This window comes from Nocardia sp. NPDC058666 (assembly GCF_042714895.1).
In the GTDB taxonomy this organism is placed as follows: domain Bacteria; phylum Actinomycetota; class Actinomycetes; order Mycobacteriales; family Mycobacteriaceae; genus Nocardia.
Genome location: NZ_JBHXRY010000018.1, coordinates 1 through 56,556 on the forward strand (window position 1 = coordinate 1; position 56,556 = coordinate 56,556).

Annotated in this window: 53 protein-coding genes, 1 pseudogene and 1 riboswitch (1 of these 55 only partly in view); of the genes and pseudogenes, 33 read left to right on the plus strand and 21 right to left on the minus strand. The window is 67.6% G+C overall.

Annotated features, from left to right (window positions below):
- Positions 1-163: 163 nt before the first annotated feature.
- A complete protein-coding gene (locus ACFWVD_RS25925) occupies positions 164-1,318 on the plus strand; it encodes a GuaB3 family IMP dehydrogenase-related protein (protein ID WP_379247061.1) in 1,155 nt (384 codons plus the stop codon).
- Here the strand turns inward: ACFWVD_RS25925 and ACFWVD_RS25930 are convergent.
- Positions 1,315-2,115, minus strand: coding sequence for an alpha/beta fold hydrolase (locus ACFWVD_RS25930; protein WP_379247063.1), 801 nt, complete (start codon positions 2,113-2,115; stop codon positions 1,315-1,317). The two genes, ACFWVD_RS25925 and ACFWVD_RS25930, sit on opposite strands and share 4 nt — an antisense overlap.
- Positions 2,116-2,235: 120 nt before the next feature.
- Between ACFWVD_RS25930 and guaA the strand changes: the two genes are divergently transcribed.
- Positions 2,236-3,810, plus strand: a complete 1,575-nt coding sequence (gene guaA / locus ACFWVD_RS25935; protein WP_379247065.1) for a glutamine-hydrolyzing GMP synthase — start codon at positions 2,236-2,238, stop codon at positions 3,808-3,810.
- A 1-nt stretch (position 3,811) separates the two neighbouring features.
- Here guaA and ACFWVD_RS25940 read toward each other — a convergent pair whose 3' ends face one another.
- The 4 genes from ACFWVD_RS25940 to ACFWVD_RS25955 form a co-directional block, all read right to left on the minus strand.
- Positions 3,812-3,952 carry a hypothetical protein gene (locus ACFWVD_RS25940; protein ID WP_379247067.1) on the minus strand — a complete coding sequence of 47 codons (141 nt, stop codon included), beginning with the start codon at positions 3,950-3,952 and terminating at the stop codon, positions 3,812-3,814.
- Positions 3,953-4,034: 82 nt separating this feature from the next.
- On the minus strand, positions 4,035-4,247 hold the full coding sequence (locus ACFWVD_RS25945) for a hypothetical protein (protein WP_379247069.1): 213 nt from the start codon (positions 4,245-4,247) through the stop codon (positions 4,035-4,037).
- Complete coding sequence (locus ACFWVD_RS25950) at positions 4,240-6,033, minus strand: PspC domain-containing protein (RefSeq protein ID WP_379247071.1); 1,794 nt, start codon at positions 6,031-6,033, stop codon at positions 4,240-4,242. Before ACFWVD_RS25950 ends, ACFWVD_RS25945 begins: the two co-directional genes overlap by 8 nt.
- 84 nt (positions 6,034-6,117) lie before the next feature.
- On the minus strand, positions 6,118-6,747 hold the full coding sequence (locus ACFWVD_RS25955) for an MspA family porin (RefSeq protein WP_379247073.1): 630 nt from the start codon (positions 6,745-6,747) through the stop codon (positions 6,118-6,120).
- A 621-nt stretch (positions 6,748-7,368) separates the two neighbouring features.
- On the opposite strand from ACFWVD_RS25955, the pseudogene ACFWVD_RS25960 reads away from it, so the two are divergent.
- Positions 7,369-8,637, plus strand: a pseudogene (locus ACFWVD_RS25960) (PspC domain-containing protein); the annotation flags it as partial.
- Positions 8,638-9,026: 389 nt separating this feature from the next.
- Positions 9,027-9,683, plus strand: a complete 657-nt coding sequence (locus ACFWVD_RS25965; RefSeq protein WP_379247075.1) for a response regulator — start codon at positions 9,027-9,029, stop codon at positions 9,681-9,683.
- 54 nt (positions 9,684-9,737) lie between these two features.
- Here ACFWVD_RS25965 and ACFWVD_RS25970 read toward each other — a convergent pair whose 3' ends face one another.
- Entirely contained in the window at positions 9,738-10,871 is a 1,134-nt protein-coding gene (locus ACFWVD_RS25970) for a serine/threonine-protein kinase (protein ID WP_379247077.1), read from the minus strand.
- Between the two features lie 199 nt (positions 10,872-11,070).
- Between ACFWVD_RS25970 and ACFWVD_RS25975 the strand changes: the two genes are divergently transcribed.
- The 4 genes from ACFWVD_RS25975 to ACFWVD_RS25990 all read left to right on the plus strand — a co-directional run bounded on the left by ACFWVD_RS25975 (position 11,071) and on the right by ACFWVD_RS25990 (position 15,106).
- Entirely contained in the window at positions 11,071-11,823 is a 753-nt protein-coding gene (locus ACFWVD_RS25975) for a hypothetical protein (protein WP_379247079.1), read from the plus strand.
- Between the two features lie 68 nt (positions 11,824-11,891).
- Positions 11,892-13,463 (plus strand): DNA polymerase Y family protein, encoded by a 1,572-nt coding sequence (locus ACFWVD_RS25980; protein ID WP_379247081.1) that lies wholly within the window; start codon positions 11,892-11,894, stop codon positions 13,461-13,463.
- 147 nt (positions 13,464-13,610) lie between these two features.
- Entirely contained in the window at positions 13,611-14,507 is an 897-nt protein-coding gene (locus ACFWVD_RS25985) for a sucrase ferredoxin (RefSeq protein ID WP_379247199.1), read from the plus strand.
- A gap of 158 nt (positions 14,508-14,665) precedes the next feature.
- The gene (locus ACFWVD_RS25990; RefSeq protein WP_379247083.1) at positions 14,666-15,106 is read left to right on the plus strand and encodes a GNAT family N-acetyltransferase; all 441 of its coding nucleotides are present in this window, start codon (positions 14,666-14,668) and stop codon (positions 15,104-15,106) included.
- 83 nt (positions 15,107-15,189) lie between these two features.
- Here ACFWVD_RS25990 and ACFWVD_RS25995 read toward each other — a convergent pair whose 3' ends face one another.
- Positions 15,190-16,140, minus strand: a complete 951-nt coding sequence (locus ACFWVD_RS25995) for an SDR family NAD(P)-dependent oxidoreductase (RefSeq protein ID WP_379247085.1) — start codon at positions 16,138-16,140, stop codon at positions 15,190-15,192.
- 131 nt (positions 16,141-16,271) lie between these two features.
- Between ACFWVD_RS25995 and ACFWVD_RS26000 the strand changes: the two genes are divergently transcribed.
- Genes ACFWVD_RS26000 through ACFWVD_RS26020 form a run of 5 tightly spaced genes read left to right on the plus strand, consistent with a single transcriptional unit; the run spans position 16,272 to position 22,775 of the window.
- Entirely contained in the window at positions 16,272-16,727 is a 456-nt protein-coding gene (locus ACFWVD_RS26000) for a hypothetical protein (protein WP_379247087.1), read from the plus strand.
- Positions 16,728-16,785: 58 nt separating this feature from the next.
- Complete coding sequence (locus ACFWVD_RS26005) at positions 16,786-20,403, plus strand: error-prone DNA polymerase (protein ID WP_379247089.1); 3,618 nt, start codon at positions 16,786-16,788, stop codon at positions 20,401-20,403.
- 48 nt (positions 20,404-20,451) lie between these two features.
- Complete coding sequence (locus tag ACFWVD_RS26010) at positions 20,452-21,477, plus strand: DUF4349 domain-containing protein (RefSeq protein WP_379247091.1); 1,026 nt, start codon at positions 20,452-20,454, stop codon at positions 21,475-21,477.
- The gene (locus ACFWVD_RS26015; RefSeq protein ID WP_379247093.1) at positions 21,437-21,661 is read left to right on the plus strand and encodes a DUF167 domain-containing protein; all 225 of its coding nucleotides are present in this window, start codon (positions 21,437-21,439) and stop codon (positions 21,659-21,661) included. The genes ACFWVD_RS26010 and ACFWVD_RS26015 overlap by 41 nt, the downstream gene beginning before the upstream one ends.
- A 13-nt stretch (positions 21,662-21,674) precedes the next feature.
- The gene (locus ACFWVD_RS26020; protein ID WP_379247095.1) at positions 21,675-22,775 is read left to right on the plus strand and encodes an FUSC family protein; all 1,101 of its coding nucleotides are present in this window, start codon (positions 21,675-21,677) and stop codon (positions 22,773-22,775) included.
- Between the two features lie 89 nt (positions 22,776-22,864).
- Here ACFWVD_RS26020 and ACFWVD_RS26025 read toward each other — a convergent pair whose 3' ends face one another.
- On the minus strand, positions 22,865-23,329 hold the full coding sequence (locus ACFWVD_RS26025) for a tRNA (cytidine(34)-2'-O)-methyltransferase (protein WP_379247097.1): 465 nt from the start codon (positions 23,327-23,329) through the stop codon (positions 22,865-22,867).
- A 182-nt stretch (positions 23,330-23,511) separates the two neighbouring features.
- Here ACFWVD_RS26025 and ACFWVD_RS26030 point away from each other — a divergent pair, with 182 nt between their 5' ends.
- Entirely contained in the window at positions 23,512-23,757 is a 246-nt protein-coding gene (locus ACFWVD_RS26030; protein ID WP_379247201.1) for a DUF3017 domain-containing protein, read from the plus strand.
- Positions 23,758-23,817: 60 nt separating this feature from the next.
- Here ACFWVD_RS26030 and ACFWVD_RS26035 read toward each other — a convergent pair whose 3' ends face one another.
- On the minus strand, positions 23,818-24,765 hold the full coding sequence (locus tag ACFWVD_RS26035; protein WP_379247099.1) for an oxygenase MpaB family protein: 948 nt from the start codon (positions 24,763-24,765) through the stop codon (positions 23,818-23,820).
- A gap of 133 nt (positions 24,766-24,898) precedes the next feature.
- Between ACFWVD_RS26035 and ACFWVD_RS26040 the strand changes: the two genes are divergently transcribed.
- Positions 24,899-25,534, plus strand: a complete 636-nt coding sequence (locus ACFWVD_RS26040) for a TetR/AcrR family transcriptional regulator (RefSeq protein ID WP_379247101.1) — start codon at positions 24,899-24,901, stop codon at positions 25,532-25,534.
- Between the two features lie 3 nt (positions 25,535-25,537).
- Here ACFWVD_RS26040 and ACFWVD_RS26045 read toward each other — a convergent pair whose 3' ends face one another.
- Together ACFWVD_RS26045 and ACFWVD_RS26050 are read right to left on the minus strand one after the other, a co-directional pair.
- A complete protein-coding gene (locus ACFWVD_RS26045; RefSeq protein WP_379247103.1) occupies positions 25,538-26,683 on the minus strand; it encodes a homoserine O-acetyltransferase in 1,146 nt (381 codons plus the stop codon).
- On the minus strand, positions 26,680-27,996 hold the full coding sequence (locus ACFWVD_RS26050) for a bifunctional o-acetylhomoserine/o-acetylserine sulfhydrylase (protein ID WP_379247105.1): 1,317 nt from the start codon (positions 27,994-27,996) through the stop codon (positions 26,680-26,682). The genes ACFWVD_RS26045 and ACFWVD_RS26050 overlap by 4 nt, the downstream gene beginning before the upstream one ends.
- Positions 27,997-28,077: 81 nt before the next feature.
- A riboswitch (SAM riboswitch) is annotated at positions 28,078-28,188 on the minus strand.
- 405 nt (positions 28,189-28,593) lie between these two features.
- Here ACFWVD_RS26050 and ACFWVD_RS26055 point away from each other — a divergent pair.
- Both ACFWVD_RS26055 and ACFWVD_RS26060 read left to right on the plus strand, forming a co-directional pair.
- Complete coding sequence (locus ACFWVD_RS26055) at positions 28,594-29,811, plus strand: NADP-dependent isocitrate dehydrogenase (protein ID WP_379247107.1); 1,218 nt, start codon at positions 28,594-28,596, stop codon at positions 29,809-29,811.
- 173 nt (positions 29,812-29,984) lie between these two features.
- Entirely contained in the window at positions 29,985-31,181 is a 1,197-nt protein-coding gene (locus ACFWVD_RS26060) for an MFS transporter (protein ID WP_379247203.1), read from the plus strand.
- Between the two features lie 17 nt (positions 31,182-31,198).
- Here ACFWVD_RS26060 and glpK (ACFWVD_RS26065) read toward each other — a convergent pair whose 3' ends face one another.
- Positions 31,199-32,692 (minus strand): glycerol kinase GlpK, encoded by a 1,494-nt coding sequence (gene glpK, locus ACFWVD_RS26065; RefSeq protein ID WP_379247109.1) that lies wholly within the window; start codon positions 32,690-32,692, stop codon positions 31,199-31,201.
- Between the two features lie 106 nt (positions 32,693-32,798).
- A complete protein-coding gene (locus ACFWVD_RS26070) occupies positions 32,799-33,551 on the minus strand; it encodes an IclR family transcriptional regulator (protein WP_379247111.1) in 753 nt (250 codons plus the stop codon).
- A gap of 133 nt (positions 33,552-33,684) precedes the next feature.
- Between ACFWVD_RS26070 and glpK (ACFWVD_RS26075) the strand changes: the two genes are divergently transcribed.
- From glpK (ACFWVD_RS26075) to ACFWVD_RS26090, 4 genes are all read left to right on the plus strand, one after another.
- Positions 33,685-35,187 carry a glycerol kinase GlpK gene (glpK, locus tag ACFWVD_RS26075; protein ID WP_379247113.1) on the plus strand — a complete coding sequence of 501 codons (1,503 nt, stop codon included), beginning with the start codon at positions 33,685-33,687 and terminating at the stop codon, positions 35,185-35,187.
- 77 nt (positions 35,188-35,264) lie between these two features.
- Positions 35,265-36,899, plus strand: coding sequence for a glycerol-3-phosphate dehydrogenase (gene glpD, locus ACFWVD_RS26080; RefSeq protein WP_379247205.1), 1,635 nt, complete (start codon positions 35,265-35,267; stop codon positions 36,897-36,899).
- A gap of 163 nt (positions 36,900-37,062) precedes the next feature.
- Positions 37,063-37,812 carry an SDR family oxidoreductase gene (locus ACFWVD_RS26085; RefSeq protein ID WP_379247115.1) on the plus strand — a complete coding sequence of 250 codons (750 nt, stop codon included), beginning with the start codon at positions 37,063-37,065 and terminating at the stop codon, positions 37,810-37,812.
- A gap of 126 nt (positions 37,813-37,938) precedes the next feature.
- Entirely contained in the window at positions 37,939-38,460 is a 522-nt protein-coding gene (locus ACFWVD_RS26090; RefSeq protein WP_379247117.1) for a hypothetical protein, read from the plus strand.
- A gap of 65 nt (positions 38,461-38,525) precedes the next feature.
- Here the strand turns inward: ACFWVD_RS26090 and ACFWVD_RS26095 are convergent, their stop codons facing one another.
- Entirely contained in the window at positions 38,526-40,151 is a 1,626-nt protein-coding gene (locus ACFWVD_RS26095; protein ID WP_379247118.1) for a purine-cytosine permease family protein, read from the minus strand.
- 217 nt (positions 40,152-40,368) lie between these two features.
- Entirely contained in the window at positions 40,369-41,223 is an 855-nt protein-coding gene (locus ACFWVD_RS26100; RefSeq protein WP_379247120.1) for an alpha/beta fold hydrolase, read from the minus strand.
- A gap of 68 nt (positions 41,224-41,291) precedes the next feature.
- Here ACFWVD_RS26100 and ACFWVD_RS26105 point away from each other — a divergent pair, with 68 nt between their 5' ends.
- The 8 genes from ACFWVD_RS26105 (at position 41,292) to yhjD (ending at position 48,472) form a co-directional block, all read left to right on the plus strand.
- Entirely contained in the window at positions 41,292-42,071 is a 780-nt protein-coding gene (locus ACFWVD_RS26105) for an exodeoxyribonuclease III (protein ID WP_379247122.1), read from the plus strand.
- Complete coding sequence (locus tag ACFWVD_RS26110) at positions 42,068-42,559, plus strand: ribonuclease domain-containing protein (protein WP_379247124.1); 492 nt, start codon at positions 42,068-42,070, stop codon at positions 42,557-42,559. Before ACFWVD_RS26105 ends, ACFWVD_RS26110 begins: the two co-directional genes overlap by 4 nt.
- The gene (locus tag ACFWVD_RS26115; protein ID WP_379247126.1) at positions 42,559-43,038 is read left to right on the plus strand and encodes a barstar family protein; all 480 of its coding nucleotides are present in this window, start codon (positions 42,559-42,561) and stop codon (positions 43,036-43,038) included. The genes ACFWVD_RS26110 and ACFWVD_RS26115 overlap by 1 nt, the downstream gene beginning before the upstream one ends.
- Before the next feature lie 129 nt (positions 43,039-43,167).
- The gene (locus tag ACFWVD_RS26120) at positions 43,168-43,407 is read left to right on the plus strand and encodes a hypothetical protein (protein WP_379247128.1); all 240 of its coding nucleotides are present in this window, start codon (positions 43,168-43,170) and stop codon (positions 43,405-43,407) included.
- A 79-nt stretch (positions 43,408-43,486) separates the two neighbouring features.
- Complete coding sequence (locus tag ACFWVD_RS26125; RefSeq protein ID WP_379247130.1) at positions 43,487-45,343, plus strand: VWA domain-containing protein; 1,857 nt, start codon at positions 43,487-43,489, stop codon at positions 45,341-45,343.
- Positions 45,344-45,415: 72 nt separating this feature from the next.
- Positions 45,416-46,354 carry an oxygenase MpaB family protein gene (locus ACFWVD_RS26130; protein ID WP_379247132.1) on the plus strand — a complete coding sequence of 313 codons (939 nt, stop codon included), beginning with the start codon at positions 45,416-45,418 and terminating at the stop codon, positions 46,352-46,354.
- Between the two features lie 21 nt (positions 46,355-46,375).
- A complete protein-coding gene (trpS, locus tag ACFWVD_RS26135) occupies positions 46,376-47,407 on the plus strand; it encodes a tryptophan--tRNA ligase (protein ID WP_379247134.1) in 1,032 nt (343 codons plus the stop codon).
- A gap of 42 nt (positions 47,408-47,449) precedes the next feature.
- Positions 47,450-48,472, plus strand: coding sequence for an inner membrane protein YhjD (gene yhjD, locus ACFWVD_RS26140; protein WP_379247136.1), 1,023 nt, complete (start codon positions 47,450-47,452; stop codon positions 48,470-48,472).
- 122 nt (positions 48,473-48,594) lie between these two features.
- Here the strand turns inward: yhjD and ACFWVD_RS26145 are convergent, their stop codons facing one another.
- The 3 genes from ACFWVD_RS26145 to ACFWVD_RS26155 all read right to left on the minus strand — a co-directional run bounded on the left by ACFWVD_RS26145 (position 48,595) and on the right by ACFWVD_RS26155 (position 51,819).
- Positions 48,595-49,941, minus strand: coding sequence for a D-alanyl-D-alanine carboxypeptidase family protein (locus ACFWVD_RS26145; protein WP_379247138.1), 1,347 nt, complete (start codon positions 49,939-49,941; stop codon positions 48,595-48,597).
- 149 nt (positions 49,942-50,090) lie between these two features.
- Positions 50,091-50,780: a SnoaL-like polyketide cyclase gene (locus ACFWVD_RS26150; protein WP_379247140.1), complete on the minus strand. Its 690-nt coding sequence runs from the start codon at positions 50,778-50,780 to the stop codon at positions 50,091-50,093.
- 145 nt (positions 50,781-50,925) lie between these two features.
- On the minus strand, positions 50,926-51,819 hold the full coding sequence (locus ACFWVD_RS26155) for a phenylalanine 4-monooxygenase (RefSeq protein ID WP_379247142.1): 894 nt from the start codon (positions 51,817-51,819) through the stop codon (positions 50,926-50,928).
- Between the two features lie 257 nt (positions 51,820-52,076).
- Between ACFWVD_RS26155 and ACFWVD_RS26160 the strand changes: the two genes are divergently transcribed.
- Together ACFWVD_RS26160 and ACFWVD_RS26165 are read left to right on the plus strand one after the other, a co-directional pair.
- Complete coding sequence (locus ACFWVD_RS26160) at positions 52,077-52,298, plus strand: type II toxin-antitoxin system VapB family antitoxin (protein WP_379247144.1); 222 nt, start codon at positions 52,077-52,079, stop codon at positions 52,296-52,298.
- Between the two features lie 107 nt (positions 52,299-52,405).
- Positions 52,406-53,077 carry a RadC family protein gene (locus ACFWVD_RS26165; RefSeq protein WP_379247146.1) on the plus strand — a complete coding sequence of 224 codons (672 nt, stop codon included), beginning with the start codon at positions 52,406-52,408 and terminating at the stop codon, positions 53,075-53,077.
- On the opposite strand, the gene ACFWVD_RS26170 is transcribed toward ACFWVD_RS26165, so the two are convergent.
- Positions 53,074-53,529: a MarR family winged helix-turn-helix transcriptional regulator gene (locus ACFWVD_RS26170; RefSeq protein ID WP_379247148.1), complete on the minus strand. Its 456-nt coding sequence runs from the start codon at positions 53,527-53,529 to the stop codon at positions 53,074-53,076. The two genes, ACFWVD_RS26165 and ACFWVD_RS26170, sit on opposite strands and share 4 nt — an antisense overlap.
- 89 nt (positions 53,530-53,618) lie before the next feature.
- Between ACFWVD_RS26170 and ACFWVD_RS26175 the strand changes: the two genes are divergently transcribed.
- Positions 53,619-54,074 (plus strand): SgcJ/EcaC family oxidoreductase, encoded by a 456-nt coding sequence (locus ACFWVD_RS26175; RefSeq protein WP_379247150.1) that lies wholly within the window; start codon positions 53,619-53,621, stop codon positions 54,072-54,074.
- A gap of 181 nt (positions 54,075-54,255) precedes the next feature.
- Positions 54,256-55,167 carry a fructosamine kinase family protein gene (locus tag ACFWVD_RS26180; RefSeq protein WP_379247152.1) on the plus strand — a complete coding sequence of 304 codons (912 nt, stop codon included), beginning with the start codon at positions 54,256-54,258 and terminating at the stop codon, positions 55,165-55,167.
- Here ACFWVD_RS26180 and ACFWVD_RS26185 read toward each other — a convergent pair.
- Positions 55,164-55,415 carry a hypothetical protein gene (locus tag ACFWVD_RS26185; protein ID WP_379247154.1) on the minus strand — a complete coding sequence of 84 codons (252 nt, stop codon included), beginning with the start codon at positions 55,413-55,415 and terminating at the stop codon, positions 55,164-55,166. The two genes, ACFWVD_RS26180 and ACFWVD_RS26185, sit on opposite strands and share 4 nt — an antisense overlap.
- 312 nt (positions 55,416-55,727) lie before the next feature.
- Positions 55,728-56,556 carry the 3' portion of a type II toxin-antitoxin system HipA family toxin gene (locus ACFWVD_RS26190; protein ID WP_379247156.1) on the minus strand. Its footprint extends 404 nt past the window's final position, so the window shows 829 of its 1,233 coding nt (coding positions 405-1,233); its start codon lies off the right edge, out of view; its stop codon occupies positions 55,728-55,730.

Below are 56,556 nucleotides of genomic sequence, written 5' to 3' on the forward strand. Positions count from 1 at the left end.
AAAAGAAAAACAAAAGAACGGCGAGCAAAAGACAGAGGACGGGCGGGGAGGACGACAGGTGCTGTGTTTGCGGGCAGGAGGGCCCCCCCCCCCCCCACAGCCATGCAAACCGTCAGGTTTGTGAAAACGCGCGCACACGCGCGCCCGAACACAGGGAGCAACTGTGCGTGACATGGTCGAAATCGGTATGGGGCGGGTCGCCCGTCGGACCTACGAGCTGGACGACGTCGATATCGTGCCTTCGCGGCGGACGCGTTCGTCGAAGCTGGTCTCGTTGGCCTGGCAGCTCGACGCCTACCGTTTCGAGATCCCGGTGCTCGCGCATCCCACCGACGCGCTGGTCTCGCCCGAGTTCGCGATCGAGCTCGGTCGCCAGGGTGGCCTCGGTGTGATCAACGGTGAAGGCCTGTGGGCGCGGCACGCCGATGTGCAGTCCAAGATCGACCAGCTCATCGATCTGGTTGACAAGGGGGGTTACGAAAAGGCCATCTCGCTGCTGCAGGAACTGCACGCCGCGCCGATGCAGCCCGATCTGCTCGCCGCCGCCGTCGCCCAGGTCCGGGCAGCCGGGGTGACCACCTCGGTGCGGCTGAGCCCGCAGAACGCCCGCGCGTTCACTCCCGCGCTGGTCCAGGCCGGTATCGACCTGCTGGTCGTGCAGGGCACCATCATCTCCGCCGAGCACGTGGGTGGCGAAGAGCCGCTGAACCTCAAGACCTTCATCGCCGAACTGGACGTGCCCGTCGTGGCCGGAGGCGTGAGCGATCACCGCACCGCGCTGCACCTGATGCGCACCGGTGCCGCGGGCGTCATCGTCGGTTACGGCTCGTTCCCCGGCGCCACCACCACCGGTGAGGTGCTGGGCATCGGCGTGCCGATGGCCACCGCCATCGCCGACGCCGCCGCCGCGCGTCGCGACTACCTCGACGAGACCGGCGGCCGGTACGTGCACGTGATCGCCGACGGTGACGTGGCCACCTCGGGTCAGCTGGCCAAGGCCATCGCCTGTGGCGCCGACGCCGTGATGCTCGGGGTGCCGCTGTCGGCGTCGGCCGAAGCGCCCGGTCGCGGCTGGTACTGGCCCTCGGCCACCGCGCATCCCTCGGTGCCGCGCGGTTCGTTCCTGCCGGTCGACGAGGCATGGATCGACGGTCCCGACGGTGCGGTGGCTCGTCCGAGCCTCGAGCGGGTGCTCTACGGGCCGTCCGACGACCCGTTCGGTTCGCTGAACCTGGTCGGTGGGTTGCGTCGTTCGATGGCCAAGGCCGGGTACTCCGACCTCAAGGAGTTCCAGAAGGTCGGGCTCAGCGTTCGCTAGCGCACGCGGGTCAACGAGACCCGATCTCGCAGGAACCGGGCGATCGCGGTATTGACCGGTTCCGGGTGGGTCATCGTCACGGCCAGGCGGGCGCCATCGATCTCCACGAAGGTGGAGGCGGTGAGCCCGTCTGCCAGCGTGCGGGCGCGATCGCCGGCGATCCCGCTCTGGTTGGCGTGGATGATCAGCGCGGGGCAGGTGATCTCGCGCAGCCGGTCGAGCACCGAATCGCGGCCGAGCAGGCAGCCCACGGCGGCGTCGAGGCCGCTGTGCGCGTCGCCGACCCAGCGCCGGGTCCAGATGTCGCGGTACCAGCTGTCGTCGCCGATGAGCCAGTCGGCCAGGCGGCCCGCGGCTTCCTCGCGGGAGCTGCGGTCGTGCCACTCGTCGAGAAAACGTTGCGTGGCGGCGGACTGTTCCAGCGTGGGGCCGTGCGCCTCGGTGCTGATCAGGATCAGCGCGGCGACCCGTTCGGGTGCCACCAGTGCTGTGCGCAATGCTGTGAAGCCCCCTTGCGCGGTGCCGCCGACGATGGCGCGTTCGGCGCCGATCGAATCGAGCACGGTCAGCGCGTCGCGCGCGGCGGTCCAGTACGTGAACGGCAACCGCTGATCCCTGGTGCGGCCGTGTCCGCGCGCGTCCCAGGCCACGATCCGGAATTCGGGAGCGAGTGCGGCCTGCTGCGAGGCGAACATCGTGCGATCCATGAAGAATTCGTGGGCCAGCAACACCACCGGACCCGTGCCACCGCTGTCTTCGTAGTAGATGTCGGCATCGATCGCGCGGGCGAATGGCACGTGCACGAGGATAGCCAGCCCCACCGCGCCACGCCCAAGAATGGGGTTGCGTGGTGGACTGTCACCGTGTGGCACGATGCCCGCTGCTTGCTCGTGTCACCCCGTCACTAAACTGGCCCGGTGGCTGATACTCAGAGACCCGTCCTCGTTGTCGACTTCGGCGCGCAGTACGCCCAGCTGATCGCCCGGCGGGTGCGTGAGTCGCGGGTGTTCTCCGAAGTCATTCCCCACACCATGACCGTGGAGGAGATCGCCGAGAAGCAGCCGTTGGCCGTGATCCTGTCCGGTGGTCCGTCCAGCGTGTACGCCGAGGGCGCACCGCAATTGGACGCCCGCCTGTTCGACCTCGACATCCCCGTGTTCGGCATCTGCTACGGCTTCCAGGCCATGGCGCAGGCGCTGGGCGGCACCGTCTCGCACACCGGCACCCGCGAATACGGGCGCACCGAGCTCAACATCGACGGCGGTGTGCTGCACGGCGGCCTGCCGACCATTCAGCCGGTGTGGATGTCGCACGGTGACGCGGTGACCGATGCCCCCGAGGGCTTCGACGTCACCGGTACCACCGCGGGCGCGCCCGTTGCCGCGTTCGAGGACCGTGCGCGGCGCCTGGCCGGCGTGCAGTACCACCCCGAGGTGTTGCACTCCCCGCACGGCCAGCAGGTGCTCAGCCGCTTCCTGCACGAGATCGCGGGCATTCCCGCGCAGTGGACTCCGGCCAATATCGCCGAATCGCTGATCGCCAGTGTGCGCGAGCAGATCGGTGACGGGCATGCCATCTGTGGGCTGTCCGGTGGGGTGGACTCCGCGGTGGCGGCGGCGCTGGTGCAGCGTGCCATCGGCGATCGGCTGACCTGTGTGTTCGTTGATCACGGTCTGCTGCGGGCCGGTGAGCGCGAGCAGGTCCAGCAGGACTTCGTCGCCGCGACCGGGGCCAAGCTGGTCACTGTCGACGCGGTGGACAAGTTCCTGGGTGAGCTGAAGGGCGTCTCCGATCCCGAGGAGAAGCGCAAGATCATTGGGCGTGAGTTCATTCGTTCGTTCGAGGACGCGGTCGCCGGGATCGTGATCGAAGAGGGTGCGGTCGAGGGCACTTCGCCGAAGGTGGAGTTCCTGGTGCAGGGCACGCTGTACCCCGATGTCGTGGAATCCGGTGGCGGTACCGGTACCGCGAACATCAAGAGCCACCACAATGTCGGTGGTCTGCCCGACGATCTCGAGTTCGATCTGGTCGAGCCGTTGCGGCTGCTGTTCAAGGACGAGGTGCGCGCGGTCGGTCGTGAACTCGGCCTGCCCGAGGAAATCGTTGCGCGCCAGCCGTTCCCGGGGCCGGGTCTGGCTATTCGCATCGTCGGCGAGGTGACCGCGGACCGGCTCGAGCTGCTGCGTCAGGCCGACGCCATCGCCCGCGAAGAGCTCACCGCCGCCGGGCTGGACAAGCAGATCTGGCAGTGCCCGGTGGTGCTGCTGGCCGACGTGCGTTCGGTCGGTGTGCAGGGCGACGGTCGCACCTACGGTCACCCGATCGTGTTGCGTCCGGTGTCCAGCGAGGACGCGATGACCGCGGACTGGACCCGCCTGCCCTACGACGTGCTCGAACGGATCTCCACACGCATCACCAACGAGGTGGCCGACGTCAACCGGGTTGTCCTCGACGTGACGAGCAAGCCGCCGGGCACCATCGAGTGGGAGTGAGTTAGACCGGCCGCGGCGGCGCCGCCTGGGTGAGCAGGAGCCTGCCAAGGAGGAAGCCGCCGGTGCGCGGTCGGTGGATGGCTGGTGGCAGGACCTTCGCCAACGAAGTCTTCGGCTGCTGGTCGCGTGTGGATTCGTCCATGTGCCTTGTCTTTTCGTTCAGTTGTCGAACAGCAATGGCCCGTCATCGTTGACGGGCCATTGGTGTTCGCGGGGGTTGCGCCTCAGTGGTGTTTGCGGCTGGGTGCCAGCGTGAGCAGCAGGCCGATGACGATGGCGGCGATCACCACGCCCCAGCCGACCGGCAGGAAGCCGCCCTCGTCGGGGGTCGGTGCGCCCAACAGCGCCCAGACGCTGATGGCGAGCGCGATCAGGCCGGTGGTCAGCAGGGTGAACGCGGGGCGGCGTCGGGTTTCGACGCTGTTCTGGTCAGCCACGGTCCACCACCACTTCGCCGGCCTGAACGTCCACGCGCAGGTCGAGGACCGGGGCACCGGGGACGTTGGGCCCGGAAATGCCTTCGGTGCACTGTGATTCGCCCATATTGACCTCGCAGGTTGTTTTCACGGTCATGTTGTCCGGCAATAGCACGGTGGCCTCGCCCAAGTTCACCGACACTTCGACGCTGCGGGATTCGGTGAGGTCCAGCCTGCGCAGATCCAGCGTGCCCGAACCCATGTTCACCTCGTAGCGGGGCTGCAGCTCGGTGATCGAGGCAGGTGCCCAGGTGTGCTCGCCCATGGTGGCGCTGTCGAATTCGATCGGGCCGATCAGCGAGGCCAGCACCACGAATCCGGCCAGGGGAGCGGTGAGTATCAGCAGCCCGTACCCGCGCCGCAGGAACGCGCCTGCGACCAGACCGAGTCCGACGACCGCCAGTGCCAAGGCCGCGATCCGCGCGGTAGTCATCCATTCCACGCCCGCCGACGCTGCCGCGCCTCCTAGTGCCGCGGCGAGGATCGCCAGGCCGATGGTGACCGGAGTCAGCCGGGAGCGTGGACGTTTCGGTGCGGCATGTGGTGGTGCCGCGGGTGCGAACTGGGGTGCTGCTTCGGGTAATTCCCAGGCCAGGGGTGCGACGGCGAGCGGGTCCCAACCGTTGGGTACCTGTGCGTTGATTCGCGGGGGTTCCGGTGCGGCGGAGATGGTTCCGGCCCTGTGTAGAACAGCGGTGTCGTTCGAGACCGGCTGCTCGACCAGTGCCGCGATCTCGGCGACGGATACATCGCCGACCACCGATCTCGCGCTGTCGACACGCTTATCGAGATCGATGCGGGTCGAAGCAGGGGCTGACTGAATCGAATCAGTAGCCGGCAGAACCGAATCCGGTGTTGGGTCGGTGACGATCATGCCGGGGTCGGTTTGCGGTGCCGTCGAAGCTGACGCGTGCACGTCGGCATCGGCCTCGAGCCGGCTTGTCGAATCCTGTTCGCCAGACGTGTCGAGGTTCGTCGCGCTCCGATCAGTGTCGATCGACTCCGTCGCAGTGCTGTCGGTTTCGTCGGTGTCCTTGTGCAGCACAACCGTTTCGGTGGTATCGACCCGTAACAGCGGTGTGGATTCGGCCGAGAACATGCGGTTCGGATCCTGTATGTACACCCGCGCCTCGGGCGAACGGGGAACGTAGATCTCGGGGAGCTTGGTGTACGGGGTGTACAGCCCCGTCGGCGGTACCTCCGGGTTGTACGGGTAGCCGCGCACCGGAACGCCGGTCGGATACCCGGCACCGGGGTAGCCCGCGCCCGGGTAGCCGGTCGTGTTGAGCGGAGCCCGGTAGGCATCGAACCCGGCAGGCAGCTCGGGATGCCGCAGATACAGCATCCACCAGCCGGCCAGCATGAGCCCCATGCTGATCACCCCGGACCCGCCCATCCCCAACCCGATCGGGCCCATGGTCGACACCGCGATGGCCAGCGCCACGATCAACACGATCGTCTTGGTCTGCGAATGCGACGACCCCTGATCGTGCGAGGTCAACGCCTGCGCCGCCGACACCTCGTTACCCGCCGAACTCAACACCAGCCAGGCCAGCAGATACAGCAGGATCCCGGCCCCGCCGAAGATCGTGGACACCACGAAAGCCACCCGCAACAGCACCGGATCGACCCCGTACCGCAACCCGAACCCCGCGGCCACCCCGGCGATCGGACCCTGCCGAGGCAGCCGGACGGGCCGCGTCTGCCACATCTGGGAAACCTGGTCGGCAAAGCTCGTTCTGCTCATGCATCCATGGTGTGCCGCGCAACCCCTTTCGCACATCGGGGGTAACCCTGAGAATTTCCCCGGGTTCGGGTTCGGGTCGGCGACTCACATGAACATGGTGTCGCCGAAGATCGAGTTCGTCGCGCTCACCTGTCCGGTGCTCGCGGTGACCGTCGCCCACGAGTAGACGTTGAGCGGTCCACCGCAGTTGCCCACCATCAGATGGAAGTCACGGTTCACCAGATAGGTGGTGCCCGCGCCGAGCGGCATGGACCCGACGTCGATCTTCTTGATCTCGCCCGGCGAGAGCGACAGGTTCAGATTGATTCCGGCCGAGATCGACGGACCGATATCGGCGGACGCTTCGGGGCCGGACGAGCCGGTTCCGACGCTGGCTCCCGCGCGCACGTCGATGCCGCCGTCGAGCCCGACCGACAGGGTCAGGTCTACCGCGCAGGCGACGAAGTACCCGGATTCGAGTGTGCCGGTCGCCCCGATCGGGGCCGTCACGTAGGCGGTGTTGTCGAGGAATACCTCCCGGTTGGTCGGCATGGCGTTGAGCGGGGGCACCATCCGGTAGGACTCCTCGGCGTGGCCGATGGTGAGTTCGAAGCCGGCGGGCCCGTGATAGGTCCTCTCGTGCGGTGCCATCGGCGTCGCCGAAGCGATCGGCGTCATCGCGAGGGTGCTCAGTCCGATAGTGGCGGCGCCGAGCACGGTGGTGATGATGTTCACGGTGTTCCTCCCCTGAAGCGGCGGCCGCAATTTCGGCCTGCCATCAACGTAGAAAGATCTTCTGCGGTCGACCTTTCGAAAGACCGTGGAATCGGCTGAAAACCCTGCTGGGGACGCCTGCGTGGGTTTTCCGGTCCGGCGCAGGCCACCCCGAGCCCTGTCGATACCGGATCCGACATTCACGCAGGTAGGGGCTGATTCCTGTCCGGACCGGACAGCTCGCCGACCAGGTCGGCGCCGGATCGCTGACATCGGGGACGAGATCAGGGACTTTCCTGATGCCGGTACCCCGCCTCGCGTGCCACTATCGAGGGCATGGATCCGTTCGTTCCCGCCCACGCCGCTGCCAAGGGGTCTGCCACCCCTGCCGGGCGCAGCGCTGCCGCCGGGAACAACGCTGCCCACAAGTCGCCGGATCCGCGATCGGGTGGGCATCGCCTGCGTGGTCCGGCGCGTCTGGTCGAGCTCGCGTTCGGGGGTGAGCCGGTGTCCGATGGGGCGTCGCAGCAGAACTTCCCGCCGCAACGGAGCTTCCCGCCGCAGCAGTACCGGTCCGCGCCGGGGTACGCGCAGTACCCCGGTGTTGCGCAGGGTTACGGCGTGCCGCGCGGTTATCGGCCGATGCTGCCTGCCCCCGGCCCCGAGCCGACGGGGACGCCGGTGCCCGAGACTCCACGGCTGGTCCGTCGGACCGGTGGGCGGGTGGTCGGTGGGGTCGCGGGTGGGCTGGCCGATCACCTCGGTGTCGACGTGGTCAAGGTGCGGTTGGCGTTCGTGCTGCTGTCCGCGCTGGTCGGGGCGGGCGTGGTCGCGTACGGGCTGTTGTGGATCTTCACTCCCGGTGGGGCCGATGCCGCGAAGCCGACCGGTGACGAGCGCAGGCAGGCGATCGGGCTGGCGTTGCTCGGGCTGGGTCTCACGGTCGCGGTCGGCTGGCTGTTCCAGGGGACCGCGGCGCGGGTGATCGCGCCGATCGTGGTGGTCGCGGTGGGTGCCGCGCTGGTGTGGCGTGAATACGATGTCGCCGCGCCGGGTCCGCGTGCGCTGTTCGGGCTGCCCGCGAGACCGTCGGTGGTCACCTGGTCGCGCATTGTGGCCGGGGCGACGTTGATCGTGGTCGGGCTCGGGGTGGTGGTGCTGGCCAGGATCGATCTGAGTTCGCTGGGGTCGGCGCTGATCGCGGTGGCGGTCACGCTGGTCGGTGCGGGGTTGCTCACGGTGCCGCTGTGGTTGCGCATGGTCCGCGCGCTCAATGCCGAGCGCAGTGCCCGCATCCGCAACGAGGAACGCGAGGAGATCGCCTCCCACCTGCACGATTCGGTGCTGCAGACGCTCGCGCTGATCCAACGGCAGGCCGAGGATCCACAAGAGGTTTTACGCCTGGCCCGCAGCCAGGAACGCGAACTGCGCAAATGGTTGTTCGACGACACCGCGCCCGCCCAGTCCAGCCTGTCCACCGCGCTGCGCACCATCGCTGGCGAGGTGGAGGACCAGCACGGGGTGAAGGTCACCCCGGTCACCGTCGGCGATGTCGCCATGGACCCCGGCGACACCGGCGCGGGCCTGCCCAAAGAACACTTCACCGCGCTGCTGGGTGCCACCCGCGAGGCCCTGGTCAACGCGGCCAAACACGCCGACGTCCCCGAGATCGACCTGTTCGCCGAAACCGAGGCCCACCAGGTCAGCATTTTCGTGCGCGACCGCGGTGCCGGTTTCGACGTGTCGGCGGTGCCGGGCGACCGTCGTGGGCTGGCGAAATCGATCCGCGCCAGAATCGAACGCCGTGGCGGCACAGCGGAGATCGACTCGACCGTCGGGCGCGGGACCGAGGTGCGGATTGTCATGCCGCGCACCGATTCCGGGACTTCCGAACCGGATGAGATGGCAGATGAATGCGCAATCTCTGAGCCAGGCGAGGTTGTGGAGGGTGCAACGTCTGAGCCTGTTCAGGTCGCCGATGAGGGCGCAACATCTGAACCGGTCGCAGGCGCAATGTCCGCGCGGGACCAGGTGGGGGTGATGTCCGCGCGGGACCAGGTTGTGCAGGGCTCCACATCGGGGCCGGACGTGAGTGTCGGTTCCGGGCCGCGGGACGACCGGCCCGGAACCGACACCTCCGACGACGCCCCGACCGTTGTTCTGCGCCGGGGGGATCACGTGTCGACCCAGGATCACCCGACTGATCGCTGAGCGGGCGGTCGCACCGGACCTGCGTCGATCTCGACGCGGCGACTCCGCGATGTGGTACCGATGACAGCAGGTCGATCGACACGGTTCGAATGAGGAGTCTGGTAGTGAGTGTGCGGGTGTTCCTGGTCGACGATCACGCGGTTTTTCGGTCGGGGGTGCGGGCGGAGTTGAGCCGGGAAACCGACATGGACGTCGTCGGTGAGGCGGGGGCGGTGGCCGAGGCGGTGGCCGGGATCGATGCGGCGAAGCCGGACGTGGTGTTGCTGGATGTGCATATGCCCGACGGCGGTGGCGTGGCGGTGCTGGCGGGGATCGCGGCGGGGCCGGTGTGTTTGGCGTTGAGCGTGTCCGACGCGGCGGAGGACGTGATCGCGGTGATCCGGGCGGGCGCGCGCGGGTACGTCACCAAGACGATTTCCGGTGCCGAACTGGCCGATGGTATCCGCCGGGTCGCGGGTGGGGACGCGGTGTTCAGTCCTCGGTTGGCGGGGTTCGTACTCGACTCGTTCACCGGCCGCTCACCGGTTCCCGAGCCGCCGCTGGATCCCGAACTGGACTCACTCACCCCACGCGAGCTGGAGGTGCTGCGTTTGCTGGCGCGCGGTTACACCTACCGGGAGATCGCCGAATCCCTGTTCATCTCGGTGAAGACCGTGGAGACACACGCGTCGAATGTGCTGCGCAAGACACAGCAGTCCAACCGGAACGCGCTGACGAGATGGGCGCACCGACGACGGATCGAGTGAGTTCTGGGCGCACGGTCTGGCGGGTGCGGCTGGGGCGCGCGGTGGAGTGCGGCTCTACATCACGGCGATGATGATCGCGATCAGGATCACCAGGCCGATCAGCACGCCCGCGCCGATGGCCAGGGGAGCGCCGTTGGGCAGGTTGTCGATGAAGCTGCCGGTGCGCTGCTGTTGGGGTGCGGCGGTGGCGGCGATCGGGGCGCGGTGCGGGCGCGGGAGGGGGGAAGCATTGGGGCTGCGCAGGCCGCTGGCGGAGTTGCGGGTGGACCAGGCGGGAATGGTGCCGTCTTCGGTGCGCAGGGGCACACCGAGGATGTAGGCGCCGGTTCCCGGCCCGAAGGCCGCGGTGAGGATTTCGTCGCGGGCCTGCGCCATGGTCGGGCGGCGCTGGGGTGCGGGCTCGAGCATGTGCAGCAGGGTCTGCGTGAGGATGCCGCTGCGGGTGGGCGGGATGATCCGGCCCATCGCGGCCTTGGCCACGACGTCGTTGTCGTCGGAGTCGAAACCGAACGGCGGCTGACCTTCCAACGCGGTGTAGAGAGTGGCGCCGAGGGAGAACACGTCGCTGGCCTCGGTGGGAGTGGCGCCGCGCGCGACCTCGGGCGGGAGGTAGGCGGGAGTGCCGGTGATCATGCCCTCGGGTTCGTCACCGTGCGTGTCGCCTGCCCCGCGCGAGATGCCGAAGTCGCTGAGTTTGGCCAGGCCCACACTGTTGCCGCGGTCGGCGACCAGGATGTTGCCGGGCTTGATATCGCGGTGCACGATGCCCGCGGCGTGCGCGGCGGCGAGCGCGTCGGCCACCTGCGCGCCGATCTGGGCGACCTCGACCGCGGGCAGCGTGTCGACCAGCGCGAGCGCCTTGGCCACGCTGCGCGAGGGTAAGTACTCCATGACCAGCCAGGGCTCGCCGGCCTCGATCACCACGTCGTGCACGGCCACGGCGTGGGTGTGCGACAGCTTGGCGGCCACGCGGCCCTCGTGCACGATGCTGCTGCGAATCCGCTCGGCTTCCGCGGCGCTCAGGCCCGCGGTGGACAGCACCTGTTTGATCGCGACTTCCCGGTTCAGCAACCGGTCGGTGGCCAGCCAGACCGCACCCATGCCACCCCCGCCCAGCTTGGACTGCAGGCGGTAGCGGCCCGCGACCAGGTAGTCGGGGCCGATATGGGGACGAGCACGTTCGTTCACGGGTGCGAGGGTAGTCGAATATGGCGCTGACTGGCCGGGATCTTCGCGCTGCTGCGCGGTGGACACGGGGAGGGGGCGGGTGTCACGCTGGTCGCTATCGAACGTATATTCGAATACGATCGATAGCTGGAACGGTGCTGCTGTTCCGGCTCAGGGCGGTTTCTCGCCCGCGGGTCCATCGTGGAAGTAGGTGGTGTTGATGGGTTCGGAAGCGTTGTCGCCCGACCGGGGCGCACGGGAGCGCACGCTCGAACAGCTGCGCGCGCGCATGGCGGCGGTGCCGGGACGCGGTGAGTCCGCGACCGGTCATACACCGCGTGACCAGCCGTTACGCCGAGATATGCTGCCGGTTCCGCCACCGCTGGCAGACCTGCTGCCCGACGGCGGTCTGCCCAAAGGTGCCGTCGTCGCCTACACCGGCGCGCATTCGCTGCTGACCGGTCTGCTCGCCGCGGTCACTGGAAACGGCGGCCACGCCGCGGTCGTCGGCCTGCCTCGACTCGGTTTGCTGGCCGCCGCCGAGATGGGTGCCGAGCTGTCGCGGCTGGCCGTGATCGCCGACCCCGGCCCCGACCCCGCCGAGGTGGCCGCGGTCCTGCTCGACGGCCTCGACCTGGTGGTCTTGGGTCTGGGCGGCCTCGTCGTCCCACCCGCTCGCTGCCGAGTCCTGGCCGCGCGCGCCCGCAACCGCGGCGCCACCCTGGTCGTGGCGGGCGAATGGGTCAACCCGACCCTGCGCCTGGACTCCCGCGTCACCGGCTATCAGGGTCTCGGTCCCGGTCGCGGCCGCCTGCGCTCGGTCTGCCTCGATGTGCGCGTCAGCGCCAAAGCGGGCCAGACCCGCCACGGCCGGATGGACCTGTGCGCCAAAGTCGGCCGCACCGAATGGCTGCCTCGCGAAACCGTCACCCGCGCAACCGAACTCACCGCCTTGCACGAGGCGGTCTCGTGACCGTCGGCCCGTTATCCGGTTCGCCACGATGAGCCTGGGTTGGCTCAGTTCGACCGTTCGGTGGCGTGATGGCGCGCGTTGATCGGGTGTTGGCGGTGTGGTGTCCGGACTGGCCCGCGGTGGCGGCGGCCGCGGTGGCGGGGGTGTCGGCGGATCGGCCGATCGCGGTGTTGCGGGGCAGTTCGGTGGTGGCATGTTCGGCGATCGCGCGGGCCGAAGGAGTGCGGCGCGGGATGCGCAGGCGCGATGCGCAGGGGTTCTGCCCGGAACTCGTTGTCGTAGAAGATGATCCGGATCGAGATGCGCGGTTGTTCGAGCCGGTCGTCGGCGCCGTGGACGCGACGGTGCCGGGGGTGGAGGTGTTGCGCCCGGGCTTGGTCGTGCTCGGAGCACGCGGTGCCGCACGGTATTTCGGTTCCGAGGAGGCCGCGGTGGTGCGGTTGATCGATGCGGTCGCCGCCGCGGGTGCCGAGGCGCAGATCGGGATCGCCGATGCCCTGTCCACGGCGGTGATCGCGGCCAGACGCGGCGCCATCGTGGTGCCAGGGGAGGGTGCGCGCTACCTCGCCGCGCTCCCGATCGCCGAGCTCGCGGTGGAACCGAGTCTGGCCGCACCCGAACGACAAGACCTGGCAGACCTGCTGCGCCGCTTAGGATTACGACGCATCGGCGATTTCGCGCGCCTGTCGCCCGCCGAAGTGGCGTCCCGGTTCGGCGCCGACGCCGTGCTCGCCCATCGCACCGCCCGCGCCCTGCCCGAACGCCCACCCTCGGCGCGCCGCCCCGCCCCCGAACTCACCGTCGACCTGGCCTGCGACCCACCCATCGACCGGGTCGACGCGGCCGCGTTCGCGGGCAGGCACCTTGCCACCCGACTGCACACGGTCCTGTCCGCGGCGGGCGTGGCCTGCACCCGCCTGGCCGTGACCGCGCGCACCGAGACCGGCGAGGAGCTGACCCGGATCTGGCGTTGCGCCCGCCCGCTCACCCCCGCCGACACCGCCGACCGCGTCCGCTGGCAACTCGACGGCTGGCTCACCCGCCGCGCCCGCCCCACCGGACCGATCGTCGCGCTCACACTGGAACCGGTCGAGGTGGTCGCCGCGGGTGCCCTGCAACTGGGTTTGTGGGGCGGCGAAGGGGAGGAAAACGAACGCGCCCGCCGCGCGCTGGTCCGCGTGCAAGGGCTGCTGGGCGGTGAAGCGGTCCGCATCGGCGTGCTCAGCGGCGGCCGCGGCCCCGCCGAACGCATCACCATGATCGCCCTCGGCGACGAACTCACCCCCGCCGCCGACCCCACCCACCCCTGGCCCGGCCGCCTCCCCGAACCCGCCCCCACCCTGCTGCTCCTGCATCGCCCGATCGTCCACCTGACCGCCGCCGACGGCACCGGAGTAGAAATCACCGACCGCGGCCTGTTCACCGCCACCCCCACCCGCTTGCGCTGGGGCCGCAAGGAGTGGGCCCTGCTCGGCTGGGCGGGCCCATGGCCGATCACCGAACGCTGGTGGTCCACACCCGACCCCGCCGTCCTGGCCGTACGAGTCCAAGTCCAACTCGACGCCGACCCCACCGAAATCCGCGCGGTCCTGCTCGTCCACGAGTCTGCCCTATGGCACGCCGAGGGCGTCTACGAGTGACCCGCCCCGCCGCCGATCGCGATCGGACCGCGGATGCGTGGGTGTGCGTCGACGTGGCCGACGCCCCCGGGTTCTAGAGTGAAACGACCCCTGCCCCGGATCGCCCGGCCAGGTCGCGAAAGGAGCACCGTGAACCCCTTCGAGGGCATGTTGTGTTCGGCGGCCGCCGCGGACCTTCCGCTGCCGGGGACCGCGGCGCATGTCACCGGGTGGTTGTGTATCGAGCAGCCGGGGGCGTGGGGGCGTGATGTGATCGGTGACCAGGTGCTGGGGCCGGAGATCACCGCGGAACTGGCGGCGCGTACGTCGGCGGCGAAGGTTCGGCCGATGTTGATCCGTCGTCCTGGGCGCAACGAGTTCACCGGGACCCGCACGGTGTTGCTGGCCAGTTCGCGACCGCAGGGGTCGTGGTGTGTGCGGTTCGAGATCACCGATCTGCGCCAGCTGTTCGATATCGACTTGCACCTGGTCGATGGACCCGCCCCGGATATCGGTGTGCGCGTGGATGATCCGGTGGTGTTGGTCTGCGCGCACGGCAAACGCGACCAGTGCTGCGCTCTGTTCGGCCGCCCGATCGCCGCCGCCTTGGCCGCGGACTACCCCGACCGCGTCTGGGAGGCCTCCCACACCGGCGGCCACCGTTTCGCACCCGCGGTCGTACTGCTCCCATCGGGCCTGACCTATGGCCGTGTCGACGTCTCCGCCGCGCGGGCGCTGCTCGAAGCCGCCGACGCCGGCGAGGTCGCGATGACCGGCCTGCGCGGCCGCAGCTGCTACCCCCCGATCTCCCAACTGGCCGAAGTGGCTGTGCGCGAACAGATCCCGGCCACCGCCACCGAACTCACCGCCCACCCCGACCCCGCACCCACCCACGACCCGACCCTGGCAGGCGCCGCCATCGTCGTCCACCGCGACGGCCGCCGCTGGCACGTCACCGCCCGCACCATCCCCGCCGTCCCCCGCCAAGCCAGCTGCGCCGCCGCCCCCAAACCGGCCACCTACTTGGAACCCGCTGCGATAGAACAACTTCCCCCCGGCCTCTGACCGGCGAAATCACGCACTTCGCGCCCTTCCCGTCAGAAAACTGATCGAAAACGTACGAAGTGTGCGATTACGCCGGTGCGGACGCGATCCGGTGGACTGATGGAACTACCACGCAGTGGCCCTCCCGCTCGATCCTCGACAGACCTACCGTCGACTCCATGATCGACATCCGCGAAATCGCCGGCGACGACACCGAATCGGCAACGCCTGCCCTGCTGGAGCTACGCCCACAGTGGGGCACGACAGCCCGACTGGCCGAGTTCATCGACACCGAACTCCGCCCCGTGGGCTACCGGCTGGTCGGCGTCTTCGAATCCGGTTCTGCCACAGCGCTATCGGTGGCAGGCTTCCGCGAATCCCGCTCGACCGCCTGGGGCCACCACGTCTACATCGACGACGTCTCCACCCTCCCCGCAGCACGCGGCCGAGGCCACGCCGATCGCCTCCTGGACTGGATCACCGCCGAGGCCACCCGCCTGACCTGCACGGCGATCCACCTGGACTCCGGTGTCGGCCCTGCCCGCGCCGCCGCCCACCGCCTCTACATGCGCCACCGGATGACCATCACCGCCCACCACTTCACCCTCGACCTGAACTAGCGCGACTGGCGTAATCGCCCACTTCGTAGGTGTTCAGGCCGGAAATCGGGTGGAGCCGGTGCGGATTGGTCGATTACGCCGGGTTACCAGTGGGTGCCGGGGACCCAGCGGGCTGCGCGGCGTAGGGCGGTGCCGGTGACTTTGCGGGCGGTGGAGGGTTGTTCGGGGGTGGTGGGGGTTGGTGGGTCGACGGGGTCGACCGATTCGCCTTTGGCTGCGGGGGAATCGGGCAGGGCCCGGTAGTAGCGGTGCATGATGCGGTCGCGGAGTTTGGGGGTGAGGATGCCGCCGTATTCGGCGATGGTGCCGAGGGGGACGTCGATGCGTTTGGGGCGTTCGGACAGGGCGCGCACGATGGTGCCCGCGGCCCATTCCGGGGATTCGGAGGGGCCTTGGTCGCCGCTGGGGGCGATCATCGGGGTGCGGACCAGGGGCATGTGGATGGTGGTGAAAGTTACTCCGTCAGCGAGGGTTTCGACCGAGGCGACTTCGGTGAACTTGTCCAGGGCGGCCTTGCTGGCCAGGTAGGCGGCGAAGCGTGGGGTGGCTACCTGGACGCCGGCGCTGGAGATGTTGACGATGTGGCCGAAGCCGCGTTCGCGCATCTGCGGCAGTAACGCCAGGGTCATGCGCAGGGCGCCGAAGTAGTTGACCGCCATGGTGCGTTCGAAGTCGTGCAGGCGGTCGGTGGAGCGGTGGATGGCGCGGCGGATGGACCGGCCCGCGTTGTTGACCAGCATGTCGACGTGGCCGTGCTGGTCGAGGATGGTTTTGACCGTGGCGTCCACGGATTCGGAGTCGGTGACGTCGCACTGGTAGCCGTAGGCCCGACCGCCCGCGTCGAGGATCTCGGTGACCACCGCGGCCAGTTCGTCGCCGCGGCGCGCGAGCAGGAACACCACCGCGCCCTTGTCGGCGACCGCGAGCGCGGCGGCCCGGCCGATCCCGGACGACGCGCCGGTGATCACGACGTGCCTGCCGGTGAGGTCGCGCCGCCGTTTGCGGCCCTGTTCACCCGGGGATCCCTGTGACATCTCACTGCTCCTTGGTTCGTTGGCTACGAACTTACTCTCAAGTAAGTTCGCGGGCCAGCTCTTCGAGAAACTCGAAAATATGTTCGAACGCCTCTCGCCTTTGTTCGAACGTATGTGCGATACTTGTGCACATGGCGGACGATCGGATGGCGGACATCTATGCCGCGGTGCGGCTCGGCGGTAACAACCCTGACGCCGCGCGCGCGGCGCTGACCAGGCTCTGGAGTGAGATAGGGGAAGGCGGCAACCCGTTGTATCGCTGCGTGGTGGCGCACCACCTCGCGGATGTGCAGGAACTGCCCGAGAGTGCGTTGCTGTGGGATCAGCGGGCGCTGGCCGCGGTGTTCGGGCCGGGCATTCCGTTGGATGAGGGGCTGCGCGGGTTCCTGCCCTCGCTGTATCTGAACCTGGCCGACAGCCACCGACGCGTGGGTGACTTCGAGATGGCGCAGATGCAGTTGGCCATCGCGCGCGGGCACCTGGACGTGCTCGCCAACGATGCCTACGGTGCGGTGATCCGTTCGGGTCTGGGTCATGTGGAGGCCGCGCTGGAAACGCGGTCGATGGAGCGCTTGCCCGCGAATTGAGTTGTGCGGCAACAGGAGAGGGGTGCGGTGATGCGGGGGTCGTGAGAGGAGAGGGTGCATGGGCTGGAGCAACGGGCCGCCGACCTGGTCGGAGCTGGAACGGGTGCTGTCGGGCAAGCCGAGCGGCAGGCCCGCGGAGGACATGCACCCCGGCGACGGCGGCGACAGTCCGGCCTGGTCGCGCAAACGCGGCGAGTACCGTGCCGCCGAGGTCGACCGGCCGTCCGCGACCGTGCCCTACGCGGAATTGCACGCCCACTCCGCCTACAGCTTCCTCGACGGCGCGAGTCAGCCGGAGGAGCTGGTGGAGGAGGCGGTGCGGCTGGGTCTGGAGGCGCTGGCGCTGACCGACCACAACGGGTTCTACGGGACCGTCCGGTTCGCCGAGGCGGCCAGGGAATGGGGAATGCCAACGGTTTTCGGTGCCGAACTGTCACTGGGAACCGATGCGAAGGCGGCGCCGGGCCGAGGGGATGCGGTCCGGCGCCGTTCTGTACCTCGGGGCGGAGTGCGTTTCGCGCCGGGTGAAGGTAGAGCTGAGGGGCGCGAAGTCGGTGCCGCGATGAGCGACCGGGGAAGAGTGTCCAGTGCTGAGGGCGCGGCGGACGACGGTATGGGCGATGTCATCGGATCGGCCGGGCTCGGGGATCGCGGGCAGGCGGCCGGGTTAGGTGTGCGCGGGGGTGCTGTCGGGCAGGGCAGGGGGCACGCGGATGCGCCGGATTCGGTGCCGCGCACAGGTTCTCCCGATCCGAATGGCCCGCATCTGCTGATCCTCGCCAGAGGGCAGGAAGGGTACCGGCGGCTGTCACGGGAGATGGCGGCGGCGCATATGGCGGCGGGGGAGAAGGGGGTGTTGCGGTATGACCTGGACACGCTCGCCGCGGCAGCGGGTGGGCACTGGCATGTGCTGACCGGTTGTCGAAAAGGTCACTTGCGCACCGCGCTCGAACAGGATTTGAACGCCAACGACCTGCGATTGCCGAAAGCTGAAGCGGCACTGCGGGATTTGATCGAGCGGTTCGGGAACAGTCGGGTGAGTGTGGAACTCACCCATCACGGCATCGCCACCGATGACGAACGCAACGCGCTGCTGGTGGCACTGGCCGATCGACTCGATGTGCCCGTACTCGCCACTACCGGTGCGCATTTCGCGTCACCGGCGCAGCGTCGTCGGGCGATGGCGGTGGCCGCGATCCGTGCCCGCAGCAGCCTCGACGAGATGGCGGGCTGGCTGGCGCCCACCGGCGGCGCGCACCTGCGTTCGGGCGCGGAGATGGCGCACCTGTTCGCGCAGTACCCGCACGCGGTGGCCAACGCGGCGACGCTGGCTCGTGAATGCGCGTTCGACCTGCGGTTGATCGCCCCGCAACTGCCCCCGTTCGACGTGCCGACCGGCCACGACGAGAACTCCTGGCTGCGCCACCTGGCCTACGACGGTGCGGCGCGACGGTACGGTCCGCCGGAACGAAATACCAAGGCATACCAGCAGATCGATCACGAACTGGCGGTGATCGAGGAGCTGAAGTTTCCCGGCTACTTCCTGGTCGTGCACGACATCGTCGAGTTCTGTAAGCGCAGCGACATCCTGTGCCAGGGCCGGGGTTCGGCCGCCAACTCCGCGGTCTGCTACGCCATCGGCATCACCAATGTGGACCCGGTGGGCAACCAACTGCTGTTCGAACGGTTCCTCTCGCCCGAACGTGACGGGCCGCCCGACATCGATGTCGATATCGAATCCGACCGTCGCGAGGAGGCCATCCAGCACGTCTACGCCAAATACGGCCGCGACTATGCCGCGCAGGTGGCGAACGTGATCACCTATCGCGGCAAGTCCTCGGTGCGCGATGCCGCACGGGCGCTGGGCTTTTCGCCGGGGCAGCAGGACGCGTGGAGCAAGCAGGTGAGTCGCTGGTCGGGGGTGGCCGGCGAGACGGGCACCGATATCCCGGAGGCCGTGCTCGAACTGGCAGGCGAACTAGACGGTCTCCCACGGCATTTGGGCATTCACTCCGGCGGCATGGTGATCTGTGATCGGCCGATCGCCGACGTGTGCCCGGTGGAGTGGGCGCGGATGGCCGGACGCAGTGTGTTGCAGTGGGACAAAGACGACTGCGCTGCAGTGGGTTTGGTGAAATTCGATCTGCTGGGCCTTGGCATGCTCTCGGCGCTGCACTACATGATCGACCTGGTGCGCGAGCACAAAGGCGAGACGGTGGAACTGCACGCCCTCGATCTCACCGAGGCGGGCGTCTATGAGATGTTGCAGCGCGCGGACTCGATCGGGGTGTTCCAGGTGGAGTCGCGTGCGCAGATGGCGACGCTGCCCCGGCTCAAGCCGCGCAACTTCTACGACCTGGTCGTGGAGGTGGCGCTGATCCGGCCGGGACCGATTCAGGGCGGCTCGGTGCACCCTTATATCCGCAGACGAAATGGCAAGGAGCCGGTGGTTTTCGACCATCCGTCGCTGAAACGGTCGCTGGAACGCACGCTGGGGATTCCGCTGTTCCAGGAACAGTTGATGCAGATGGCGGTCGATGTGGCCGGGTTCAGTGCGGCCGAGGCGGATCAGTTGCGGCGGGCGATGGGGTCGAAGCGGTCGCCGGAGAAGATGGCCAGGTTGAAGGCGCGGTTCTACGAGGGCATGCGGGAGCTGCACGGGATCACCGACGAGGTCGCCGACAGGATCTACGAAAAGCTGTATGCCTTCGCCAATTTCGGGTTCCCGGAAAGCCATTCGCAGAGTTTCGCGTCGATCGTGTTCTATTCGTCGTGGTTCAAGCTGCACCATCCGGCGGCGTTCTGTGCGGGGTTGTTGCGTGCGCAGCCGATGGGTTTCTACTCGCCGCAGTCGCTGGTGGCCGACGCTCGACGGCATGGGGTGCGGGTGCACGGGCCCGATATCAACGCCAGCCGCGCCGAACCCACCTTGGAGAACGCGGGTACGGAGATCCGCCTCGGGCTGTCCGGGGTGCGTCACATCGGCACCGATCTCGCCGAGCGCATCGTGGCCGCTCGCGCCGAGCACGGACCTTTCGCTTCGATGCTCGATCTCACCGGTCGCGTGGAACTGTCTGTCGCGCAATCGGAATCGCTGGCGACCGCAGGGGCGCTCGACGTGCTGGTCGATGCCGAACCGCGTGATTCGCGTGGTAGCAGCGTGCGCAGGGCGGCATTGTGGGCAGCGGGTGCGGCGGCCGTGGAGCGCCCCGACCGCCTGCCCGGCACCGGCCCGGCGACCGTCGCCCCTTCTCTGCCCGGCATGAGCGCACTGGAACTCGCCGCCGCCGACGTGTGGGCCACCGGCATCTCACCCGACTCCTATCCCACCGAATTCCTTCGCGCCCACCTGAATTCGCTCGGCGTGGTTCCCGCTTGTGACCTGCTGCTGGTCGAAGATGGCGCCCGCATCCTGGTGGCGGGCGCGGTCACTCACCGTCAGCGTCCCGCCACCGCCGCGGGCGTCACGTTCCTCAATCTCGAAGACGAAACCGGCATGGTCAACGTCGTGTGCTCGGTGGGGCTGTGGGCTCGCTACCGGCGCCTCGCGCAGAGCGCTACCGCGCTGCTCATCCGTGGGCGCATCCAGAATGCCGAGGGTGCGGCGAGTCTGGTGGCCGATCATCTCGAACATCTCGATCTGACCATCGTCGCCCGGTCCCGCGACTTCCGCTGAGTTCCTCGCACGGTGCACGCGGACCGTTCAACGCATTACGCTGCGAACATGCGCAAGATTGCGGTGGTGATGATCGCGTTGCTCGGCCTGCTGTTGCTGGCCGGGTGTGGCGGGGACGAAAGTGCGGACCAGGCTGGTCGGGCGTCAGCGCCCACTGTCATGGGCGGGCCGGCTCCCGCGATAGCGCCCGGATTTCGGGAAGGCGCGCCGCAGAAGGACAGCCCGGCACCCGACCAATCGAACCGCAAAGAGGTGATCACCGGCTCGGTCGATGTCACCGCCGGCGATCCGATCGCCGCCGCCGCGACCGTCACCGACCAGGTCCGCGCCGTGAACGGCCGCATCGACAGCCGCACCGAACAACCTGGCACCGACAAGCGAACCGCCCGCGCGGTACTCAGCGTGCGCGTGCCCGCGGACTCCACCGATGCCTTCATCACCGGCCTCGGCGGCGTGGGCACGGTCACCCGCGTAAGCACCAACCGCGATGACGTCACCATGCAGTGGCAAGACCTCGACGCCCGCATCCGCGCCCTGCAGGCGTCCGTCGACCGGCTCAAAGCGCTGATCACCGGCGCCACCAACACCGCCGACCTGATCGCCGCCGAGGAGGCGCTGTCGAGCAGGCAGGGCGAACTCGACAGCCTCACCGCGCAGAAACGCAGCCTCGACGACCAGGTGTCGCTGTCGACACTGACCATCACCCTGACCGCCGACGACAAGCACGCGCCCGGCGACCCGGACAACTTCTGGGACGGCATCGTCTCCGGCTGGAACTCGCTGGTGGACTGGTTGCACGACGCGGTCGTCTTCGCCGGTAAGGCTGTGCCGTGGTTGGGCTTCCTCGCCGTGATCGGCGGATTGCTGTATGCCGCACTGCGTTTCCTGCGCGGTCGACGCGCCAGAGCGACTACGCCAGCAGCCACAACCCCGGCGACCACCGCATCCGCGACCGCTGAACCGGCGACGGCTGGACCCGCCGCGGCAACCTCACCCTCAGCCCCCACTCGCGAGGCCGGGAAGGAGACCTCCGGTGCCCACAGTGCGGGCGACGATCAAACCGAACAGCCGTAAAGGCCCCCTGGTCGAAACCGCCGCCGACGGCACCCTCACCCTCTACGTCCGAGCCCCCGCCGTCGAGGGCAAGGCCAACAAGGCCGCGATCGAATTGCTCGCGGACCATTTCGGCGTCGCCAAGTCCGCCGTCCGGCTGACAGCGGGCGCCACCTCGCGGTTCAAACGTTTCGACATCGCCTGAGGAGGCCGCCGCCATGACCGAGCAGCAGCCGCAGCGCCCGTGGCGGATCGTGGTGCGTCGCGGTGTGGCGGGCAGTCGCGACGCGCTGTCGGAGGTCGCGCGTTGGAAGACGGTGGAGGTCGACACGCTGCGGCTGCTAGCGGCGGGATTGTCGGTCGCGCTGCCGGTGGCGATCGGGGAACTGGCGGGCAATCTGGGTGCGGGCATGACGGCGGCGCTGGGTGCGCTGCTGATGTCGAGCAGCGGGCAGGCGGGTTCAGCGCGCCATCGCGTCGTCGACCTGCTCAACACCTTGGTCGTCGGGTTCTTCGGCATGTTGATCGGCGCGTGGTCGGCCGGGCTCGGCGCGTTCGCGAGTTCGGTGGTGATCGTGGCGGTGGCGTCGGTGGCCGTGGTGCTGGGTGGGATCCGGGGCAGCGCGGCCAAGGTCACCACCCTCGCGATCGTGTTCATGATCATCGGTGCGTCGCTTGGCCTGCACATCGAAACCCGTTCGTTGGCAACATATTCCGTGCTGGGCGGGTTAGGCGCGGCGATTCTGACGATGCTCACTTTCGCCCTGACCTACCACCTGCTCGGCAAGCAGGCCGCCGCCATCCCACCGTCCGCACCGTTGGCCGACGACCTGCGTCAGTGGGCAGCACGACTGAAAACCGTTGCGGGCTGGCACTATCCGGCTCGCTTGATCAGCAGCATGATCGTCGCCGAACTGATCGCCCACCAATTACACGGCACGCATTCGTACTGGATCGTGCTGACCGTGGCCCTGGTGGTCCAACGCGACCACACGTCCGCGCTGACCCACAGCCTGCAACGCGGCCTCGGTACCGCACTGGGCGTGCTGCTGGGCGGCCTGTTCCTGGCGTCGATCCCGATCTGGGTGTTGGTCCTGGCAATCGGACTGATCGCCGCGTCGCGCCCCTACCTGCGCGCCGCCAACTACACCGCCTACGCGATGGTCATGACGCCACTGGTCGCGGTGTTCACCGGCCTCGGCGCCACCATGACCGCAGGCGTGCTCGTCGAAAGACTCCTGGACACCGTCATCGGCTGCGCGATCTCCCTGACGGTCGGCTACGCCCTGTGGCGCTGGATGGGCCCCGACGCCGCCTAGCGGTGACCTACCGACACCCCGGCCTGCTCGACGGAACTTTCAGCACGGCGTCGCGTTCGGCGCCCAACGGCGGGCGAGCCGAAGCGCAGTCAGACCCCGCCGGGAAACCCCAACTGCCGCCACGCCTCGTACACCGCGACCGCCGCAGTGTTCGACAAGTTCATCGACCGTCGCCCCGACAGCATGGGCACGCGCACCTGGTCGGTGATGTGGGAATCGCTGAGCACCTCCGCGGGCAGGCCGGTGGGCTCGGTGCCGAACAACAGGACGTCGCCGGGCTGGTAGGCCACATCGGTGTAGCGCGTGGTCGCCTGGGTGGTGAACGCGAACACCCGCTGCGGCCCGATCGCGGCCCACGCCGTCTCCAGATCCGGATGGACGGTCACCGAGGCGAGGTCGTGGTAGTCCAGGCCCGCCCGGCGCAGTTTCGACTCCGACAGGTCGAAGCCCAGCGGCTCGATCAGGTGCAGCGCGCACCCGGTGCCCGCGACGAGCCGGATCGCATTGCCGGTGTTCGGCGGAATAACCGGCTGATGGAACATCACATTGAACACTCGGAGCAGGGTACTGACCGTTGACGGCCGAGCGCGCGCAGAGCCCCTGTGTGCCACTTTTCCAGAACACTGGAACAATCAGGGGCGTGAACAAGGCGGACTCGACCGACAAGCACACGACCGGCAAGCATCGGGTCGTGCGGTTGAGTGCGGGGGAGCAGTATCTGCGCAGTCACCTGCCGATGACCGTGGTGACCGCGCTGATCGTGATCGCGGTCGGGTTCGTGGCGTGGGATCGGTGGCGGCGTGGCGCGCTGATCTTCGGCAGCGCCGCTCTGGTGGCCGCGGCGTTCCGGTTGTGTCTGCCGACCGTGCAGGTGGGGTTGCTCGCGGTGCGCAGTCGCCCGTTCGACGTGGCCGCGTTGACCGCGCTGGGCAGCGCCATCGTTTTCCTGGCGGTCACCATCAACACGCTCGGCGTCAACTGAGGAAGACCGGCCGCGGCGTCATTGACGCGACCGGTCCCACACCCTCGATCGCGGTGTCATTCAAGCGGTTTCGGAGGCCCAGAGACTGCGGGAGCCCTGACTGCCATAGAGCTCGCGGGCCTCGCGCGGGGTGATTGTCGAAAGCTGCTGAGGCGCAGCGGAATACGCGTGCGACGCGAAGATCTGACCCGTCATCGGCGCGATGAACGGCGCGGCATGGATCAGTACCCAGTTGTCGCGGCGGGCGGCCACCCACGCGATCACCTTCGCCGGAATACGCACTCCCACATCGACAATGCGCGGCAGGTTGAACCGCCCGAGCTTGCGCATCCACATCGGCAGCGTGGGAATCGTCGCCAACGACAGCAGTCGACCACCGAGCGCGAACTTCCACCCCTTACTCGGCGGCGTCCACAGCAGGTAATGCATGGCCTGCACCGCCCGCTCGGTCACGCACAACCGCGGCCGAACACGTTCGAAATACGCCTGCACGCCCTCCCGATCGCGCGGCACCTCCGACGGCTTGCAGGTCTGCAGCTCGGCCGCGATCGCGCACTCGGCCCAATACCGATCCTCCTCCTCGGCACTGAGCCGACCGGGCCCGTACATCTCGTAGGCCTTGAGCACCGAATGCCACCCGGTCAGGTGGATCCACAGCTGGGTTTCGGGGCTGTTGGCGCTGTACCGCTTGCCGCTGATCGGTTCGATGCCCGTCATCGGCGCGTGCACCTGCATCAGGTGTTCGGCGGCCTGGATGGCGGTGCGGCCGTCACCCAGCGCGACCAGCACGAAGTAGGCCAGCGTGTGGTCCAGCCGGGTGGCGGGGTTGTCGTAGATGCCCTGGGAATCGGCGACCGCGGCGGTCAGGAAGGGGTCGAAGTGTTCGAGGGTGACCGCGCGCTGGAAGCCGATCAGCGCGGTCGGCGACGCCCACACCTTCCAGCTGGGGGAGTCGGGCCCGAAGAACCCGTAGTCGTCGCGGCGCAGGGTAGACGCATCGAATGCCATGGCACGTGCTCCTTTGCAAGTGAATACAACACCACCGTAGCAATGGCGTGAGTTGAATACAACGGTTGCGTAGGATTTGTGGGAGCGGATCGGCCGCGGGGTATCGTCCAGGGGAGGAAAGGCAGGTGGGCGCGTGACCGCGACGCAGGATCAACGACCGCGACGCCGCTATGCCCCGCGTCTGCCGCCGCAGGAACGCCGCGCGCAACTGCTCGACGCCGCGTTCACCGTGCTGGGCCGCATGGAACTGCACGAGCTGAGCATGGAAGCCGTCGCGCAGGAAGCAGGCGTCGGAAAACCGGTGCTGTACACGGTGTTCTCCACGCGCGCCGAACTGGTGGAAGCGCTTTTGGAACGCGAACGCGAACGCGGGCTGGAGCAGATCGCCGACACGCTGCCCGAAGACCTGCTCGGCGCCGACCCGGTGACCGCCGCGTCGTCGACGGTGGAAGCGTTCGTCGGTGTGGCACTGGCGAATCCGACGCGCTGGCGCCTGATCCTGGCCACGCCCGCGAGCGCGCCCGACGAATACCGTGCGGCCCTTCGTGCTGCACGCACCGACATTCTGGAACGCGCGGAAGCGCTTGTCCGCATGGGTGTTTCGCTGTCACCACGCTGGTCGGACATGGACGCCGAACTGCTGGCGAACTCGGTGCTCACCGTCGCGGAAATGCTGGGTCGACTGGCCGTCAACGACCCGGAACGGTATCCGCGCGAACGACTTCAGGAATATGTCCGCTCGATCGTCACCCTGCTGACCGGGCCGTGAAGCTCAGCGGTTCTCCCGCGCCAACCGCATCGTCTCGGTGAGCAACTTCGACACCGCGGCCGCCTCGGTGAGGAACCCGTCGTGCCCGTCGCGCGAATGCACGATCTCCAAACCCGCACAGCCGGGCAGACCTTCGGCCAGCTCGGCCTGAGTGTTCAACGGGTACAGGCGATCCGAGTCGACCCCGCCGACCACACAGGGCACCGGAGTCGAGGCGAGCGCGGCAGCGACACCGCCGCGGCCACGACCCACATCGTGTCGGTTCATCGCTTCACTGAGCAGCACATACGTCGCCGGATCGAAACGCTGACACAGCTTTTCGGCCTGATGCTCGAGGTAGCTCTGCACCGCGTAACGGCCCCCGGTCCACGGATCCTCGTCACCCTGGGCGCGATTGGTGAACCGGTGATCGAGTTCGCCGTCGGTGCGGTAGGTCAGGTGCGCGATGCGGCGAGCCAGCCCCATGCCGGTCATCGGCGCGCGGCCGGTGCCGTGATAGTTGCCGCCCTGCCAGTCGGGATCGGCGGTTATCACGGCCATCTGGGTGGTCTGGGTGCCGATCTGATCCGCGGTCGCACGCGCGCCCACGGCCAGGATCAGCGCCGCCGAAACCCGTTCGGGCGCACCGATGATCCACTCGAGCACCCGCATGCCGCCCATCGAACCGCCGACCACCGCGCCCAGGCGCGCGATCCCCAGCGCGTCGAACAGCTGCATCTCGGCGCGCACCTGATCGCGGATGTTCAACGCGGGAAACCGTGCGCCCCAAGGCTTTCCGTCGGGCGCGAGCGAAGACGGGCCGGTGCTGCCCTTGCAGCCGCCCAGCACGTTGGTGGCGATCACGCACCACTGGTCGGTGTCGATCGGCGCGCCGGGCCCGACCATGCCCTCCCACCAGCCGGGTGCCCCGTCGGGCCCACCGACGACATGCGAGTCGCCGGTGAGCGCGTGTTCCACGAGCACCACATTGTCCAGCGCGGGCGACAGCTGCCCCCAGCGCTGCACCGCCAGCCGCGCATCGGGGATCACGGCGCCGTTCTCCAGCGTCACGTCTCCGATGGCGACCACGCCGACTCGCCCGTCCAGCGGTGGCAGCAGGTCCACTCCGGTTCCGGGCGCGGCGATCGGCGATTCGGTGCTCACAGTCACGTCGTCGCCGCCGCGAACCCGACCCGTAGGTCGGCCAGAATGTCGTCGATACCCTCGATGCCCACCGCGAGCCGGACCAGGCCGGGGGTGACGCCGGCCGCCAACTGCTCGTCGGGCGTCAACTGCGAGTGCGTGGTCGACGCCGGGTGGATCACCAGAGAACGCACATCTCCGATGTTAGCCACATGGCTGTGCAGGCTGAGCGCGTCGACGAACTTCTTGCCCGCATCGACACCGCCGGCCAGCTCGAACGCCACGATCGCGCCCGCACCCTTCGGTGCCAACTGCTTGGCCCGCGCGTACCAGGGTGAGGACTCGAGACCCGCGTAATGCACGGCGTCCACACCCGGCTGCTGGGCGACGAACTTCGCCACGGCTTCGGCATTGCTGACATGCCGTTCCACCCGCAAACTCAGCGTCTCGATGCCCTGCGCGATGAGGAACGCGTTGAACGGCGACACCGCCGCGCCCAGATCGCGCAGCAACTGCACGCGCGCCTTCAACGCGAACGCGGGCGCACCCAGATCGGCGAACACCGCACCGTGGTAACTGGGATCGGGCTCGGTGAAACCGGGGAAGCGGGCGTTGCCGTCGGCGTCGCGCACGGTCCAATCGAAGGTGCCACCGTCCACGATCACGCCGGCCACGGCCGCACCGTGTCCGCCCAGGTACTTCGTCGCGGAGTGCACGACGATGTCGGCGCCGTGCGCAAGCGGCTGGATGAGGTACGGGGTGGCGACGGTGTTGTCGACGATCAGCGGAACGCCGTTGTCGTGCGCGACACCGGCGATGCCGGGAATGTCGAGCACCGCGCTGCTGGGGTTGGCGATGGTCTCGCCGTAGAACGCTTTGGTGTTGGGCCGCACGGCCGCCTGCCACTGCGTCAGGTCATCGGGGTCCTCGACGAACGAGACCGTGATGCCCAGCTTGGGCAGCGAGTAGTGGAACAGGTTGTACGTGCCGCCGTAGAGATGCGGGCTGGACACGATGTGGTCGCCCGCGCTTGCCAGGTTCAGGATCGCGTACGTCTCCGCGGCCTGGCCCGACGCCACCAGCAGCGCCGCGACGCCACCTTCCAGCGCGGCCACCCGCTGCTCCACCGCGTCCTGGGTGGGGTTCATGATCCGGGTGTAGATGTTGCCCGGTTCGGCCAGACCGAACAGCGCCGCCGCGTGATCGGTGTCGCGGAACGTGTACGAGGTGGTCTGGTAGATCGGCAGCGCCCGCGCGTTGGTGCTCGCGTCGGGGGCCTGGCCGGAGTGGATCTGCTTGGTCTCGAACGACCAGTTCTCGGGCAGGGAGGTGTCGGTCATGTCGTGCTCCAGTGGGTGTTCGCCGGGGATCTCGTCAACTGGGTCGGATCGTCGGACAACAACACATGGGGGGCCTCCTGCAACGCGCGCTTGCTCTCGACTTTCGAGAGCCCGGTCATCACCCGGAGCACCCCACCGCAGCTGGAGGGTTGCCGACCAGCGAGCCGGGGCTTGACGCTGGCACTCATGACCTTGCCGTCATGTTAACCGGACATCGCACGCACGCGGAAACTTCCCCCGCATTTCCCGCCGAAGATCACTGCGGTGGCGGTGTGGCAGGCGCTGGCGTGTCGTTGGTGGCCGGTGCGCGGGGAGCGCGGGCGGGTCGCGACGACCGATGGGTAAGCTGGATGCCCAGCAGGGGGAAACGAGGTATGGCCGGGTGCCTCGCGCGCGTATCGCACAGTTCGCCCTCCCCTCGCGGTGAGGTGACCGGTAGCAGTACGCTCGTCATGTTTGCACCAAGAGTTTGCATAACGATGTCACGCAACCAACGCGCGGCATATACGGTTTGTTGGAATAGCTGGGGTCCGCTCACAAGCGTGTTCGCCTGGCCGTGCAATAAAAGGGCACCCACCGAGGAGGACACGAAGATCCATGTCCAAGATCAAGGTTGAAGGCACCGTTGTAGAGCTCGACGGCGACGAGATGACCCGGATCATCTGGCAGTTCATCAAGGACAAGCTGATCCATCCCTATCTCGACGTGAACCTCGAGTATTACGACCTCGGTATCGAGTACCGCGACAAGACAGACGACCAGGTCACGATCGACGCGGCCAACGCCATCAAGAAGTACGGCGTGGGCGTCAAGTGCGCCACCATCACCCCCGACGAAGCGCGGGTGGAGGAGTTCGGCCTCAAGAAGATGTGGCGCTCGCCCAACGGCACCATCCGAAACATTCTGGGTGGCACCATCTTCCGCGCGCCGATCATCATCTCCAACGTGCCCCGCCTGGTGCCCGGCTGGACCAAGCCGATCATCATCGGCCGCCACGCGTTCGGCGACCAGTACCGCGCCACCGACTTCAAGGTCTACGAGGCGGGCACCGTCACGCTGACCTTCACGCCCGAAGACGGCAGCGAGCCGATCGTGCACGAGGTCGTGAAGATGCCCGAAGACGGCGGCGTCGTCATGGGTATGTACAACTTCAAGAAGTCCATCGAGGACTTCGCGCGGGCCTCGTTCAACTACGGCCTGCAGCAGAACTACCCGGTGTACCTCTCCACGAAGAACACCATCCTCAAGGCCTACGACGGCATGTTCAAAGACACCTTCGAGGAAGTCTTCGACGCCGAGTTCAAGGCCGAGTTCGACGCGGCGGGCCTGACCTACGAGCACCGCCTCATCGACGACATGGTCGCCTCCTCCATGAAATGGGAGGGCGGCTACGTCTGGGCCTGCAAGAACTACGACGGCGACGTGCAGTCCGACACCGTGGCGCAGGGCTTCGGCTCGCTGGGCCTGATGACCTCGGTGCTGCTCACGCCCGACGGCCGTACCTGTGAAGCGGAGGCCGCACACGGCACCGTCACCCGGCACTTCCGTCAGCACCAGCAGGGCAAGCCCACCTCGACCAACCCGATCGCGTCGATCTTCGCGTGGACGCGTGGGCTCGAGCACCGCGGCAAGCTGGACAACACCCCCGAGGTGATCGGCTTCGCCCAGGCGCTCGAGGATGTGGTCATCAAGACCGTCGAGGGCGGTCAGATGACGAAGGACCTCGCCGCGCTCGTGGGCGGGGACCAGGGATACTTGAGCACCGAGGAGTTCCTCGGTGCGCTCGATGTGAACCTGGCACGCGCTCTGAAGTGAGTCCCGGTCCGTAATCATGGACCTGCACGGCTGCAAAAGCGCTCGCATCGAATCCGATGCGAGCGCTTTTTTGTGCCTGTACCCGGCCGGTCAGCCCACGGTGGGCCAACTCACGCCGGTCTCGGGTAGCGAATAGGTACTGATCGTCGTTGCATGGAAGCGTGCCTACTTCCATCGCCGCCCCTGAACGCCTCGACGAGCCACGTACCAACTGGCACGTCCCGGCGATGCTCGCGTTGGCGCTGGGTGGGTTCGGGATCGGGACCACCGAATTCGTGACCATGGGGTTGCTGCCCGATATCGCGCGGGCCTTCGAGATCTCCGAGCCGTCCGCCGGGCACGCGGTGTCGGCCTACGCGCTGGGAGTTGTCGTCGGTGCGCCGCTGATCGCCGCGTTGTGTGCGCGGGTGGCGCGCAAGAAACTGCTGATCGTGTTGATGATGGCGTTCACCGTCGGCAATATCGGGACCGTGCTCGCGCCGACCTTCGGCACGCTCGTGCTCGCCCGTTTCGTCTCCGGCCTGCCGCACGGCGCGTACTTCGGCGTCGCGTCCCTGGCCGCCGCCACGCTGGCCCCCGTCGGGCAGCGAGCCAAGGCGGTAGCCGCGGTGATGCTCGGCCTCAGCGTCGCCAACGTGATCGGCGTTCCCGGCGCGACCTGGCTCGGCCAACACTTCGGCTGGCGCGACGCCTACGTGGTCGTCGCCGTGATCGGCATGGCGACCGTGGCCGCCCTCTGGCGCTACGTCCCCGCCCTGACCGGCATGAAACTCACCAACCCGATGACCGAACTCGGCGCCCTGCGACGCCCGCAGGTACTGCTCACCCTGGCCGTGGGCGCGATCGGCTTCGGCGGCATGTTCGCGGTCTACACCTACATCGCCACCACCATGACCGACGTCGCCGGCATGCCACTGGGCGCCGTCCCGATCGTGTTGGCCCTGTTCGGCCTCGGCATGATCGTGGGCAATATCGGCGGCGGCATCCTCGCCGACCGCGGTGTCGACCGTTCGATCTTCGTAGCCATGATCGCGATGGTGGTGATCCTGGCCGGCTTCGTCCTGGCCGCCCACAACCCCATCACCGCCTCCATCGGCGCCTTCCTGGTCGGAGCCTCCGGCGCCGCCCTGGCCCCCGGCCTCCAAACCCGCCTCATGGACGTAGCCGCCGACGCCCAAACCCTCGCCGCCACCCTCAACCACGCCGCCCTCAACATCGCCAACGCCGCAGGCGCCTGGCTGGGCGGCCTCGTCATCGCCGCAGGCCTGGGCTACACCGCCCCCGCCATGATCGGCGCCCTCCTCGCCGTAGCGGGCGTGCTCCTGTTCACCTTGACGGTGTTCCTGCAACGCCGCAGTACAACGCACTGACCGCCTGGTTGAGGACGTCAACCCGTGGCCGGGCGGGCCCAGCCGACGCTGAGTTGGACGGCTCGTTGCCAGCGTTCGTATTCCTCGTCGCGGGTTTCGCGGGTGGGGGAGGGGTTCCATTGGGCGGCTACGCGCCAATTGTGGCGTAGGCCTTGGAGATCGGGCCAGTAGCCGACGGCTAGGCCTGCTGCGTAGGCGGCGCCGAGGGAGACGGTTTCGGTGACCAGGGGGCGCAGGACGGGGGTGTCGAGGACGTCGGCGATCATTTGCATGAGCAGGTTGTTGGACGCCATTCCGCCTGCTACGCGCAGGGATTGGGCTTTCAGGCCCGCGTCGGCGTTCATCGCTTCGACCACGTCGCGGGTCTGCCAGGCGGTGGCTTCCAATACGGCGCGGGCCAGGTGGCCTTTGGTGACGTAGGACGTGAGGCCGATGAGCAGGCCGCGGGCGTCGCTGCGCCAGTGGGGGGCGTAGAGGCCGGAGAAGGCGGGGACCAGGTAGCAGCCGCCGTTGTCGTCGACTGTGTTTGCGAGAGTTTCGATTTCGGGGGCGGTGGCGATCAGGCCGACGATGTCACGCAGCCACTGGACCAGGGAACCGGTGACCGCGATGGGGCCTTCCAGCGCGTAGACCGGTTCGGGGCCGACCTGGTAGCCGATGGTGGTGAGCAGGCCGTGGGTGGAGCGGATCAGTTCGGTGCCGGTGTTCATCATGAGGAAGCCGCCGGTGCCGTACGTGCATTCGGTTTCCCCTGGGGCGAAACAGGTTTGGCCGAACAGGGCCGCGTGCTGGTCGCCGAGGGCGGCGCCGATCCGGACGCCGGGCACGACAGTGCGGGCGATGCCGAAATCGCCGGTGCAGGGTTCGATGCGGGGGAGCATGGCGCGGGGAATGTCGAAGAACCGCAACAGTTCCTCGTCCCACTGCCGGGTGGCCAGGTTCATCAGCAGGGTGCGGCCCGCGTTGGTCACGTCGGTGACGTGCTCGCCGGTGAGGTTCCAGATGAGCCAGGATTCCATGGTGCCGAACAGGACGTCGCCACGTTCGGCTTTGGCCCGCAGCCCGTCGACATTGTCGAGCAACCAGCGCAGGCGAGGTGCGGCGAAGTAGGTGGCCAGCGGTAGACCGCTGAGTTCCGGAACACGCTGCGCCCCAGCCTGTTTCCGCAGCTCTTCGACGAGTTCCTCGGTGCGCACGTCCTGCCAGACGATCGCCAACCGCACCGGCAACCCGGTGTTGCGATCCCACACGACCGTGGTCTCGCGCTGATTGGCGATCCCGAGCGCGGCCACCTGGTCGACGGTGATCCCGGCGTCGCGCAGGGCCGCGGGCACGATCCGCTCGACGGTGCGCCAGATCTCGAGCGCGTCCTGCTCCACCCACCCCGACCTGGGGTAATGCTGGCGGTGCGTCCGCTGGGCCATCCCCGCCAGCCGGGCGTGCTGATCGAACACGATGCAGCGGGTCGAGGTGGTGCCCTGATCGATGGCGAGTACGAAGTGGTGCGTCATCGGCGCTCGCTCTCGTCGTCGGTGCGGTTCCTCGCGCCACGCTGGTTCGCCACGGCACAGTGGTTCATCGCGACACGCTGGTCCGCTGCAGCACAGTGCCGCTGGTTCATTGCGCCACGCTGAGGTCGCGATGGATCGCCGCCGCGGCAGCGAGCACCTGCTCGACCAGGGCGGGCCGGATGCGTAACTGGTTGTCGCACAGTCGATCCGTGGGACCGGCGACGCCCAGCGAGGCGACCACCAGACCGCCCCTGGCGCGAATCGGCGCGGCGATCCCCGCTTCGTCGGGATGGAATTCCCCGACTTCGCCAGCCCAGCCGGTCCGCCGCACCTGCGCGACCACCCGGTCGAGCTCAGCCGGATCGTCGATCGTGCGACGGGTGAAGCGTTCCAGCGCACCGGGTTTCGCCGCCACGTCATAGGCGAGCAACACCCGCCCCAGCGCGGTGGCGTGCGCGGGCACCACCTCGCCCACCGTCAGCTCCTGCTCGGTGTTGTCGGGCCGGAACACGTGGTGGATCACCGTGATTCGCCCCTCGCGCGCCACGGCGATGCGCACCGATTCCCCGGATCGGGAGGCGAGCGCGTCGGCCCGGTGGATCGCCCGCGAACGCAACTCGTTCACATCGAGCCGGTCGGTGCCGAGCTCGCCGATCGCGGGACCGAGGAGGTATTTGCCGGTGTTCTCGTCCTGGCTGACGAACCCGACTCCGAGCAAGGTCCGCAGAATGCCGTGGGCGGTCGGTTTGGCCAGGTCCAGCGCGGTCGCGATCTCGCCGACGGCCAGCGGTCCCGGCCCGCGCGCGAGCAAACGCAGCACCGCGGCGGCGCGTTCGATCGACTGGATCGGGCCAGGCATGGCCCCGAACCTACCACCGTTCAGCATTGTCGAACGGTAGGCATGGCGTGCCCCCGCTGCGGTTCCTAGCGTGGATTTCGGGCCCGGAGCCCGCACGACGGACTCAATGGTGAGGTCCGGGAAGGACGAGCAGATGAACCGGTATGTGGGCGCGATCGACCAGGGCACGACCTCGACGCGATTCATGGTCTTCGATCACGATGGCGCCGTGGTGGCCCGCCATCAGCTCGAACATTCCCAGATCATGCCGCGTCCCGGCTGGGTCGAACACAATCCGGACGAGATCTGGGAACGCACCCGCACCGTGGTCAAAACCGCGCTGTCGCTGGCCGATCTCACCGCCGACGACCTCGCCGCCATCGGCGTCACCAACCAGCGCGAGACCACCGTGGTGTGGAACCGGCGCACCGGCCGTCCCTACGGCAACGCCATCGTCTGGCAGGACACCCGCACCGACCGCATCATCGCCGACCTCGACGCCGCCGGGCACAGCGCGCTCATCCGCGAGAAGACCGGCCTGCCGCCCGCGCCCTACTTCTCCGGCGGCAAGCTGAAGTGGATCCTGGACAACATCGCGGGCGTGCGCGCCGACGCCGAGCGCGGCGACGCCCTGTTCGGCACCATGGACAGCTGGCTGATCTGGAACCTGACCGGCGGCGTGCACGTCACCGACCCCACCAATGCCTCGCGCACCATGCTGATGGACCTCGAGACCCTGGACTGGGACGACGAACTCCTCGCGATCTTCGGCATCCCGCGCGCCATGCTGCCCGCGATCGCACCGTCGTCGAACCCGGAACTGTTCGGGACGACGAAACCCGACGGCCCGTTCAAGGGCGCGGTGCCGATCGCGGGTGTGCTCGGTGATCAGCAGGCCGCGGGTGTCGGGCAGGTGTGTTTCCAGCCCGGCGAAGCCAAGAACACTTACGGCACAGGCAATTTCCTGATGCTCAACACCGGCACCGAGATCGTCCGCTCGAACCACGGCCTGATCACCACCGTCGCCTACCAGTTCGGCGACGACAAGCCCGCCTACGCGCTGGAGGGCTCGATCGCGGTCACCGGCTCGGCGGTGCAGTGGTTGCGCGACCAGATGGGCATCATCGCCGGGGCCGCGCAGATCGAAGACCTCGCGAGTCAGGTGGCCGATTCCGGCGGCGTGTACTTCGTGCCCGCGTTCTCCGGTCTGTTCGCGCCGTACTGGCGACCCGATGCGCGCGGCGCGGTCGTCGGCCTGTCGCGCTACAGCAACAACGCCCACTTGGCCAGGGCCACACTGGAATCCATCGCCTACCAGACCCGCGACGTGGTCGAGGCCATGCAGCGCGACGCCGGTGTGCGACTGGCGACGCTGCGGGTGGACGGTGGCGTCACCGTGAACCAGCTGGCCATGCAGATCCAGGCCGACCTGCTCGGCGTCCCGGTCTCCCGGCCGGTCGTCGCCGAAACCACCGCGCTCGGCGCCGCCTACGCCGCCGGACTGGCCGTCGGCTTCTGGGGCAGCACCGACGAACTGCTCGACAACTGGTCCGAGGACGTCCGCTGGTACCCGAGCTGGTCCGACGAGGAACGCGAACACGGCTACCGCCGCTGGCTCAAGGCCGTCGAGCGAACGCTCGACTGGGCCGAAATCTGAATTACCCCAATATTTTCGAGAAGGAGATCATCGTGTCTGTGCAACTGGACCCCACCTACCGTGCGAAGGCCATCGGCATGCTCGATGCCGCCGAGGTCGACGTGCTGGTCATCGGTGGCGGCGTGACCGGTGCGGGTGCCGCGCTCGACGCCGCCTCGCGCGGCCTGTCCGTAACCCTGGTCGAGGCAAGGGATTTCGCGGCCGGCACCTCGAGTCGTTCGTCGAAACTCATCCACGGTGGCCTGCGCTACCTCGAGCAGATGGACTTCGCCCTGGTACGTGAAGCACTGAAAGAGCGTGGGCTGCTGCTGAATACGCTCGCACCGCACCTGGTGCACCCGGTGCCGTTCCTGTTCCCGCTACAGCACCGAGTGTGGGAGCGCGCGTACATCGGCGCCGGCATCGCCCTCTACGACACCCTCGGTGGCGCGCGCACGGTCCCGATGCACAAGCATCTATCACGTTCGGGCGCACTGGAACTCGCGCCCGCGCTGCGTGACGACGCGATGACCGGCGCCATCCGCTACTACGACGCGCAGGTCGACGACGCCCGCCACACCATGATGATCGCCCGCACCGCCGCCGAGCGCGGTGCCACCGTCCTGACTCGTACCAAGGTGATCGGGCTGGAACGCGACGGTGAGAAGGTCGTCGGCGCGCGGGTAATCGACCTGGAAACCGGTCTGGCCCACACCATTCGAGCGCGCACGGTGATCAGTGCGACCGGCGTGTGGACCGATGACATGATCAAGATGACCGGCGTCGACTTCCCCTTCCACGTGCAGATGTCCAAGGGCGTGCACATCATGGTGCCGCGCGACCGGCTGGACATGCACACCGGCATGATCATGCGCACCGAGAAGTCGGTGCTGTTCGTGATCCCGTGGGCCGAGCACTGGATCATCGGCACCACCGACACCGAATGGTCCCTCGACAAGAACCACCCCACGGCCACCGCCGCCGACGTGCAGTACATCCTCGACCACGTCAATTCGCTGCTGCGCGAGCCTCTTACGCGCGCTGACATCGTCGGCACCTACGCCGGGCTGCGTCCGCTGATGACCGGTGCGACCAAGGAAACCGCGAAGCTGTCGCGCGAACACGCCGTCGCCGAACCCGCGCCGGGCCTGTTCGTGATCGCCGGCGGGAAGTACACCACCTACCGGGTGATGGCCGCCGATGTCGTCGACGCCGCCGCCGCACGACTGGGCGGTGAAGTCCCCGCGTCGTCGACCGCGCAGCTGCCCATCGTCGGCGCCGAGGGCTACTTCGACCTGCTCGGCGATGTCCGCGCGGTCGCGGTCGACCAGCGACTGCCCGTGGATGTGGTGCAACGTCTGCTGGGTCGCTACGGCTCGCTGAGCACCGACATCTTCGACCTGATCGACGCCGATCCCACACTGCGCCACCCGATTCCGGGTGCCAGCGACCACATCGCCGCCGAGATCGTCTACGCCGTCACCCACGAGGGCGCCCTGCACCTGGACGACATCCTCACCCGCCGCACCCGCATCTCCATCGAGGTCCCCGACCGCGGCCTGGCCGCCGCCCCGGAGATCGCCCGGCTGATCGCACCCCTGCTCGGGTGGACCGACGAGACCGCCAACGCGGAGATCAACCGCTACTACGACCGCGTGCACGCCGAACTCGCCGCCAACGAGGCAGGCGACGACGCGGCCGCCAACGAGGCGAGGCTGGTCGCCGCCCGCTGACCCGCGCCGAGCGAACGGCCGCGGCGTCACCCGTCAACGGAACGGGCGGCGCCGCGGCCCTGCGCAGTGTCGCAAGTCGCGATCAGGGCGCGCAGCGTGCGCACGATGGCTAGCGTAGGTACATGGAATCGCGAATCACCCCCCGACGAATCACAGCGCAGTCGTGAGCCGGGGCACCATCCTGATCACCGGCGCCAGCTCAGGCCTCGGCGCCGAAATGGCCCGCCAGTTCGCCACCCTGGGCTATGACCTGGCCGTGTGCGCCCGCCGAACCGAGCGCCTCGACGAGCTGCGCGCCGAAATCCTTGCCGCACACCCCGATCGCGTGGTCTCGGTGAAACAACTCGACGTCACCGATGACGCCGCGGTGTTCACCGTCTTCGACGAGTTCGCCGAAGAATTCGGCACCATCGACCGGGTGATCATCAACGCGGGCCTCGGTAAGGGCGCACCGTTGGGGACCGGCTTGTACAAGGCCAATCGCGAGACAGTAATGGTGAATTTCGTTGCCGCGCTGGCCCAGAGCGAGGCAGCGCTGAAGATCTTCCGTGCACAGGGGCGCGGTCACCTGGTGATGATCTCGTCGATCTCCGCCCTGCGCGGCATGCCGAAGACGCTCACCACCTACGCGGCCACCAAAGCCGGCGTCGCCGCACTGGCGGAAGGTGTTCGCACGGAGGCGATTCCGGGTGTGGACGTGTCGGTGATCTACCCGGGCTACATCCGCTCGGAGATGAACGATCAGGTCAAGTATCCGCCGAAGTTCATGGTGGACACCGAAACCGGCGTGCGCGCCATGGTCGCCGCGATCGAGAAGCGTCGCGCGAAAGCGTATGTGCCCGCGTGGCCGTGGGTGCCGCTGGGCTACCTGCTGCGCGCGCTGCCGACCCCGATCGTCCGAAAGTTGCTCTGACCCCGAAGAAGCCGCCGACGCAGCGGCACTGCGCGCGGTTCGCGGATCGGTGTATATGATCCTTCCGCTGTGCTCGGGGGATTTCACCGATGGAGACCCCGCGCGTCCTTAGAGGAGGGGAAGTCCGTGAAATTCCGTATTGCGCTGTCCACCACCGTCGTTGCGGCGAGTCTGCTGCTGGCCGGCTGCCAGGAAGATCTGCCCGCGGGCAAGCCCGCCGCCACGCCGACGACCACCGCGGCCTCGAAGGCGCCTGCCACGCCCAACGCGGACGGTGTGCTGAACCCGGGTGATGTGGGCAAGTTGGAAGACGGCGTCGAGGTGTCGATCCTGAAGGTCGAGACCGCACAACTCGAGCGCCAGGGCACCGTCACGGCGTTCACGTTCCAGCTCAACAACACGTCCAAGACCGCGCTGGAATATTGGTCCGCGCCCAAGATCGTGTACGGCGAGGAAGGCACCCCCGCCGAAGCGGTGATGACCAGCGACAAGACCTTCGGGTACAGCCTGGCAGGCAAGTTGCCGCCCGGTTCCAAGCAGACCATCAAGATCGCGTACGCGGTGCCGATGGACAAGCTCAACCCCGCGGTGATCACCTCCGACAACGTGATCTGGCGCGGCGACTTCGCCAAGTTCAGCAAGAGCTGAGCCCGACCAAAAACACAGCCGTGCGGCACGAAAAGTATTCGTGCCGCACGGCTTTCGCGTAGGTCTCAGTCCTGACGCGGCAGCAGGTGCTTGCCTTCGCGGTCAGTGGACAGGGCCAGCGACGAGATGTACTGGATCTCGCCTTCCGGACCGGGGACGGCCGAGGCGATCATGTCCGGGCGCTCGAACTCCATACCGGTGACGTGGCAGGGCAGCAGGTCGTCGGCGGGGTTGCCGTGTTCGTCGAACATCGGCACGTCGATGCCGTCGTCGGTGCGGCGCAGGTAGTACTTGCCCTTGGTGGCGATGGCGGTGAGCGGGGTGGCGATGAAGGCCACCAGCACCGCGACCACCGGCGAGTACGGCTTCAGCAGCTCACCGAACAGGCCGAAGAAGGTCATGATCGACAGCACCGAGGACAGCCCGAAGCCGACCAGGCCGACGGGGTTGAAGTCGTAGAGCATGCCGCGACGGAACTCCGGCACCTTCGGCGAGATCTTGAGCAGGTATTTGTTCACCGCGATGTCGGTGGCCACGGTGACGATCCAGGCGATGCCGCAGTTGGCGTAGAAGCCCAGGATGCTGTTGAGGAAGTCGAACATGTTCGCTTCCATCAGGATCAGCGCGACCACCAGGTTCACCACCAGGAACACCAGGCGACCGGGGTAGGTCTTGGTGACGCGGGTGTAGGAGTTGGTCCAGGCCAGCGAGCCGGAGTAGGCGTTGGTGACGTTGATCTTGACCTGGCTGATGACCACCAGCACCACGGCCAGGGTCATGGCCAGCCAGCCCGGCACCATGTCGCGGTAGATTTCCAGGAACTGGTGCACGGGCTGGTTCGCAATACCCTGCGCGGCAGGAAGATTCGCGATCAAGTACACCGCGAGGAACAGGCCCACGACCTGCTTGGCCGCACCGAACAGCACCCAACCCGGGCCTGCTAGGAGCATCCAGCCCCACCACTTCGCCCGGTTCTCCGGGGTGCGCGGCGGCATGAAGCGCAGGTAGTCGATCTGCTCGGCGATCTGCGCGATCAGCGACAGACACACACCGGCGGCGAGCAGCGCGCCCGAAACACTCACGCCGCCACCGTTTTCCCCGCCGTAGGCGAAGAACGTGCCCACCGAATCGGGGTGGCCAAGCAGCAGGAACCCGAACGGCGCGACCATCAGCAGCAGCCACAGGGGAGTGGTCCACACCTGCAGTTTGGCCAGGGTGTTCATCCCGAAGATGACCAGCGGGAAGATGATGACCGTGGACAGCAGATAGCCCATCCACAGCGGAATTCCCAGGCCCAATAACAGGCCCTGCGCCATGATCGAACCTTCGAGGGCGAAGAAGATGAAGGTGAACGACGCGAACACGATATTGGTGATCACCGAGCCGTAGTAACCGAATCCGCTACCGCGCGTGATCAAGTCGAGATCGATGTTGTAGCGCGCGGCGTAATAGGCGAGCGGGAAACCGGTGAGCATCACGACCACGGCGAAGATACCGATGCCGATCAGGGCGTTTCCGGTGCCGTGCGCGATGCCGATATTGGCGCCGATGGCGAAATCGGCCAGGTAGGCGATGCCGCCGAGGGCGGAGATTCCGACGACCGCGGGGCTCCATTTGCGGTAGCTCCGCGGGGCGAAACGCAGCGTGTAGTCCTCGAGTGTTTCTTTGGCGGCAGTATCTGCTCCGGCCATTTTCCCTCTCTCCGTCTTGCGCTGCCGCTCGATCCGGCGACTCACAGACGGTCGTTCATGGATGTAGACACGAATTTTCCGATCCGTTACGCCGCTGTTACGCACAGCCGATCGTGACGGGGGTCACCGCGATGAGCAGGTGGAAACAAGACTCGAGTCGACGCAGCGCGAATCACCGTGCCTGACAAGGCGTTCGACGTGCGTGAACGCGACCGGCTCACACCGCGCGCAGGTGTCCGCGGCTGGCGTAGATGTGCTCGGCGATCAACGTCGCGATCCGATCCGGCGCCTCCAACATCGGCACATGTCCCACCCCGTGCACCAGGATCCGATCCGCGGACTCGGGCAATTCGCGCAGGTAGCGGGTGGCGTACACGCTGTTGGGGATGATCCGGTCGTACTCGGCCAGTAGCATCCGCACGGGTGTATCGAGTTCGCCCAGATCATCCATGCCGGGTGCGCGCAGACTGCCCAGGATCAGCGGAATCATCACGTCGCAGTGCAGCGCGGCGGCGAGCACATTGGCCAGATCGCGTCGCGGCACCGCGCCGGTGTGTTTGGTCAACAACATCCCGGTGACCTGCTGAACCAGTGCGTTGTTGATCGCCATTCCACCCAGACGCTTGCCGATCTCGATGAACGGCAGCATCGACGCGAACTTCATCCCGATCCTGACCTGCGTGATCGAAGGCGATGCCCATCCGCCCGCGGCCGCGATCGTGGTGAGCGTGCGAGCCCGACCGCGCCGAGCGAGTTCGAGTCCGACCCAACCGCCCAGCGAATTACCCGCGATATGACAAGTGCGCCAACCCAATTCATCGAGTTGATCTTCGATCTGGTCGGCCAGCGCGTACACATCCAGCGACCAGCCCTGCACCGTCGGACCACCCCAGTGCCCGGCGAAGGCGGGCGCGTACACCTCGCAATGCGCCGACATGCGCTGCGCGACCTGTTCCCAACAGTGCGGCGACAACAGGAATCCGTGCAACAGCAGCACCGGGTCGCCGGACCCGATATGCAGCGCCGCGACCGGCGTGGGGCGGGCGGTGGACTTGGCGGTGCGTGACGTCATCGTCAATCACCCCTTCCTGGACGGCAGTGTCCGGGGGAGCATCCCTGCCTGCATTGTACGGTCGTACCGTGCCGACAATCCTCTCAACCGTGAACGTGAATGGCGTGCGTGCCGCGTCGACCAAGGGCATGCTCGCCTGGTTGGCCGCGACCGAAGCCGACATCGTCTGCCTGCAGGAGACCAGGGCGACCGACGCGCAGACCGCGGCGGCGCTGGCTCCCGCCCTGGACGCAGGCTGGGTGCTGTCGCACGCCGAGCCCGAATCCAAGGGCCGCGCCGGGGTCGGCATCCTGTCGCGGCGCGCGCCCGACGCGGTGCGCGTCGGCTTCGGCAGCGACGAGTTCGCCGAGTCGGGTCGCTATATCGAAGCCGATTTCGGGGACATCACCGCGGCCAGCGTCTACGTGCACTCCGGCGAGGCCAACACCCCCAAGCAGGACGAGAAATATCGGTTCATGGCCGAGTTCGGCGCCTACCTGAAGTCGCGTACCGGCGAGTTCGTGGTCAGTGGCGACTGGAACATCGCGCCCGCCGAGGTCGACTTGAAGAACTGGAAGGGCAACCAGAAGTCGGCGGGCTTCCTGCCCGAGGAGCGTGCCTGGATCGCCGACCTGCTCGCCGCGGGCTACGTCGACGTGGTCCGTGCCCTGCACCCCGACGTCGCGGGGCCTTACAGCTGGTGGTCCTACCGCGGCCGCGCCTTCGACAACGACTCCGGGTGGCGGATCGACTACCACCTCGCCCTGGGCGAACTGGCCGGGCGCGCCAAGCAGGCCGTCGTCGAGCGCGCCGACGCCTACGACCAACGGTGGTCCGACCACGCACCGGTTACTGTCCAGTTTCGATGAAACTCTCACGGAAGACTCTCAGCCTGCTCGGTGGACTCGTTCTGGTCCTGGCGGCCATCGGCCTCACGCTGTTCGGTGGTCGCGGTACCGACACCACCACCGCGACCAGCACGAAGCCCGTCGCCGGGATCACCACGACCGTCAGCGCGCCGAAACCTGGTCCGCCCGCGGGCAATTCGTCGGCCGCGCCCGTCACCAAAACCGCCGGGGTGCCCGATCGCGCCTACACCACCCTCGTCGAAATCGACGCGGGTCGATGGCCCGGTTCGGCCAACGCGCAGGGCACCAAGGGCGGCGAACAGTTCATGAACCGCGGAACCAAACTGCCGCCCAAGGATTCGGCGGGCAAGGCGGTGAGCTACCAGGAATGGGACGTCAATCCCAAGCAGCGCAACCGCGGTCGCGACGCCGAACGCATCGTCACCGGCAGCGACGGCTCCGCCTGGTACACCGGCGACCACTACGAAACTTTCACAAGGATGCGCTGATGACTTCGCGAATGACGCTGTCGCAGTTCCTCGCTCGTCCCCACGCGCAGGCACCGGACGCCACCACGGCACCGGTGATCGGCGCGCTGCCGGTAGACGCCAACCAGTTCAGCGGCGTGCGCTATGACGCCCCCGCCGACTACCGCGTGCGCGAACTGCGCGGCGCCAAGATGCGCACCACCGCGGAACTGTTCGACGAATTCGCCGCCGCCTTCCAGTTCCCGTACTACTTCGGCGCCAACAAGGACGCCTTCGACGAATGTCTGCGTGACCTGGACGATTTCGTCGGCGACGCCCCCGGCTACGTCGCGGTGATCCGCACCGCGCACGACCTGCTCGCGCAACAGCCCACCGAACGCGAATGGTTCGACTCCGCCATGCGTGACTGCGCTGCGTATTGGGCGCGACGCGAGGTGGCGTTCCGGGTCGTGCTGCAGGGCGACCCGGACACGTTCCACGCCGTCGCGCTGTCGGACTGAACGAATCACGCTGGCCGACAACGCAACCGCTGGTTCTGCTGCCACCGGAATTGACGGCTGCTCTCGCCTGATCAGTCCGCATACAGTCGGCAGCGCGCGGCTACCGAGGCCGCCGGTCAGGAGAGCACGATGAAGGCAGTAATGGTGGGCGCGACCATCGCGGCGGCGATCATGATGTCGGGCGCGGGAGTGGCGGCCGCGCAGGCGCCTGTCCACGGTGTGCAGCAGGTCGCCGGACCGTCCGCCGGTTCCGGGGACCTGGGCGGTCAGCTGTATTCCCTTGTCGCCCAACTCGCCGGCGGTTCGTCGCAGCCGTGCGACGGGATCCTGCTCGATACGTGCATCCCGGTCGGCACCGCGACGCCATAAGGTCCCCTATGTGCGGTTTGTCCGGCTACGGTCGAGAGCTGATGCGTCGAGGTCCGGCGGATCGGAACGGAGTTCGACGGTGCGTTTCGCGAAGGTGATCGGTCTGGCGACCGCGGCGGCGATCGGGCTGCTACCGATGGCGGTCCCCGCGTCCGCCGCGCCGACCGACAGCACCTACGCGCCCACCATGCTGGTGCTCGACGCCTCCGGTTCGATGCTGGCCGCCGACCCCGGCGGCGGCACCAAGATGGACGCGGCGAAAACCGCGGTTCGCAATTTCGTGCAGACCGCGCCCGCCGCGGCCAAGGTCGGGCTGTCGGTCTACGGCACCGGGACCGGCTCCACCGACGCGGAGAAGGCCGCCGGTTGCCGTGACGTCTCGGTGCTGGAACCGGCCGACACCATCGACAAACCCGCGCTGACCACGGCCGTGGACAACATCACGCCCAGCGGTTTCACCCCGATCGGCGCCGCCTTGCGCACCGCCGCGGGCGCCCTGCCGACCGAGGGCCCGCGCTCGATCGTGCTGGTCTCCGACGGCCTGGACACCTGCTCACCACCCGATCCGTGCGAGGTCGCGCGCGAACTGCACGCCCAGGGCACCGACATCGTCATGCACGCCATCGGTTTCGGTGTCGACGACGCCTCGCGTGCCCAGCTGACCTGCATCGCGGACACCACCGGCGGCACCTACACCGACGCCGCCGACGGCAAAACCCTCGAGCAGGTGCTGCCCCGCGTGAGCACCGCGGCGCTGCGCGAGTACGCGTCGGCGGGCACACCGGTCGAAGGTGGCGAGGGCTATCAGAATGCACCGGCGGTCGTGCCGGGGCAGTACCTCGACACCATCGGCCACAAGAAGCCGCGCTACTACGCCGTCGACATTCCCGAGGGCGCCACCGCCTACTTCAGCGGCACGATGTCGTTCCCGCGCGGCGAGGACCCCGTGCGTGCGAACAACAGCATGTACGTGCGCGTGTTCGGCGCGGAAGGCAAGGACTGCAACGCTTTCGAACACGCGAACGCCGTACGATCCACCGACGGTGTCGCGCTCACGGTCACGTCGACCTGGACCGGCGCGACCGAGGCGAAGGACGGCTCGTTCAACGCCGACAAGTGCAAGGGCGGCGGCCGGTACTACTTCACGGTGGAATGGGCCGGGGTCGCCGACAGCGCGCCACCTACCTTGCCGCTGGAACTCAATATCGCCGTCGAACCCGGCGTGACCGATACGGGCCCGGCGGCGGAACCGGCGCTCGCGCCGTTCACCGCGCCGAACAGTCCGGTCGAACCGGTGACCGGCGGCGGTTCGTTCAATGTGGCCACCGTGCTCGACGGCCCCGGTGTCTACAGCGACACCGTGCAGCGCGGCGAATTCGTGTTCTACAAGGTGAAACTCGACTGGGGTCAGGGCCTGGCCTACCGGGTGCGGTTCCTCGAGACGCCCGGTCGGGGCCTGGACAACGTGTCCGTGGCCACCACCTCGCTGTACAACCCGTACCGCCACGAGGTCGACGACGACTTCACGTCCTACACCGGCGCGGCCGACACCCTGCCGACCAACGAAGCAGCTTTGGCAACCCCCGAGATCCGCTATCGCAACCGCGAATCCTCGGAAAAAGAGGTCTCCGAGAACGCGCTGGCCGGCTGGTACTACATCGCCGTGCACATGGGCCCCGCCCGCCACGACCCCGGCAGCGTCCGCCCGGTGCCCATCGAACTGGACCTGGCCGTGACCGGAACACCGGAGCCGGGACCCACCTATCAGTCGGCGCCGGGGTCCACCGCTGGTACCCCTGCCCCGAATGCCCCGGACACCGCCACAAAACCTGCCGACGACGACAACTCCACGGTCCTGCTGGGCATCGTCGTTGCCGGGTTCGCGGCTCTCGGCATCATCGTGTTCACCCTGCTACGCATGCGTCGTCGCCGATAGTCCCGCAGGCCTTCCCAGATCGCGCATTCTGGAGGATCCTGTTGCCAGATGCACTCGATGAGGAGGCGCGGCATGGCGCAGCGTGAAGCCGGATATTTCGCGGACGATTCGATGATCCGGCGGGTCATGAGCAAGCGCACGGTCGGGCTGACCTACGGCCTGCGGGCCCTGGTGATCGGTGCGGTGCACCCGCTGCTGTTCGTGGGCACCAGCGAGCACACCGCCCACCGGGCAACGCCGTACACGCGCCTGGCGATCACCGGCGGGCTGTTCGAATCGGTGTTCCTCGGCAGCAAAGCCGAGGCCGATCGGGCACTGGCCTTCACGCGGCGCAAGCACGAACGCGTGGTCGGCACCCTGCCCGAGGACGCGGGCGCCCACCACCCCGCGGGCACCGCCTACTCCGCGCACGACCCGCACCTGATGTTCATGACCATGGCCTTCACCTTCGACTCGGCCGAAGTCATGCACGACCGCCTCGTGCGCGAGCTCACTGCCACCGAACGCGAGGACCTCTACCAGGACTATGTCCGCTGGGGGGAGCTGTTCGGTATGCCGCGCGACGCCGCGCCCGCGGACTACCGGGCCTTCCGCCGCTACTTCGACAGCTACCTGCTTTCCACCCAGTTGCACCTGACCGATGAAGCCCTGCTCGTGGGCTCCTACCTCGCCGGCCGCCGCAAGGCCTACCGTCTACGCGCGCCCGCCGAACAAGTCGGGTCGGCGCTATACCTGCTGGTCCAAGGCAGTCTCCCGGCGCGCATCCGCCAGATGTACGGCATCGACTGGGGCATCTCCGACGAACTCGCCCACCGCGCCCTGTGCCGCAGCATCCGCACCGCCCACTTCGCACCCCCGCTGACACCTCGAATCCTGGCGGGCACCCTCGCGGGCCGCAGCACCCCCTCCTACCAGCTGCTGGCCCGCCGCGAACAGCACATGGTCAAAACCGGCCACCCGAGCATGCCGGGGGTTGATCCGCGGAACTGGGTGCAGCGAAATACCGCTTGAGCGACGTGGAAAGATCGGGGTATGTCCAGTCCTGCCCCGGCCGCGCCGGCCGAACGTAAGCAGCGGGTGCTGTCGGGCATCCAGCCCACCAGCGACTCCTTCCATCTCGGCAACTACCTGGGCGCGCTGCAGTACTGGGTGACGATGCAGGACGAGTACGACGCCCTGTACTTCATCCCGGATATGCACGCGATCACCGTGAGCCAGGACCCCAAGGCGCTGCGCGCGCGCACCAAGTCCGCCGCCGCCCAGCTGCTCGCGCTGGGCATCGACCCCGCCAAGTCCACCCTGTTCGTGCAGAGCCAGGTGCCCGAGCACGCGGAACTGTCGTGGGTGCTCAGCTGCATCACCGGTTTCGGCGAGGCGAGCCGGATGACCCAGTTCAAGGACAAGTCGGTCAAGCAGGGCGCCGACAACGCCACCGTCGGCCTGTTCACCTACCCCGTGCTCATGGCCGCGGACATCCTGCTCTACCGCCCGCACCAGGTCCCGGTCGGCGAGGACCAGCGCCAGCACCTCGAGCTGACCCGAAACTTGGCCCAGCGCTTCAACACTCGCTACAAGAAGACCTTCGTGGTGCCCGAACCGCACATCGTCAAGGGCACCGCCAAGATCTTCGACCTGCAGGACCCCACCGCCAAGATGAGCAAGTCGGCCTCCACCGACGCCGGCCTGATCAACCTGCTGGACGACCCGAAGATCACCGCCAAGAAGGTACGCTCGGCCGTCACCGACACCGAGCGCGAGGTCCGCTTCGACCCCGAGAACAAGGCGGGCGTGAGCAACCTGCTGGTGATCCTGAGCTCGCTGACCGCCACCCCGATCGTGGACCTCGAGCAGAATTTCGCCGGTAAGGGTTACGGTGATCTCAAGGCCGAGGTGGCCGACGCGCTCGTCGAATTCGTCACGCCCGTACAGAAAAAGGTGCAGGAGTACCTGTCCGATCCCGCCGAACTGGACCGGATTCTGGCCACGGGCGCCGAACGGGCGCGGGAGATCGCAGGCAACACACTTGCTCAGGTGTACGACCGGGTTGGCTTCCTCGCACGCTGATCCCGTTGCGCACCTGAGGTTTTCGCTGAAGGGGCGCGTGTCATGCAGTTGATCGACAACATCTCGACCGCCGTCGAGAAGCAGATCGGGCGAAGGCCCTGGCTGGATCACCTGGTCAGGGCCGGTGGCCGATTCCAACATCAACGCGGCGACTTCTTCGCCGCGGGCATCACGTATTTCACTGTGCTGTCACTGTTTCCGCTGCTGATGGTGGCGTTCTCGGTGGCCGGTTTCATCCTGGCCGGGCATCCCGACCTGCTCACCGAACTGCAGGCCAAAGTCGTGGAGAACATCCCCGGCTCGTTCGGTGACCAGATCAACGACCTGATCGAAAAGGCCATGGACTCCCGCGGCACGGTCGGCATCATCGGCCTGCTGGTCGGGCTCTATACCGGCCTGGGCTGGATCGCGAACCTGCGCGCCGCGCTCACCGAACAGTGGGAGAGCCAGAGCCCCGAAAAGCCTTGGTGGCAGGCCAAACTCTCCGATCTCGGCGCGCTGATCGGCCTCGGCCTCGCGTCCGTGGTGTCGCTGGGTCTGTCGGCGATCGCCGCGAGCGGGCTGGGCAAAGGCGTGCTCGACTGGCTCGGTGTCGACCACCTGCCCGGCGCGTCGCTGGTGCTGCGACTGGTGTCGATCGCGCTCGGATTGTTGGCGTCGTGGGCGGTGTTCGCGTGGATGATCGCGCGCTTGCCACGGGAACCGGTATCGCTGCGCAGCGCGGCGCGGGCGGCGGTGTTGGCGGCGATCGCCTTCGAGATCTTCAAGATCATCGCCGCGATCTACTTGAAGATCGTGCTGTCGAGCCCGGCGGGCGCGACCTTCGGTTCGATCATCGGTCTGATGGTGTTCACGTATACGAGTTACCGAATCCTGCTGTTCGCCACCGCATGGGCGGCGACCTCACGCGACAACGAGGAAGCCGCCACGGTCGCGCCCCCGAACGCGGTGGTGATCCGGCCGCGCATCGTCGAACATGGGGTGTCGACCGGTGCCGGTGCCGCCTACTTCGGCGCGGGGGCTGTTGCTGCGCTCGCCCTGATACTGGTGGGCAAGCGGCGATAGCGCCGAAACCCGTAGTTGGACAGTCGATCACCAGGCTCTGGTGGATTTTTCTACTCGGCCGATGTTTGCGTCAGAGCCTGGTGATCGTTCGTCCAGATTCGTAAATTGGGCGTAGATCGGTGTCAGCGCCTGCGGAAGGCCCTGCGCGCCCACAGCAGCAGGCCCACGACCACCACGGGGCCACCGATCAGCGTGGCGATCCGGGCGCCTTCATGGACGGGACGGTCGCTGTCCGCTTTCGAACCGTCGGCTCGCGGGGGCGGTGAGGCCAGGGGGACGCTGGGTTCCACTGCGTCGCTGCCGGTTTCGGGGAGCTTGCCGATTCGGGCATTGCTGTCGAGAGCGAAACCGTAGTCCAGCAGGCGCGCGGCCTGCTCCCACGGGCGGATCGGGCGCACGTCGGCCTTGAGCAGGGTCACGACCAGGCGGTGACCGTCGCGTTCGGCGGCGGCTACGAAAGTCTGGCGGGCGTCGTCGGTGAAACCGGTTTTGCCGCCGATCGCGCCCGCGTAGTTGTAGAGCAGCTGGTTGTCGTTGGCGATCGGGAAGCCCGGATGATCCTTGTCGCCAGGGATTTTCGGGTCGGCGGGGAAGCCGGGAAAATCGACCTGCTCGGTGTGGATCAACTCCGCGAACAGCGGGATGCTCATCGCCTCGCGGAACAGCACCGACAGGTCGTAGGCCGAGGTGCTCATGCCGGGGCCGTCGAGGCCCGACGGGGTGGCGGCGCGAGTGTCCATGGCGCGCAACGTCTTCGCGACGTCGTTCATCTTCGCCACCGCGCGCTCGTCGCCCCCGAGTTGGGTGGCGATGGCGTGCGCGGCATCATTGCCCGAGCACATGATCAGCGCCTGCATGAGCTGACGGTTGGTGTAGCGGCCGCCGGGACCGATGCCGACCCTGGTGCCGTCGACATCGGCGTCGGCCTGGGTTCCGGTGACGACTTCGTCCAGGTCCAGACTGCGCAACGCGACGATGGCCAGCGCGACCTTGATGGTGCTGGCCGGGCGGTAGCGGCCGTGCGGATCCTTGGCGGCCAGCACGCGGCCGGTGTCCAGGTCGGAGACCATCCACGAGGTGGCCGAGATGTCGGCGGGTAGCGGGGGTGCGCCGTCGGGCAGCACCACGCCGCAGTCGCCCATCCGTTGGCCGCCGATGGCGGGGGAGGGGACGGGCAGTGGGCTGGGCGTCGGCTCGCCCGGTGCGGGGACCTCGGAGGTGTCGACCGGGGGAGGCGGTTGGGTCCTCTGCGCGCAGTCGTCGGTGCTCGGGGTGGTGAACGGGGGTGTGGTCGTGCCGGTCGGTGGCGTGGTGTTGCCCGGTGTGGGCGGTGCGCCCGGCGCCGGTGTGCTGGTCGGCGGCCTGTCGGTGGCGGGCTGGGCGACAGCGGGAGCACCCGCGAGCGCGGCGACGGTGACAGCAGCGCCCAGACAACATGCGGCGCGCACGCCGACTTCACGAATCCTCATCGCCACGCAGCTTAGCCAGCCGACACGCCCGGGCGCTTCCCGAGTCACACCCCACCGCGGGCGACGAGTTCGATCTTCGGGAAGCGGCAACCGGCAACCAGCAGCGCCGCCGTTCGATGCGCCGAAACGCACCGAACGGCAAGGGTTTTCTACTTCCCGTGCTGCACGGGGCAGCCGTGCGCCAGCGGGCCCAGCAGCTTGTTGTTGTCGTAGAAGTGCTCGAGCTCGAGGATGCGCAGATCCTCGCTCACGCGCGCGATGGTCACACCGAACATCTCGATGTGCTCACCGGTGGGCGCGTGGCCCTTGTACTCGCCCTCGAACTTGCCCCAGTGCCGCCACCGGATGCTCACCGTCGGCGGGCCCGACAGCACCTCGAGGACCTCCCAGAAGAACCCGCCGGGGAAGGCGGTGTGGAAGATGTTGTGCGAGGAGTCGAAGGTCTCGTTCTCGGCGTCGTAGTACGGGTTGTCGCCGATCAGGATGTTGTAGGAGCCGATGCGAGCGAACTCCTCGGCGTCCTGCCACACCCCGCCGTTGACGCGGCCGCGGTACTGGTCGGCCACCACCGACAGCCAGGTGGCGGGGTCGGCCTTGTGCGAGACCTCCATTTCGAAGACCTTCACCAGGTCCTCGACGATGGCCTCGAGCGAACCGGGCGCGTGCTCGATGGTGCGCTCGCGCGGGATCACCTCGTGGCTGAGCTCGTAGTCGGGAACGTTGCCGCGCCATTCTTCCGGCGCCGCCGCCGCGATCACGGCTTCCCGGCCCTGCAGCCACAGTGGGGCTTCCGGCTCCGGGGTCTGCTCGGTCTGCGTATCCGTGGTGTCAACAGTCATTTTCGGTCTACCCGACCCTTTCAAAGCTTTGAAGAACGGGGTCGAAAGTAGCAGTCTCGCGCCGGGTCGCGCGTGTCAGGTCTCAACAAGTGAGAAATGCGAAAAGCTGAACTGTGTTCTGTGACAAGGTTTTCGGATTCGGCTATCAGACGGCTCGCAGTGGATATCCAAGTCTGGCCGGGGTCTGGTCGTCCATGGTCGCGAAGAATTCGCCCAGCACGTCCACCAGTTGATCCACCGAATCCGCGCAGAACAGAACCGGCTGGTAGTGCGTGATGTCGTAGGCGATCGTGCCCATCGCGGCGACATCGAGCGGATGTAGCCGTGCGTGCCGGAACTCGTCGATCTCGCCGTACGACGACAGCAATCCCGCTCCGTAGCAACGGATTTCGCCGTCCTCGCGAACCACGCCGAACTCGAGTGAGAACCAGAAGACATCGGCGAGAAATTTCAGCGCGCTGTCGGTCTCCAATCGGGCCACCGCGGCGCCCACCGTCTCGTACAGCGCCGCGAAACGCGGGCTCGCGATCTGGTTCGCGTGGCCGATGATCTCGTGGATCGCGTCGGGTTCGGGGGTGTACAGCGGGGCGCTGTGGTGGCGGATGTACTGGGTGGAGTGGAAGGTGCGATCGGCGAACGAACCGAAGAACTCGCGCAGGGGGACAAGACCCGCGGCCGGCACGTAGCGGAAGCCCGTCAGTGGGGTGAGCAGGCGCGAGACCTCGTCGAGTTGGGGGATGTGATCGTGCGGCAGCGCCAGGTCGCGCGCCGCCTCGCGCACTTCGCGGCAGGCGTAACGCTCGTGCTTGCGGGCCAGTTCGGCCGAGGCGATCCGCCACACCTGCTGCTCGTCGTCGGAGTAGTCGATGTGCGGGGCCGCGGCGCCGGGGGCGTAGTCCAGTGCCAGCGCGGCGATGGCGTTGCGGCGGGCCCGGTAGGCCTGGTCGTGCACGCCGGGATGGTCGTCGCTCAGGTGCACGGTCACGTCGCCGTCACGCTCGCGCGTCACCGGCGAATACAGCTGGGCCTCGGTGAACATGACTCAAGGCAAGCACCGCCCGAGCGCGGCGACAACAACGACGCGCACAACTGCGCAAACTGCACAGTTGCGGGGTTCGTCGGCAGCGGATTCCGGCGGTGAACTGTGTTTTCCGTGCGCCGACTGTCCGGGCGCCGACAGGCTCGCGGCGGATGCTGTGCGACTTGCGAACGGTCGGATTCGGTAACGACGCGGTGAATTAGCCACGCGTGTGGATGTTGATCACGCAAGATTGCGTTCGTACCGGAGGAGGATGTGTGCGCACCCTGCGAATAGATCTCGATCAGCGTCTGCTGGCCGCTGCCGCCGACATCATGGGCACCGGCGACAGCAACGCCACCGTCAACGAGGCGCTACGCCGCATCGTGGTGCACGAACGTCAACTACGGAACTTGGAACGGTTGATGGCGGATTCGGTGTTCAGCACCGATGCCCCGGCCGATTCCGCGGTCGGCTTGGAGCCTGGTTCGCCGGGCTAGATCCAGGTTCGGGTTACGTCACCCAGTGCGGTGGCCGAGGGGTAACTCGAACTTGTCGGTACCCCCTGCGACTATCGGAGTCAGTCACCGATCCGCAGGGGGAATCAATGTCGGTACCGATCGCGAGTTTGCCTGTCGCCCAACGTCCACGCGAGCGATTGCTCATGCTCGGCCCCCACGCGCTCAGCGACGGAGAGTTGCTCGCGCTGCTGCTGGGCCAGGGCACCCGAGGCCAATCCGCGCTGGAAGTCGCGGCCCAATTGATCGGCGACTACGGCGGATTGGCCGAACTGGCCGCCGCGCGCCCCGAAGAACTGGCCGCCCGCGCGGGCATCGGCCCCGCCAAAGCCGCCACCGTCGTAGCCGCCTTCCACCTGGGCACCCGCTCCCGTACCCCCAGCGACTCGGTACCGCAACTCACCACCCCCGAAGACATCGCCGCCGCAGCCATCCCGCTGTTCGCAGGCGCCCGCGTAGAACGCCTACTCGTCCTGATCTGCGACACCCAAAACCGCCTACGCCACCGATCTTTCGTCGCCGAAGGCGCCATCGACCACGTCGCCGTACCCGTCCGGGAAATCCTCAACACCATCCTGCGCCACGACGGCAAAGCCTTCGCCATCGTCCACAACCACCCCTCCGGCGACCCCACCCCCAGCCCTGACGACCGCCGAGCCAGCAGTCTGCTGCACCAAGCCGCCAGCACAGTAGGCCTGCGCTACCTCGACCACATCGTCGTAGCAGGCGAAACCTGGTCCACCGCCCCACCTTTCACCTAGTTCTGCGACCGGATCTGCTCGGTGGCTTCCTGGAACGCCGGTGTCGCGCGGGCGAAATAGTCGAACAGGAGCTCGCGTTGCTCGGGCGTGTAGTGGTCGAGGATCTCCGCGATCTTGCTGCGCGCCGGTGCCACCAGCGCGCCGATGCCGGCGAGAGCTTCCGCGACCGGCTCGACCACGACCTTGCGACGGTCGTCCGGGTCGTCGACTCGGCGGACGTAGCCCACCTGCTCCAGACGGTCGATCAAACGGGTGGTCGCCCCGGTGGTCAGGCCGATCCGCGCTGACAACTGTCCCGAGGTCAGCGCGCCCGCCGACGCGAGTTGGCTCAGCGCGTACCACTCGGTGGGCTGCAACCCCGCCGCCGTCGCACCGGCCATGCTGTGCAACCCCACCGCGTCGAGGTAGGCGCGAAAGGTCGACTCTTCGGTCCGCTGCACATCACTTGCCACGTTGCTCGACGCCCCTTACCCTGATAGTTGCACACATGCAGAGACTGCGCACGTGCAGAGAAGTATCAACGACACCCTCGGGAGAAATTATGACGGCCACACACCGCGACGACCGGCAGGCGGTCATCGATGTGATCGCCACCCTCGTAGACGCCTGGCGGCGCAACGACGCCGACGCCTACGGAGCGGCATTCACCGAAGACGCCACCTACGTCACCTTCGTGGGCACCTACTACCGCGGCCGAACCGACATCGTCGACAGTCACCGCACCCTGTTCGCCAAATACCTGAAACACACCCAACTGGCCGACGAGATCCTCGACATCCGCTTCCTCGGCCCCGACACCGCCGTGGTCACCGGCCGCGGCGACTCCTACAAAGGCACCCGCCCCACCAAGCTCACCAAGGTCCAGACCTACACGCTGGTCCGCGAGACCACGGGGGATTGGCGAGTCGCCGCCTTCCAGAACACCAAACGCAAGCCCTTGATGGAAGCGATCTCGTTCAAAACCGCTCCCGGCCTGATCCCGGCGGCGCAGAGGTGAGCGAGAAATCGTCGTGACCGGAATGCGGAGCAGCCGCGATACGGCGCTGTTGTAGAGCAGGTCGTCGCCGACATGGTGCGCGTGGCCCGATGCTCGTGCGCCGACGGGGCAGACGAAAACCGTATTGGATTCAGCGCTGATGGTCGACGGGATTCGGGCGGTTTGTCGACCGTGATCTCCGATGTCTGGGCAAGATGGCGGGGTGGACCTGCCGTTCTTGCGTGCGAACCCGCACTTGTTGCCGACCTTTCTCGCTCATCAGCGGTTGCGGACTACGCCGGTCGCGGGTGGGTCGATCAGTGTGGCCGAGCGGATTGTGCTCGATGACGGGACGCATCTTTTTCTCAAGACCTGGCCGGGTGGGGTTTCCGCCGCGCCGACCGCTGATCCCGCGTCGGCTCCGTCCGGGCTTTTCGCGGCCGAGGCGGAGGGGCTTCGGTGGTTGCGGGAAGCGGGTGGGGTCGCGGTGCCGCAGGTGTATGCGCGGACCGATGAATTGTTGTTGATGCAGTGGGTGGATCACGCCGAGCCGACTGTCGCCGCCGCTGAACGGTTCGGTGCGGGGTTGGCCGTCACCCACCGGGCGGGCGCACCTACTTTTGGCGCATCAGCCGACGGATTCCTCGCAGGCCTGCCCCTCGACAACACCCCCGGCGACGACTGGCCCACCTGGTATCGCGAACACCGAATCCTGCCGTACCTGAAACTCGCCGTCGACACAGGCGCCCTCGACCCCGCCGACGCCACCCGCATCGAAGCAATCCACATCGAAGCCCCCACCGAACCCCCCGCCAGAATCCACGGCGATCTCTGGCCAGGCAACATCCTCTGGGGCCCGTCTGACACCCCCTGGCTGATAGACCCCGCCGCCCACGGAGGCCACCCCGAAACCGACCTGTCCACCCTGCACCTTTTCGGCGGCGCTCCCCACCTCGACCGAATCATCGACGCCTACAACGAGATCCACCCCCTAGCCCCCGACTGGAAATCCCGAATCCCCCTCCACCAACTCCACCTTTGGCTGGCCCACGCCGTCCTCTTCGGCCGCTCCTACCGAACAGCCGTCCTGGACGCCGCGGCCAACTACCGCTAGCGGCTCAGTAGATAGATCGCGACGGCCGACCCCCATGCCAGCGCGGCGATCAGCGCACCGATAGCCAGATCGCGCCCGTTCCGATCATCGGAGTCCAGCACCGCCAGCGCCTGCGCGGCCAGCGGGACGGCCACCACGATCATCAACGGCCCACCGAACATCCCCAACGCCCACGCGATCGCGGCACGCCCGTCGGGGCGCTTCCACGCGTCGATATGACGCTGCCAGTTCCGAAGGACGAAAAGCACAAGGGCGGAGGGTAATCCCGTCACCGCCGCGACCGGCTTCGAAGTAGAAACAGCTGTTGAATCCTGCACGCGAACAAACATCCTTCTGGCACCAACCCGAGCCGCGGCGCGACCCTCTTCCTACGATGCAACTGCGTCAAGCTACCCGGCCACCCACAACCACAGCAACAGGACCGTTATCCCACAAAGTGATAGCGGATCGGCATATTCGGCACCAGTGGTAGCCGTCAGCGAACAACAAAGGCCGCCAGCACCTTTCGATGCGGACGGCCTTCGCAAGAAGAGAACTCGCTATGTCGCATCTCTGACTTGTCAGCTCATGCCGCGTAGCGCACCTGGATTCAGAAACTGCCGCCCCCACAAGAGACTCCGCTCGGCCTGCGTCAGCCGGGCTTCGTCGGCAGCCTCGTCCCACCCGGTTCTGATTTCCTCGACCATCCGATCAACGACATCGCGAGCGCGAAGCTGGTCGAGCCCATAGACATGGGCTACGGCGATCAGAGCCGCCAGGTTGCTCTCGCGCTCCCCATCCGGGCCGTAAGCAATTGCCTGATAAGCAGTTTCGCCACTACGCGGAATGGGGGAGAGATCGTACGCGGGGGTCAAGGTGAGGGTGGAACCGTCCCAGAACGCGGCGTGATTTCGGAGATGGTCGTCGGTGTTCGAGATCGCGATGTTGAAGGCGATGCGAGTGAACAGTTCGGCTCCGGCGTCGGTGCCGTGCTCGCGAAGGCTTCTCAGCAGCCAGGGATAACTGCCGTATCGAGCGGTCATCTCGCCGAGATCTGTCAGGGTGAGCGCGGAAACGACCATGGTGCGCCTGCCGTCGCCAGGACGATCGAATCGTTCGATGAGTAGGACGTTTCGGCCGAGTGAGGTGACGACCCGGGTATCGGGCACCCGTATACCGGCGCGACGGGCCAGCGTCAATGACGCGGCTTCGGCGGTGACGACAGGGAAGGGATCCGATGAGGTCGAGAATTTGGCCAGGTACTCGCGCGATTCATCGCGGACCAGTGCTTTGGGTCGCGCGCCACCCATCGTCGTGCCATCGATGATCGCTTCGGCGAGACCGGTGGGCAGGTGGTCGCCGGCCTCGACGATTCGGGCTGCCCGGTGTAGTTCATCCAGTGACGCGGTA

Bases quoted from the DNA above. Each gene is read 5' to 3' on its own strand.
- ACFWVD_RS26130 (WP_379247132.1), top strand. From the start codon at position 45,416: ATGGCGCAGCGTGAAGCCGGATATTTCGCGGACGATTCGATGATCCGG.
- ACFWVD_RS25975 (WP_379247079.1), top strand. From the start codon at position 11,071: ATGGGTTCGGAAGCGTTGTCGCCCGACCGGGGCGCACGGGAGCGCACG.
- ACFWVD_RS25940 (WP_379247067.1), bottom strand. From the start codon at position 3,952: ATGGACGAATCCACACGCGACCAGCAGCCGAAGACTTCGTTGGCGAAG.
- glpK (WP_379247109.1), bottom strand. From the start codon at position 32,692: ATGACGCACCACTTCGTACTCGCCATCGATCAGGGCACCACCTCGACC.
- ACFWVD_RS26120 (WP_379247128.1), top strand. From the start codon at position 43,168: ATGAAGGCAGTAATGGTGGGCGCGACCATCGCGGCGGCGATCATGATG.
- ACFWVD_RS26165 (WP_379247146.1), top strand. From the start codon at position 52,406: ATGTCGGTACCGATCGCGAGTTTGCCTGTCGCCCAACGTCCACGCGAG.
- ACFWVD_RS25965 (WP_379247075.1), top strand. From the start codon at position 9,027: ATGAGGAGTCTGGTAGTGAGTGTGCGGGTGTTCCTGGTCGACGATCAC.
- ACFWVD_RS26110 (WP_379247124.1), top strand. From the start codon at position 42,068: ATGAAACTCTCACGGAAGACTCTCAGCCTGCTCGGTGGACTCGTTCTG.
- ACFWVD_RS26020 (WP_379247095.1), top strand. From the start codon at position 21,675: ATGACCGAGCAGCAGCCGCAGCGCCCGTGGCGGATCGTGGTGCGTCGC.
- ACFWVD_RS25995 (WP_379247085.1), bottom strand. From the start codon at position 16,140: ATGTCACAGGGATCCCCGGGTGAACAGGGCCGCAAACGGCGGCGCGAC.
- ACFWVD_RS25985 (WP_379247199.1), top strand. From the start codon at position 13,611: ATGTTGTGTTCGGCGGCCGCCGCGGACCTTCCGCTGCCGGGGACCGCG.
- ACFWVD_RS26035 (WP_379247099.1), bottom strand. From the start codon at position 24,765: ATGGCATTCGATGCGTCTACCCTGCGCCGCGACGACTACGGGTTCTTC.
- ACFWVD_RS26010 (WP_379247091.1), top strand. From the start codon at position 20,452: ATGCGCAAGATTGCGGTGGTGATGATCGCGTTGCTCGGCCTGCTGTTG.
- ACFWVD_RS26175 (WP_379247150.1), top strand. From the start codon at position 53,619: ATGACGGCCACACACCGCGACGACCGGCAGGCGGTCATCGATGTGATC.
- ACFWVD_RS25980 (WP_379247081.1), top strand. From the start codon at position 11,892: ATGGCGCGCGTTGATCGGGTGTTGGCGGTGTGGTGTCCGGACTGGCCC.
- ACFWVD_RS26055 (WP_379247107.1), top strand. From the start codon at position 28,594: ATGTCCAAGATCAAGGTTGAAGGCACCGTTGTAGAGCTCGACGGCGAC.
- ACFWVD_RS26145 (WP_379247138.1), bottom strand. From the start codon at position 49,941: ATGAGGATTCGTGAAGTCGGCGTGCGCGCCGCATGTTGTCTGGGCGCT.
- ACFWVD_RS26050 (WP_379247105.1), bottom strand. From the start codon at position 27,996: ATGACCGACACCTCCCTGCCCGAGAACTGGTCGTTCGAGACCAAGCAG.
- ACFWVD_RS25950 (WP_379247071.1), bottom strand. From the start codon at position 6,033: ATGAGCAGAACGAGCTTTGCCGACCAGGTTTCCCAGATGTGGCAGACG.
- trpS (WP_379247134.1), top strand. From the start codon at position 46,376: ATGTCCAGTCCTGCCCCGGCCGCGCCGGCCGAACGTAAGCAGCGGGTG.
- ACFWVD_RS26155 (WP_379247142.1), bottom strand. From the start codon at position 51,819: ATGTTCACCGAGGCCCAGCTGTATTCGCCGGTGACGCGCGAGCGTGAC.
- ACFWVD_RS26000 (WP_379247087.1), top strand. From the start codon at position 16,272: ATGGCGGACGATCGGATGGCGGACATCTATGCCGCGGTGCGGCTCGGC.
- glpK (WP_379247113.1), top strand. From the start codon at position 33,685: ATGAACCGGTATGTGGGCGCGATCGACCAGGGCACGACCTCGACGCGA.
- glpD (WP_379247205.1), top strand. From the start codon at position 35,265: ATGCTCGATGCCGCCGAGGTCGACGTGCTGGTCATCGGTGGCGGCGTG.
- ACFWVD_RS26005 (WP_379247089.1), top strand. From the start codon at position 16,786: ATGGGCTGGAGCAACGGGCCGCCGACCTGGTCGGAGCTGGAACGGGTG.
- ACFWVD_RS25990 (WP_379247083.1), top strand. From the start codon at position 14,666: ATGATCGACATCCGCGAAATCGCCGGCGACGACACCGAATCGGCAACG.
- ACFWVD_RS26100 (WP_379247120.1), bottom strand. From the start codon at position 41,223: ATGACGTCACGCACCGCCAAGTCCACCGCCCGCCCCACGCCGGTCGCG.
- yhjD (WP_379247136.1), top strand. From the start codon at position 47,450: ATGCAGTTGATCGACAACATCTCGACCGCCGTCGAGAAGCAGATCGGG.
- ACFWVD_RS26150 (WP_379247140.1), bottom strand. From the start codon at position 50,780: ATGACTGTTGACACCACGGATACGCAGACCGAGCAGACCCCGGAGCCG.
- ACFWVD_RS26030 (WP_379247201.1), top strand. From the start codon at position 23,512: ATGACCGTGGTGACCGCGCTGATCGTGATCGCGGTCGGGTTCGTGGCG.
- ACFWVD_RS26180 (WP_379247152.1), top strand. From the start codon at position 54,256: ATGTCTGGGCAAGATGGCGGGGTGGACCTGCCGTTCTTGCGTGCGAAC.
- ACFWVD_RS26070 (WP_379247111.1), bottom strand. From the start codon at position 33,551: ATGCCTGGCCCGATCCAGTCGATCGAACGCGCCGCCGCGGTGCTGCGT.
- ACFWVD_RS26115 (WP_379247126.1), top strand. From the start codon at position 42,559: ATGACTTCGCGAATGACGCTGTCGCAGTTCCTCGCTCGTCCCCACGCG.
- ACFWVD_RS26095 (WP_379247118.1), bottom strand. From the start codon at position 40,151: ATGGCCGGAGCAGATACTGCCGCCAAAGAAACACTCGAGGACTACACG.